This is a genomic window from uncultured Winogradskyella sp., from assembly GCF_963975125.1.
Taxonomy (GTDB): Bacteria; Bacteroidota; Bacteroidia; order Flavobacteriales; family Flavobacteriaceae; genus Winogradskyella.
Map to the genome: position 1 here is coordinate 1 of NZ_CAXBGB010000003.1, position 57,671 is coordinate 57,671.

A 57,671-nucleotide genomic window follows, 5' to 3' on the forward strand; every position below is an offset into this window, starting at 1 on the left:
ACCTGTTGGGAAACCTAAATCGAAGACCAAATCTAAAACAGAAACTATTATTGGAAGTTCTTGCCCTAAATGTAAAACGGGTAAACTTTTAAAAGGGAAGTCAGCCTTTGGTTGTAATATGTATGGTAAAAGCTGTGATTTTACTTTACCTTTTAGTTTTTGTGACAAAAAAATTTCTGAAAATCAATATGTGCGTTTATTGAGTAAAGGGTTAACCGTTAACTTAAAAGGTTTTAAAATTGAAGGCAAACCTGTTGAGGGTTTATTACGTTTTGATGCTAATTTCAAACTAAAGATTGAACCTAAACAAACAAAGGTTAAACCAGTTGTAGCTGGCGACACTTGTCCTAAATGTAAAACAGGAAAACTATTGAAAGGTAAGACTGCTTTTGGTTGCAGTAATTATAAAACGGGTTGTAATTATCGTGTTAATTTCTAAGTTTTATTGGCACATAAAAATCTTCTTCTGATTCTGGATCTGCATTTTTATATTTCTCACCCATTACTTGAAAGTGTGGTCTATTGTCAATTTCATAACCAGAAGTTGTTAACCATTCTGACATAATCCGCTGGTATAATCCAAAAGCATCTAGTCCTTTTTGAAGAAAAACAGCATATTTTCCTTCAGGAATTGTAAAAGCTTCCATAGTATCTGGAATGTCTTTAAAATCTATAACTTCAACACAAGCTATGATATTAAAAGGTTTATCATGTTTATTGAATTCACTATAAACTTGAATAGCTATAAACTCATCATTTATAACACTTTGAATATCTTTTCTATTTGGCATAAAGCTTTTCCATAAAGCAACAATATTTTCGTGTTCATTATGATGCATTGAGTTTTTCATGCCAATGACCTTTTTTGCTGATATATTTACAATTCTTGGATTCAATGTTAACGCTTATTTTTTTAAATTATCTAAAATGAAGACTTGCTTTTTAAATTATTTCCATTTTTAGCTAATGATATTTTAATCTAAAAAATGAAAAAAATCTGGATGAAATTCTTTTTTGCCTTTACTCATAAAATATAGCTATAAAAAAACCATCCTAAAATAAATTAAGATGGTCATATATGTTTAATGTACTTGTATTATACTTTTTTTACTCTTACAGCATTCATACCACGTTGTCCTTTTTCTAATTCAAAAGTAACCTTATCATTTTCAATAATCTCATCTATGATACCACTTACATGCGTAAAATGTTTTTCATTTGTATCAGTATCTATTATAAAACCGAATCCTTTAGAGCTGTCATAAAATGATACTTTACCATTTCTTATAGGATCGAATACTTCATCGCTATCCTCTTTTTTAGGAATACCAATTTCAATATTTTTCGCCTTAACTTTTATTTTCATTGAAGGATCTGGAGGTGTATCTGTTAGGTTTCCATTATGATCTACATAAGCCAAAGGAATACCACCTGAACCGTTTTCACCTCTTTCGAGTTTACGCGCTTCCATTTTCTTGCGCTTATCTTCTCGCTTTTTTAATCTCTTTTTTTCTTTTTCACTTTTACTAAAAGTCTGTTGTGATTTAGCCATTCGTTGTTTTAAATAATTAATATATGCCTGCTTATGAAAATATTGAAATAATATATTAATGCTAAAAACTAAACATTGAATAGTATTAAAACCTAGAAAAATAACTTAAGAATAGAGCTATTAGTGCGGTATATCTTCAATAAACTGTTTGCAAAGATACAATTTCTGATTTTATTTTATGCGTCCTGTCCAAGATATATTATTACCTATATTATCAGAAACTGTCAGAAATGCATTTCCATTAGGTTTAATATCAATAAAAACTTGATATGTATTTACACTAAATTCAATTGAAATTCGTTGATTATCATCATTAAATGACACCTTGTAATTTTCTAATTCACCTTCAATATCAAATGTTTTATTGGCATTACTTAAGGATACAACCTGTCCTGAAACTTTAGATTTATCAATACTAATTGTATTAGTATTACCATCTAACATTTCTCGTTGTTTGTTATTATATACAACTTCTCCTACGTATTTAAACGTCAGACTTTTTACCAATGCTTTTGAGTTATTATATGTCGCTTGGAACTTTTCTTTTTGAGACACCCTAGTTTGTGCACAAGTATATGTTGTTGCACTAATGCTAAGCAGGATCGTTAATAATAATAAATTTTTCATATTATTTTGGGTCTAATACATTTTTAATTCGTTCTATGCAGTCTCTATAATGATATTTGGTTTCTGTACTTAAGGCCATTTTAGATGCTACAATAAGTGTTCTTTTTAACTGGTTTAATTCTCCTCGTACTAATGCTCTAACATCTGATTGATTGACATTAAAATATTGTCTGCTTCGTTTAGGATCTAGATTTTCTGTCATTAAATATGTCATTCTATCCAAATAAGCACGCTGCAAGTTACGTCTAAAAACTGAAACATTTGAAGCTGTTTTGGTTTCTAACCAAATCCCTAAACGCACATCTCTTAGCATACCTAACGCTGAGTAATTACTTGCATCCATAGCTTTATGGTCAATAAGTCTGCCCAAACGTTCAAAATTCAATAAATTATTTAAATGACGGCTTTGCACACCTCTTATACGATCTGTATAACCTGCATAATTAATATTCTGAAGAGTAGATTTATCCATTAACCAAATTGGAGTCTCAAAGGCATTTTTATGTAACCATTGTATCGCTGATTTTTGATAGACTTTAGAAACCGGGTTATAAACATCACCTTCTTGAGACGGATTTTTAGTGTCTTCTACCACTCCACCAACATGTGTTACTACATGTCCGACATAACGACTCCAAACGCCAAGCATTTCACCATATAATTCTTCTAAGTCATCGTAATTATCTGTATGGTCGCTCGTCCATTTTGGTAAATTCTTCGCTACGATTTTTAAGTTTTTAAGCCCATAAGTACTAGCTAAAATGCTATTGTTTCCTATATCTTCAGTCTGTGCTGTAGGATCAAAACGACTACTTTGCTTTCCGAATTTATATTTAGGATTATCAGCTTTTGCCATAATCCAACTCTTTAAAACTTCCTTTTCTGCATCTGCAGATTGAGCTTCAGAAATATATCTGTAGCCATAGTTAATCGCATAATCGTCATAAGGACCTAACTGTCTTACAAAACGAATATTAGTACCACCAGGTTGCGCAATATAGTTATAACGTGCATAATCCATAATAGTAGCAGCAATTCCGTTCTTTTGGGTAAATGCACCATTTCTATAATTTTCTACATCGTAGGCATAACTAGCACTCATATTATGTGGTAAACCAAGTGTGTGGCCAACTTCGTGAGCAATAACCATTTTCATCATTTCACCAATCTCTTTATCTGGTGTGTTTAAAGTTCTGGCTGATGGATTTGCAGCTCCTGTTTCTAGCAAGTACCTGTTTCTATATGATCGTAAATGGTTATGATACCATATAATATCACTTTCAATAATTTCACCACTTCTAGGATCAGAAACGCTTGGCCCTGTTGCGTTTCGAGTTGTACTTGCGACATATCTTACTACAGAATAGCGTATGTCTTCTGGACTAAATTCTGGGTCTTCTTCCTTTGTTGGAGCATCTTTTGCTATAATTGCGTTTTTAAATCCTGCCACTTCAAAAGCCTTTTGCCATAGCTCTATCCCTTCTTTCATGTAAGATCTAAATTTTTCTGGTGTAGCAGGATCTAAATAATACACTATTGGTTTTACAGGCTCTACTAATTCTCCTCTTTTGTATGCTTCGATATCTTTTGGGATTAATTTCCAACGTCTTAAATAAGTTTTTCTATCTGCTTTTAATTCATTACTTCCATAATCGTATTTACTTAATGTAAACCAACCTATACGATCATCAAATAAACGTGGTTGCATTGGTACTTTTGGCAATAAAATCATGGATTGATTCATCTGCACACTTATAGTTTCGTCACCTGTATTTACTGGAGGTTCGGACGCGTTATAAGTAAAATCCTGAATCACTTCTATGTTCTCAGGAAAACTCTTCATTGTATTAATAAAGCTTCGCGATTTATCTAGGTTTCTTACTTTATACTGTTTTCTAAAAAACGAAGGTAAACCACTAATAGCTTTGACATCTGAAGCGTAAAAATTAGTCACATCAATAACTACAGAAGTTGAATCTTTTGAAAAAGCAGCAATATCAAATGCATATAATGTAGGTTCGTAATTATTAGCTCTTACCGAAACATTAATCGGTAAACTATCTGCAGCTATAGCACTTGAAGATTTTTCTTTTATTAAAATTTTATTCTTGAAGCGCTCCCAATTAATTAATCTTGTATTTGTCTTTGTACCTGCATTAACATAACCACCTCCTAAGTTAGATGGTAATTTAGCAAAGCGAGTAACTAATAGCATATCTGTATTTAAATAATCCATTGGGATTTCGAAATAATACGTCTCTCCTACTAAATGAACATCGAACAAACCTTCATCAGATTTAGCATCTTTAGTTATAACCTTATCATAATCTTTAATTTTCCCTAGCTTCTTTTTTGGAGTTAGTGGCTTTGCTAGTTCCTTTTTAGCCTCTTTTTTCTTCTTACGCCTAGATTGTGCATCTATTGGTGTAAAACTCGAAATAAAAAGAAAACAAATAAAAATTGAGATTAGATTTCGCATAATAAATAAAAATGATTGATTAATAATATTGCTAATTTTGTCTAAAGATAAATAATAGAATTATAGTTTTTAATAATTTCTTAAAAGCTGTTAAAAAGCCCTTTTATTATCTTATTCTAGAGTATTTTTGCATAAAATTTATATCATGCAAAAATTGTTGTCTATATTTAGAATTACAGCTTTATTAGAAGGTGTTTCTTATATACTATTATTATTTATCGCTACACCAATAAAGTATTTGTATGAAGATCCACAATACGTTAAAATACTTGGTATGCCGCATGGTATTTTATTTATGAGTTATGTCGTTTTGGCAATTTTAATTAGTTCGGATATGAAATGGACGACCAAAACTCTATGGATTGTATTAGTAGCATCTATAGTGCCTTTTGGCACCTTTTATATTGATAAAAAGTACTTAAAAAAATCACATATTTAGTATGAAACATTTCATATACGATTTACTTATTGAGAAAGGTTTATCTGAAACAAACGCAGCGTATCTTAATATGTTAGCTCTTTTACTTGCATTGCTTCTAATAGCATTTATAGTAGATTTTATTACTAAACGTTTACTTGAAAGGTTTTCGTCTGGAATTGCTAAACGCACAAAAACCAATTTTGATGATATTCTTATTAGTAATAAGCTTCCAAGAAATATTGCTCATATTATTCCACTAGTAATACTCATTGAGTTTGTACCTCAGGTATTTTTAGATTTTGAAAATGCAGAAAATATTATAGAAAAAACCTTAAAAGTAATTGCTATAATATTAACGCTTCGCATTATAAGAAGTCTTCTAAACTCGGTAAAAGATTATTTAAAAACTTTAACGAAATTTAAAGACAAACCTATAGATAGCTATATACAGGTCTTTATGATTTTTGTTTGGTTATTAGGTGTGTTTTCAATTTTTGCTATAGTTACCGGAATTTCTTTTGTAAAATTCGCAACTACTTTAGGTGCTGCATCTGCTGTAATTCTTCTCATTTTTAAAGATACCATTTTAGGTTTTGTAGCCAGTATTCAGGTATCCATCAACGATATGGTGCGTATTGGAGATTGGATAACTTTCGAGAATTATGGTGCAGATGGTGATGTAACTGAAATCAATTTAGCAACAGTAAAAGTTCAGAATTGGGATAAAACCATTACTACAATTCCAACTTACGCTTTAATTTCGGATTCATTTAAAAACTGGAGAGGTATGATGTCTTCTGGAGGTAGAAGAATTAAGCGATCCGTTATTGTGAAGACATCTACAATTAAATTCTTGACCGATACTGACATTAAACGTTTTAAGAACATTGAATTGGTTTCTAATTATTTAGAGAATAGTTCTAAAGAAATTGAAAAATATAATAACAACCATAATATTAATAAGTCTGTTTTAATCAATGGACGGAACTTGACCAATTTTGGTGTGTTTAGAAAATATCTTCAGACTTATATTGAAAATCATTCTGCAATTAATAAAGAAATGACCTTGATGGTTCGTCAATTAGAACCTACTCCACAAGGTATACCAATGGAAATATATGCGTTTAGTAGCGATCAACGTTGGCAGAATTACGAATATATTATGGGAGATATATTTGACCATATATTGGCGTCTGTAAAGTATTTTGATTTAGAAATTTATGAATTGACAGTAGCCAATAAAGATTAATCCTTTTTTAATCGGTCACTTACAAACTCTATCTCAGCTTTACCATGTGGCACTGGTTTGCCATCGTCACCTAAATTGACCATTATAATATTATCAACAGTAAGAATGGTTTCTCTGGTCATTTTATTTCTAGCTTCACATTTCAAGGAAATTGATGACTTACCAAATTTTGTCACCTCCATGCCTATCTCTACAATGTCTCCTTGCGTTGCTGATGCCATAAAGTTAATTTCGGAAATATACTTGGTAACTATTTTAGAATTCTCTAGCTGAATAATAGTATATAACGCTGCTTCTTCATCTATCCATGCCAGTAACTGACCACCAAATAGAGTACCATTAGGATTTAGATCTTCTGGCTTTACCCATTTGCGTGTATTAAATCTCATCTTAAAAGTAATTTGTAGTTAATAATAATTAAATAGATTCATTCTGTAATAATTTTTGATGTGATTTTTCATTTAGCATTTTTATCATTATTCTAAATTTATAGTTTAATTCACAACAGTATTATCCAAAGATAAAGTGTAACCCTTCGTTTTAAGGTTTAATTCTATTAGAATTTTTAATATTATAATTAGCATTGTTAATAACAGCGTTAACAACATATCTGAAGTCTAAATAAATGCAATGCGTTAATACTTAAATTTAATTCAGAATTAATTTTTAATCACTAAACCATGACACCAAGATCCGAAAACCTACTATCCATTAGACCCAAAATTGCATCAGCCAAAATTTATGATGCTATGCGTGCTGAGGAATTATTTCAGAATAAAACATTGCGACCTATAATTAAAATGCAGCACAATTTGTTTATTATGGTTTTTGGCAACTACATCGCCAAGCATAAAAATTTGTTCTACAACTTGCCTCTGCAAAAGCAGTTAGCATACATCGACAATGCAATTCTCAAGGATATAAAATTTAGAAACTCTGTAAAAGGAATGATTATAGGCCAGTTTACAATAGAGGAGTACGATCTTTATATTAAAAACTCATCTGCACTAAATAAGAGAATGATGAATATCGTAAAAGATCGACTCATTAATAGTGTTCAACTTTTTGTAAGACCAGAAATTTTAGAGGCCGTTTAAAGTAAAGATTCACCATTTAAATTTGTGGTAAGAACATCACTCATATAATCGAAATAAGGCCTAACTTTTTTAAATGCATCGTTTGCTACTTCTAAAAAATCTTCTGCAATTACCTCTTTATCTGTATATTTCTTAGTAAATATAAATTGTTTCTTACGGATTAAATCTATGGATAGATGTTCTTTATTGAAGCCTTTAGGTGCTGTTTTTAGTTCGTCACCAACAAAATCTCCCCAAATGGATTTAAACTCCGTATTGTTAAGAATAGCTCTCATCTCGCTATCATCCATTTCAAACTCTTTTCTAATCCTTAAAAGGTCTTCTTTATTTGGCTCCCAAAATCCCGTTGCTATAAAAGATTCGTTATTTGGTTGAATATGCAAATAATATCCACCTCTAAGCTCCGGCTTTCTTCTGGCAAAAGAACCACCAAAATGTATTTTGTAAGGCAGTTTATTTTTTGAAAAGCGAACATCTCTATAGATTCTGAATATTTTTATCTTTTCAATTTGGTCATGAGCATTCATTAATTCTCCTAAATGATTGTAAGAACTTTTTACCTTAGCTTCAATAGCCTTAAATTCTGACTTGTTTTCATTAAACCAATCTCTGTCATTGTTTTTTTCTAGTTTTTTGAAAAACGAAAGGGTTTCTTTTGGAATTGAATGACTCATAATAATATATAAATTTTCATAAAAATATGGAAAGCTAAATAATATGACTTCATGTTTAAGAAATAATTAATTTACAATAATTAAATGCACTAAATAATCAGACAACAATTATCTGATAGAAATCTCAACTTAGAATTGTTAAAAATAACTTGTGTGTTGTGAGAATTTTTACTATCATGCACAACTTTAAAAACAGATATTATATTTATGGGTAGACCAGCAACAAGACCAACAGCACTAAAGGACGGTTTCTATATTGAAATCAGAAATAAAGGCTCAAAATCAGGTGTAAAATTGTACAGTGGTACTAAGTTACAGATGCATCGTGCTATAAAAATGTACGAACGTTCTAAAGAAGTTATCATTTTAGGTGAATCTGTTAACGGAAAATTTGTTGATAAGGATCCTAAATTACACGTTGCAGAGTAACCCAAATTATATCTTTTTTCTTATCTAATTTCTTACAGAAATTAGTATTTCTTAAATTTTTTCATAAATTGTTGATGAAAAGCACATTTAGTTGTGCAATAAACTAACTAATTAAATCAACTTTATTATGACAATTTCTATGAACAAACCTCCTATTTGGTTCTGGATTGTAAGTGTACTTGCACTTATTTGGAATTTAATGGGTGTAAATCAGTATTTACAACAAGCATATAATACTGATAGCTTTAAAGCTATGTACACACCAGATCAACTAGATCAAGCAGCGCAGCAACCTGCGTGGTACGCAGCATCTTTTGCTATTGCTGTATTTTGCGGTGCCTTAGGCTGTATATTTTTATTGTTAAGAAAAAAATGGGCGAATATTATGTTTATATTATCTCTAATTGGTATTATTGGACAGATGGTTTACAACTTGGTTTTAAATGATTATATAAAAGATGCTGGTGCATTTGCTATAAGTATGCAAATAGTTATTCCTATTGTTGCCGTTTTATTAATTCTTTTATCTAAAAAAGCGATTGCTAAAACCTGGATTAGTTAAATAAATTAATCTGTCAATATTTAAAATGGGTATTAGTTTTTTAAACTAATACCCGTTTTTTTATTCAAAATTTACGGCATGTAATATTAATCCTGAAGCTGGAGCTATATAATCCATAACCTCAGTACTGTTTGTCATTAAAGTACTTTCTATGTACTTAAGAGAAACATCTCCTCTACCTAACTTAATTAAGGCACCAAACATTAATCGTATTTGATTGCGCATAAATCCCTTTCCAACCACTTTAAAAACATATGATTGTTCTGGAAAAAAATTAGCTGTGTAGATATCGTTATCTCTAATTTCTGAAGATTTAATAGCTCTATAATATTCTCCTTTATCAGTAGCACGATAACAATACGTTTTGAAATTATGTGAACCTTCAAAAAGTTTTGCCCCTTTTTTCATTAACTCTACATCAAGAGGTTCAAGAATCGTGGTAAGTATTGGTGCACAAAACGGATGATTTTTTTGTCCTTCTGAAAATACATAATGATACTCTTTTAACTTAGAGTCTTGTATAACATTAAAATTTTTATCTACCTCTTTAATAGACAATGCTCTAATGTCTTGGGGTAAATTTTGATTAAAAAGCTCTAGAAATGTATCAAAATTTGAAATAGGTTCATTGTAAATAAACAACTCTAAAGCCGCTTCGTTAGCAGAAACCATGGCATCTGTTCTACCTGCTCCTAATGTTTTAAATCTGATGTCTTTAAAAATAAATTTTAAGGTTCTATCTATCATTAAATGTACCGTCTTTACATCTGGCTGTTTTTGCCAACCATGAAAACGATAGCCCAAATATTGAATCTTTATGAGGTAATAAAAACGCTTATCGAACATAATCCTTTGTGTTTATTTTTTCATCACATTTTTCTAATATTTAAACTACATCTTTTAGTTTATAATTCTTTGTTTGTAACAACATTAAATAATGAAATAAAAGATAAGCACTTTCTTCTAAATATATTACACCTTTATTGTCTTTAGCATCAATAATAAATTTTATAGCATGTTGCCCTTATTGGGCTCACTTTAATGATTGTTAAAGTTTTTTTTAGATAAAATTCACACTTACGTGACAACTTTTTATAATAGTTTTCATAAATTATTATAAACAAAAACCCATCAGAAAATTTCAAACGGGTTTTTAAATATATCTTGAATTTATTCAATACATCTTCACCACTCTTTAACGCCTATATGATAATAATAATGTCATTGATTAAATGTCATTTGTGTTTCTTTAAAAAAAATTCCTAAAAATTAAATTCCAAATTAAGATTATGCGAAATCTAATTTCTAGGACTTATATTATTGATTCCCTAAAATAATTGGCATTCCACTATCACCAGAACCTATAACTATAATTTTACTATTAGATGATTCAGATAATTTCACAGTAGCTTCTATACCTTTATCTTGAAGAATTTTATCTGTTAATGATGCACTTAAAATTCTGTTAGATTCCGCTTTACCTTTTGCTTCAATAATTACTTTTTCAGCTTCTTTTGCTGCTGTAACTAATCTAAACTCATATTCTAAAGATTCTTGTTCTTGTTTTAATTTACGTTCTATGGCATCTTTAATTGTTGGAGGTAAAGTTACATCTCTTACTAACACCTCATTTAATTGAACATATTGTTTATCAAGTATTTTCTTGGTCTCTTCAAAAATTTCAATTTGAATGGCGTCACGTTTAGTTGAATACAAATCGTCTGGCGTATAACGTCCAATAACACTCCTTGCTGCACTACGAATTGCAGGTTGTATAACACGCTGCAAATAACCTTGTCCAATAGACTGGTGCAAATTACCTAATTCATTATAAACCGGTTCGTACCATGCCGAAGCATCAATTTGAATTTCTAATCCGTTTGAAGACAACACTTTCATTTTTTCAAAAAGCTCTTGTTGACGCACTTCGTAAACAAATACCTTGTTCCAAGGTGCAACAATATGAAATCCTTCACTCATTGGTGGCTCATCAATAACAACACCATCTCCAAAGGTTTTAAAAAGTACTCCAGCCTCACCAGAATCTATAGTAACAGCAGATTTTGCTGTTAATATCACTAATATTATAATTCCTATTAAAATAGGTAATCCAATCTTTGGTAATTTTTCCATAATTTTATTTATTAAATTAATCCGTTATACTTTCTAATAAACCACTCAACAAAAAGACTCAATGTTATTAAGCCAAGTAGATATTTCCAGTCTATCAAAGGTACAATATTTTTAGTGCTTTTTTGGATTGTTGCATACCTATTATCTGTAAGCAAACTCTCAACTAATTTGCTCAATTCTGAACTAAAATAAGCTTTTCCTTTACTATTGCTAGCCAGTAATTTTAACTTATCAATATCTGCATTTAAAAACTGTTGCTCTACGTTATACTCTAAGACTTGAAAATTGCCTGAAGCAGATACGGCTTCAGAATTATGCCTTATTGTAAAATTATAAAGGCCAGCATCTATACCACTTAAATTTACTGTATAATAACCACTATTTAGCAAAAGAGGAACTTCTCTTTGGCTATTGTTATCCTTACTTTTTAATATAATACTTAAAGAAGCTGAATTATCAAACTCAAAACTCTTATTAAAATATTGTGCTGTAATAATAACATCATCATTTCCATTGTAGAATGATTTATAATCAATATTTATTCGATTTCGTTTTTTGTTAGAGCTAAGAAATTGAACTAACTTACTCATAAAGTTATCAAAATCTACAAAGCTCTCAGTGTCTAAATAACTCTGTGCTCTCCATCTCCAAACGCCTTCTCCACTTAGCAAAGCGTGCTTTGCATTATCAAATTCGAATGTTGAAAGCATAGGCTGATTCGTATTAATTCCATTCACAGTTTTGAATAGAATGATGTCACTTGGCACCAAAAACTCTATTCCACTAAACTCTGATTTTAAAGGTGGATAATTGTTGAAGTCTAAATTATCTATAATAAATGTATTATAATTTTTATTGAGAAAGGGTTGATAATTTTCTGTTTGATTTGTTATCGTTTGTTTAAAATATTCTTGAGAGTTATTTAGAAGATTCCAATTGGTTGATGTTCCTGTGATTATAAATGTATTTAGCTTTTGTCGTTTAACTTCTTCTAAAACTTTATTAAAGCCACTATTTGGCTGATACATTATAACTAATTGAAAATCATCAACTTTAAATATGTAGTCTTTTGGTTTTAATATTGAAACACTTCTTTGTTCATTGCTTTCAATAGATTTTTTAAGTGCACCCAAATCTGGATGCATACGCTCCGAAACCAAAGCAATATTTGTTTTCTGATCGATAACTTCTACTCCAAAATTCTTAGAATTATTCACTGTGTTCTTTTCATTAGCCAATGACACTAATTCTACACGATATGTTTTTACTCCAACACTATTGGCGTTTAATGTTGTAGAAACTATTTGAGATGTCTTAGAAGCACTAAACCTAATTGGCTTTCTATACACAACAGAGTTACCAGACCAAATCTTAAGTTGGGTTGTTATCGATGCTGTGCCACTATAGTTTGCAATAATCTCAACAGGAAACTTATTCTTTAGATATACATAACGATTAACGTTAAGCTGCTTTATACTTAAATCTGAATAGACGGTAGAATCACCAAGAATGATCGGATATATAGGCTGCTTTATACCTTTTGCTGTATAGCTGTAATCTGAACCATAAGTCTGATTACCATCACTAATAACTACGATTGGTGCTGTTTGATTGGCATAAACTTCTCCAAACTGTTTAAATGCTAATGATAGATTAGATTGACGTTCATTAAAATTTAAGCTATCTAATTTATTTACGGATTTACCGAAGCTATACGTTTGAACATTAAAACGTTCATTTAACTCTGAACTGGCTTTTATATCATTAATGATTTGATTCGCAAATGAATCTTGTTTTAAGTATGAAATTGATTCAGAATTATCAACAGCAATTACTAAAGTTGGCTTTTCATCAAAATAAGTTGAAGTTTGGAATTTTGGATTAATGAGTAGCAATAATATACCAAAGACTGAAATTGCTCTAAATGTTGTTAATGCATATTTTAGATGAGACTTTAATTTCGATTTATATAAATACTGAAACAGCGCTAATAAAAGCGCTGCAATTCCAGCAATAATGATATATATAATCGTTTCTGTTTGCATTAAAATATTAAGTTAACATTCCGCCATCAACATTAAGCGTCTGCCCTGTAACATAAGCACTTAAATCACTTGCTAAGAATACACAAACGTTAGCTATATCCTCAGGAGAACCACCTCGTTTTAACGGAATAGCGTTTCTCCAGCCTTTTACAGTTTCTTCATCTAGTTTTGCGGTCATTTCGGTTTCTATAAAACCTGGTGCAATTACATTACTTCTAATATTACGAGATCCTAGTTCTAATGCTACAGATTTAGAGAAACCTATGATACCTGCTTTAGAAGCTGCGTAATTTGTTTGTCCTGCATTACCTTTTACACCAACTATAGAGCTCATATTAATTATAGAGCCTTTACGTTGCTTTAACATGGTGCGTTGTACAGCTTTAGTCATATTAAATACTGACTTTAGGTTTACTTCAATTACCTTATCAAAGTCCGCTTCAGCCATTCGCATTAAAAGATTATCTTTTGTAATACCAGCATTATTTACTAAAATATCAATAGCTCCAAATTCAGCTAAAACATCTTCTGCTAACTTCTGAGATTCATCAAAATTAGCTGCGTTACTTTGGTAACCTCTTGCTTTTACGCCTAATGCATTTAATTCTATTTCTAATACGTTTGCAGCCTCTACAGATGAGCTGTATGTAAATGCGACATTTGCTCCATGTTGAGCAAATACTTCAGCAATACCTTTACCAATACCACGACTAGCGCCTGTAATAATAGCTGTTTTTCCTTCTAATAATTTCATAATATATCAACGGTTAGTTAGTATAGTTGTTATAATCAAATATAATAATTACAAATTGCAAGAAATAAAAAAACCTCACAAGATTTTGTAAGGTTTTTAACAGTTTTATTCGAGATTCTGAAACTAATTCAGGATGACAATTTATAGAAACCTTGATGTTAAAAATATCAAGGGGAAAATTTAAAATTAGCCTAAGACTTCAGCTACTTTCTTTCCGATTTCAGCAGGAGATTCCACAACGTGAATTCCACATGCTCTCATAATTTTCTTTTTTGCTTGTGCGGTATCATCACTACCTCCTACAATAGCACCTGCATGTCCCATTGTACGACCAGCAGGAGCAGTTTCACCAGCAATAAAACCTACGACTGGTTTCTTACTTCCACTTTCCTTATACCATTGTGCAGCATCAGCTTCTAATTGTCCACCAATTTCACCAATCATTACGACTGCTTCAGTTTCTGGATCGTTAATTAATAACTCTACAGCTTCTTTAGTTGTAGTACCAATAATAGGATCACCACCAATACCAATAGCTGTAGTGATTCCTAATCCTTGTTTTACCACTTGGTCAGCAGCTTCGTAAGTCAAAGTACCAGATTTAGAAACGATACCAACTTTTCCTTTTTTGAAAACAAAACCTGGCATAATACCAACTTTAGCTTCACCTGGAGTAATTACACCTGGACAGTTAGGGCCAATTAAACGACAATCTCTATTTTTTATATAAGCAGCAGCTTTAATCATATCTGCAACAGGAATACCTTCAGTAATTGTAATAATCACTTTAATACCTGCGTCAGCAGCTTCCATAATTGCATCCGCAGCAAAAGCTGGTGGCACAAAAATAATAGTTGTATCAGCACCTGCTTTTTCTACAGCTTCTGAAACTGTATTAAAAACTGGTCTGTCTAAATGAGTTTGACCTCCTTTCCCTGGTGTAACACCACCAACGACATTAGTACCATACTCAATCATTTGTTCTGCATGGAATGTACCTTCACTACCAGTAAAACCTTGTACAATGATGTTAGAATCCTTATTAACTAAAACGCTCATTTGATATTGTTGTTTTTAAGTTTTATAATTTTCGTTGTGCAAAAATAAGAGTTTTAACACGTATAATCGTGCTCTTTTTATATTTTTCTTTCGGTATAAGAATCCATGCTTTTTGTATCACTTTCGTCAGCCTATTGATTGATTTCGAAACCTCTATAAAGTTTTTCTTCTTTTACGAGAAATGAGCTAATACTATTTCTTAATCTGGTTTTCAATAGTATTTCTATATAATGTATATCTTGTAATAACAGATACATCAGCTTCAATCATATGTGTGAACTCAAAACTAAGACCATGATACAATTTTCTTGTGCCATCAAAGAAATCTACAATATCATTAAACTTTAAGAGCATAAATCTGTGACTACTACTCTAGTGCAATTCACAATCTTTATGAAAAAACTTAGGAACTACGTTTGGGTCGTTTGCTAAATCTGAATCATTGAAAGTTTTTACTACTTCTTTTGCTAACATTATAGATTCTTTAGTTTCTGAAGTATTTCGGGAATCTTTTTGATATAAGCCATTTCTTTAAATTGTTCTCTGGCTTCTTGTGCAGGTGAACCAAAATAAGTTTTACCTTCATCAGTCGTATGACCTAATCCAGATTGCGCATAAAGTACTGTTCCTTTAGAAATTGTGATTCCACTTTTAACACCAACTTGTCCCCAAATAGTCACATTATCTTCTACCACAACACAACCAGCGATTCCGGTCTGAGATGCGATTAAACACTTCTTCCCTATTAAAGTATCGTGCCCTATTTGTATTTGATTATCTAATTTTGTCCCTTCGCCAATTGTTGTATTACCTGTAACACCTCTATCTATAGTGCAAAGTGCACCGATATCAACGTTATCTTCAATTATAACACAACCACCAGATTTTAACTGATCGTAGCCTTCTGGTCTATTTTTATAATAAAATGCGCTTGCTCCCAATACTGTTCCTGCGTGAATAGTTACGTTATCTCCAATAATAGCATCATCATAAATACTTACATTAGAGTGAATTACGCAATTATTTCCTATCGAAACATTATTACCAATAAAACAATTAGGTTGAATTACTGTACCTTCTCCAATAATTGCATCTGACGCAATTGAAGAATCTGAAGCTCTAAACGGTTTAAAATGCTGTGTGAGTTTATTGAAATCTCTAAAGGGATCATCTGAAATTAAGAGTGCTTTTCCTTCAGGGCATTCTACATTTTTATTGATTAGCACAATTGTTGCTGCAGATTCTAGAGCTTTGTCATAATATTTTGGATGATCCACAAAAACAATGTCACCAGGTTCAACGACATGAATTTCATTCATGCCAAAAATTTCAAAATCTTCTGAACCAACAAAATTACAACCTATGAGATTTGCGATTTGTTTCAGTGAATATGAATGAGGAAACTTCAAATTTCTATATTTTAATGATGAGATTCTTGCTTACACAGGAATGAAAATTATTCCTTAATACGTTCTTTATAAGTTCCTTTTTCGGTTTCGACTTTAATTTTATCACCTTCATTTATAAATAAAGGTACGTTTACTTCTGCTCCAGATTCGACCGTTGCAGGTTTGGTAGCATTAGTTGCTGTATTTCCTTTAATTCCTGGCTCTGTAGAAGTAACTTCTAAAATAACAGATGCTGGCAAATCAACTGAAAGTGGCATATCATCTTCAGTATTAATTAGAATAGTTACCACCTGACCTTCTTTCATTAGACCAGGATTATCTAGAGCCGCTTCTAACAATCGTATTTGAGTGTAATCTTCATTATTCATAAAATGATAAAATTCTCCATCATTATATAAATACTGAAACTTATGGGTTTCTACTCGTACATCTTCAATTTTATGACCTGCAGAAAATGTATTATCTAAGACTTTACCAGTGGTAACACTTTTCATTTTAGTTCTCACAAAAGCTGGCCCTTTACCTGGTTTTACATGAAGAAATTCAATAATTTTATATATATCATTATTATACTTAATACATAATCCGTTTCTAATATCTGAAGTACTTGCCATAATATTGCCCTCGAAAGTGGGTGCCTTTTAATAGTTAATATTTAATTTGATTTAAAGTAGCCTTTCATTATTCCTCGATGCGAATTCTTAATAAATTGTAGAATTTCATCACGTTCTGGAGTGGCTTCCATTTCTGCTTCAATTAAATCCGCAGCTTGAGTATTATTATAATTCTTTTGATATAAGATTCTGTAAATGTTCTGAATCTCTCTAATTTTTTCTGGGTTATAACCTCTTCGTCTTAATCCAACGGAATTTATTCCAACGTAAGACAATGGTTCTCTACCAGCTTTAACAAATGGAGGCACATCTTTACGAACTAAAGATCCGCCAGTTACAAAAGCATGATTTCCTACTGAAACAAATTGATGAACGGCTGTCATACCTGCCAAAACAACATAGTCTCCAACGGTAATGTGTCCTGCTAAGGTGCTATTGTTAGAAAAAATACAATTGTTTCCCACAATACAGTCATGTGCAATATGGCAATAAGCCATTATTAAACAATTATCACCAATTACGGTTTTCATCCTATCTGCTGTACCTCTGTTAATCGTTACACATTCTCTTATGGTTACATTATTACCAATCTCTACAGTTGTGTCTTCATCATCATACTTTAAATCTTGTGGAACTGCTGATATTACTGCTCCTGGAAAAATACTACAATTCTTTCCAATACGAGCACCTTCCATAATTGTAACATTACTTCCAATCCATGTCCCTTCTCCAATTTTTACATTATTATGAATGGTTGTAAAAGGTTCTATAACGACATTCTTTGCAATTTTTGCTCCTGGATGTACGTAAGCTAAAGGTTGGTTCATTTTTTTAAATTTTATTTTTATAAAGCGGTAAAAATGTGTTCGCTATTTACCTAAAACTTCTTTTTTAAATTTGAAGTCTGCTCGGTTCATAATTTATTTAATTTTTGAAATTTGAGCCATTAGCTCCGCTTCTGCGCATAATTTACCATTGGTATATGCATAGCCTTGCATATGGCAAATACCACGCCTAATTGGTGTAATTAATGAACATTTAAAAATTAAGGTGTCGCCAGGCACTACTTTTTGTTTAAATTTTACATTATCCATTTTCATGAAAAATGTTAAATAATTTTCTGGATCTGGTACTGTGCTTAGCACTAAAATACCACCCGTTTGCGCCATTGCTTCTATTATTAAAACACCAGGCATTACAGGAGTTCCAGGAAAATGTCCTTTGAAGAACTCTTCATTCATTGTGACATTTTTCATTCCAATAACATGATTTGCAGTCAGCTCGTAAACTTTGTCTAATAATAAGAATGGTTGTCTATGAGGCAACATATCCATAATTTGATTGACATCCATTAAAGGGGCTGAATTCAAATCGATTTGCGGAACATTATTTCTTCTTTCGTTCTTTATAAGCTTAGACATTTTCTTTGCAAACTGTGTATTTACAAAATGCCCTGGTTTATTAGCTATAACTTTCCCTCTAATTCGAGTGCCTATCAATGCTAAATCACCAACAACATCTAAGAGTTTGTGTCTTGCTGCTTCATTAGGGTAATGTAATGTTAGGTTGTCTAAAATACCATTTGGCTTTATAGCAATTTTATCTTTATTAAAAGCTATTTTAAGTTTTTCCATTGTTTCAGGAGATAACTCTTTATCTACATAGACAATAGCATTATTTAAGTCACCACCTTTTATTAATCCATTCTCTAGAAGCATTTCAATTTCGTGCAAAAAACTAAAGGTTCTGGCATCTGCTATATTGGTTTTAAAATCTTTAACCGAATTCATCGTAGCATTTTGAGTTCCTAAAACTTTTGTGCCAAAATCTACCATGGTAGTTACTTGATAGGAGTTTGAAGGCATTAAAATTATCTCACTTCCTGTTTCTTCATCAGAATAGGAAACAACTTCAGTGACCTGATATTCTTCTCTAAACTCATCTTGTTCTACAACACCAGCTTCTTCTAACGCTTCTACAAAGAACTTTGATGAGCCATCCATAATCGGTGGCTCAGACGCATTTAATTCTATAATAGCATTATCGATATCTAAACCTACTAAAGCTGCTAAAACATGTTCGCAAGTTTGAATTGTTACTCCATTTCTCTCGAGACAAGTGCCACGTTGTGTATTTGTTACATAGTTAGCATCAGCTTCAATTTTTGGGCTTCCTTCCAAATCTATACGTTGAAATACAAATCCAGTATTTTCTGTTCCTGGTTTAAACACCAGTTTAACATTGTCGCCTGTATGAAGTCCAACGCCTTTTAGCGTAACTTCCTTTTCAATGGTTTTTTGTTTCGTTTCCGTTTTAATTATTGCCATCTACTTTTTTTTCTAATTCATTTATATTTTTAACAATCTTAGGTAAGTTTTTAAAATAAACATAAGACTTGTTATAATCACCATACGTAATAGCTGGAGAGCCTTGTAAGATTTCATCATCTTTAACATTTCTACCAATACCAGATTGCGCTTGTATTCTAACATTATTTCCAATAACTAAATGACCAGCAATGCCAACTTGTCCGCCAATTAAGCATCCTTCACCTATTTTAGTAGAACCAGCTACACCTGTTTGTGCTGCAATTACAGTGTTTTTTCCAATTTCTACATTATGTGCAATTTGTATTTGGTTATCTAACTTAACACCATACCCAATAATCGTAGAACCCATAGTAGCCCTATCTATAGTTGTACCAGCACCAATATCTACATAGTCTTCTATAATTACGTTTCCTATCTGAGGGATTTTAGAATACTTTCCATTTTTACTCGGAGCAAATCCAAAACCATCTGCTCCGATTATTGCACCAGAGTTTATAACACAGTTATTACCAATAATACAATCTGCATAGATTTTTCCTCCTGAGAAAATCACAGTATTATCACCTAGTTTCACATTATCACCAATATAAGCGTTAGGGAAAATCTTTACATTTTTACCAATCACTACATTTTCTCCTATGTAAGCGAATGCACCAATATAAATATCGTCTGGACTATTAGTTGTTTCTGAAATATAACTAGGTTGTTCAATGCCAGATTTATTTAATTTAATCTGATTGTAATATTCTAACAACTTTGAAAACCCTTCATAGGCATCTTCAACTTTAATAAGTGTTGTTACAATTGGGTTCTCTGGCTCAAAATCTGAATTTACAATAGTTACAGATGCCTCAGTTGTATATATATAAGGTGTATATTTTGGATTGGATAAAAAAGTTAAGGATCCTTGTGTTCCTTCTTCGATTTTAGACAATTTATAAACTTCAATATTTGAGTCGCCAACTACAATGCCTTCTAAAATACCTGCGATTTGTTCTGCTGTGAATTTCATGTGTTTATATCAATTGTTTTTCAACGGCCACATGGAACATTACTAATAATGATTCCCTTAAAATTTTAAGTTTTGGATATGAATGTTTCAATTAATTGATTTTAAAGTGTCAGTTACTTTCCGCAAAAATAGAAAAAATGTATCACATTTTGTTTTTAGGATAGCACATATAATATTTTGTTACTGGTTTACTCAGTGCTTTTAAGTTTAATTGATCCGAAGCTTTTACGATATCCTTTATTTTTCCTGACTTTAAAAGAATGTTAATATGCTGATTTTTATTCTGGTAAGCTAAATTTGTTATCTCGCCTTTAAACACAAAATAATCTGCTTCAGTTTTAGAAATGGCGTATTTGTCCATCAATAGGTTTGAATGCGCAATTAACTCTGATGTCTTAATAGGTTTATTTTTCAACTTTATTTTTAATAAATCTCTATTAATAATCATTTCACAGAGATTACTCAGCACAAAATCTTCGTGATATTGCCAGTCTTTCATTGCGGCTACGATATCATAATCATCGAGTTTAGCAAAAATTTCTAGGGTTTTGGTATTAAAGCTATCTGCGTTTATTTCAGAATTAAGAAAATAAAACAAAGACTTGCTGCAATTTAGTTCTATTTTTTGTTGCACCAATTCTTTTGCTCGTTTTAAAATTCGCATTAATAATTGCTCTGCAACAACACCTGTTTTATGTAAATATACTTGCCAATACATAAAACTACGAGCTACTAAAAATTTTTCTACACTATAAATACCTTTTTCTTCAACAACTAATCGGTCGTTAACAACATTGAGCATGGTAATTAAACGTTCACTATTAATATTACCTTCTGCAACTCCTGTATAGAAACTATCGCGCTTTAAATAATCAGCTCTATCCATATCTAGTTGGCTAGATATTAACTGACACATAAATTTACGAGGATATTCTCCTCTAAATATAGAAATGGCTAACGTTAAATTTCCGTTAAACTCTGTATTGAGTTCTTGCATAAAACGAAGCGAAATTTCTTCGTGAGAAATGTTATTTACTATACTGTGTTCCATGGCGTGCGAGAATGGACCATGGCCAATATCGTGTAATAAAATAGCGATTAGTAATCCGTTTTCTTCATCTTCAGAAATTTCAACTCCCTTAAAACGAAGTACATTGATCGCTTTTTGCATTAGATGCATACTACCTAAGGCATGATGAAAACGGGTGTGATGTGCACCAGGATACACTAAATAGGATAATCCCATTTGACTTACACGACGTAGTCTTTGAAAATATTTATGTTGTATAAGATCGAAAACTAAAGAATTAGGAATAGTAATAAATCCGTAAATTGGATCGTTAAATATTTTAAGCTTATTATTAGTAGGCAAAATGTAAAATTTCAAATTAGAAAACAAATATACCATAACATGATAAATATTCTCTGGGTTGACGATGAAATCGATTTATTAAAGCCACATATTCTCTTTTTAGAAAAAAGACAATATGTTGTTACAACATGCCAAAGTGGTACTGAAGCCTTAGAGATTATTAACGATACTAATTTTGATATTGTTTTTTTAGATGAGAATATGCCAGGACTAACTGGTCTCGAAACTTTAAACGAAATTAAAGAACGACGTGCCAACCTGCCTGTGGTAATGATTACCAAAAGTGAAGAGGAATATATTATGGAAGAAGCTATAGGTAACAAAATTGCTGATTATTTAATTAAACCCGTAAATCCGAATCAGATTTTATTGAGTTTAAAAAAGAATTTGGATCACTCCCGATTGGTATCTGAAAAGACAACTTCTAATTACCAACAGGAATTTAGAAAGATTGCTATGGATTTAACTATGGTGAACTCTTATGAAGAATGGGTAAATTTATATCATAAATTAGTGTATTGGGAATTGCAACTCGAAGGCATTGAAGATGTTGGGATGACAGATATTTTAGAATCTCAAAAATCTGAAGCCAATATGCAGTTTGGTAAGTTCATAGAAAAAAACTACCAAGATTGGTTTCTACCTAATACTAATGCACCAATAATGTCTCACACGCTTTTTAAAGATAAAATTGTGCCCGAACTTAGTGATAAGCAACCAACATTATTAATAGTTATAGATAATTTAAGATACGATCAGTGGAAAGTTTTTGAACCAATCGTAAATAATTATTATAAAAAAGCTTCTGAATTATCTTTTTATAGCATCTTACCTACTGCTACACAATACGCACGAAATGCTATATTTTCTGGGTTAATGCCAGCAGATATGGAAAAGTTATTTCCTCAGTATTGGAAAAATGATACAGATGATGGTGGTAAAAACATGCATGAGGGAGATTTTTTAAGAGAACAATTAAAACGCTTGGGACTAGGTCATCTTAAGCACGCGTACCATAAAATCACAAATTTAAGAGCTGGTAAAAAATTGGTTGAAAATTTTAGGTCTTTAAAGGATAACGATTTAAATGTTGTAGTCTATAATTTTGTGGATATGCTCTCCCACTCTAAAACCGAAATGGAAGTTGTAAAAGAATTAGCATCAAACGATAAAGCGTATCGCTCACTTACTGTGAGTTGGTTTAAGAATTCCCCGTTATTAGAAATGATACAACTGTCTCAGCAGTTAGGTTTCAAATTAATTTTAACAACAGATCATGGTACTATAAATGTAAAAGCACCCTCTAAAGTTATTGGCGATAGAGACACAAGTCTTAATCTGCGCTATAAAACAGGACGAAGCTTAACCTATAAAGATAAAGATGTGCTTGCTATTAAAGACCCAAAAACTGTTCATTTACCAGCACTTACAATGAGTAGCTCATTTATATTTGCAAAAGGCGATTTGTTTTTAGCGTATCCAAATAACTTTAATCATTACGTAAATTATTACAGAAACACATATCAGCATGGTGGAGTGTCTTTGGAGGAAATGATTATTCCTTTTGTGGTTTTAGATCCTAAGTAGCAGATTTAATTTTTTTTTTTTGGCATAAATACACTAATGTTTTCTTTAGGCAGTACTACACAAAACATAATTGGTAAATTTATGGCAATTAAAATTCTTAACTACAGCATTTTAAGAATCTAAATCTTAATACAAATCTCTTTAAAATGCAAAAATATCCGATGAAATACACTTTTTTCTAGGATTTGCAAATATTTATTACTACTATTGTATTCCAATTTACAATTTAATAGTATTGAAAAGCATTGAGTTTACATACCATTTAAATAACATTGATGCCATTGCAACAGATGTTTTAGAGCATTTAGATTCTAAAATCCTTTTGTTTAACGGATCTATGGGAGCAGGTAAAACCACATTTATTAATGCGCTTTTAAAAGCCATGCATAGTAAAGATGTTGCTACGAGCCCAACATTTTCTATTGTAAACGAATATGCAATACCAGATGATATCATTTATCATTTTGACTTCTATAGGATAGAATCTATAGAAGAAGCTTATAATTTTGGTATAGAAGATTATTTTAATAGTAATAATTGGTTATTTATAGAGTGGCCAGAGCGTATAGAAGAATTATTGCCAAAAGATGCTCAAAACATTACTATAACTAATCTAAGCGACAATAAAAGATCCCTCAAATTAACCATAGAAACAGAAAATTTAACCAAAAACAGTGCTATGACAGAACCGAAATTTTAAACAAAATTTCACTTACATTCTTATAAAAATAGTGTGCTAGTTACGGAAAAACCGTAATTGAAACCTCAAAATTTCTTGGATTTTAACACTAATTGATTTTTACAGACGCTTTATGCGCTATACATTTGTAGTAATTAATTAATTAAATCCCTTAAATTATGAAATCAAAAAAATTAATTCTAGCAATTGCTATTTTCGGAGGAATGTTATTTACTGTACAAGCAACTAACATTATTGACTTAAATGGACAAACTACATCACAAGTTGACAAAAGGCTTATCAAAATCCCTGGACAAGGGAAATAGTAACAAGTCTCTAATTTTAGGGAGTCTAATTGCTACATTTTTAGCATTTTCACCCTTTTTATTTACAATTTATGAAAGTGTTCCAAGTGTTAAAACTTGGAGCACTTCTTGGTTCACTTATGATAGTACTTACTATGAGAATGTTCAAGTGTTCGCTTGGACAATAACTACAAAATTAATTCCACTTATTTTTATTACGTTATGGTTTTTAACCAACCGACACTGGTGGTACCATGCCTTATTAGTCCCTATGGCGATGTATATTTATCAATTGATTATTATTATTAATGATGATAATGTATTTGCAGATACCGATGAGCAAAAATTATATCTTGTTCCAGTGATGGCTATTGTTATTCCTTCCATTTATCTAATTAGAGCCAAAATGTTTAATAAATTAAATGATGCAGATAAAACTCTTGAGGAACTCGAAGAAGAGTTTATGATTAAGCCAAGTACATTTTGGGGCAAGATTAAACAGTATTTTTAGGTTAAAATTTATAACTCCTCAATTTAAACATTAAAATTCTAGGTAAAATGGGTTCTCAGTAGTTACACTGATCTTGTAGAATTACAGTTTTTATCAAAATCAATCGAATTGCGTATTAAACATTAAAATGCACAACTGGTTTAAGAATCGAAATTTTATTCGTAATTTGAGTTGTATTAATTCTAGTAAATATTTATAGCATTTCGTTATATTGCAGTTACTATAAAATTAACTGACTAGATGAGTAAACCGTTATCACCCTTTACCAAAGCCCAATTATTACCACAAGAAGAAACTCTAGAGATTTTTAAACAAAAAGGAGAACTTTTTATAGGTATTCCTAAAGAAACACACTTTCAAGAAAAACGCGTCTGTTTAACACCAGATGCTGTATCTGCATTAACTGCCAATGGTCATCGTGTATTACTTGAGTCTGGTGCAGGTGAAGGATCTAATTTTATAGATAAAGATTATAGTGAAGCAGGTGCAGAAGTCACTAAAGACACAGCTAAAGTGTACTCTTGCCCAATGATTCTTAAAGTAGAACCACCATCTTTAGATGAGATAAAACTTATTAATCCGCAAACTATTTTAATTTCTGCGTTGCAAATTAAAACACAAAGCAAAACATATTTTGAAGCTTTAGCAAAAAAACGTATTACAGCCCTAGCATTTGAATATATTAAAGACGAAGATGGTGCTTATCCAGCGGTTCGCTCTTTAAGTGAGATTGCAGGTACAGCTTCTATTCTAATTGCCTCTGAGTTACTCTCTAATGTAAATGGAGGTAACGGATTAATGATGGGTAATATTAATGGTGTACCACCAACCGAAGTTATTATTTTAGGAGCTGGTACAGTTGGCGAATTTGCTGCAAGATCTGCAATTGGTTTAGGCGCTAATGTAAAAGTATTTGATAGCTCAATTACTAAATTGCGCTGTCTTCAAAACAACTTGGGTAGAACCATCTACACATCTACTATGCAACCAAAAAACCTTTTAAAGGCACTAAAACGATGCGATGTTGCAATTGGTGCAGTAAGAGGTAGTAATAGATCGCCAATTGTAGTTACAGAAAGTATGGTAGATCATATGAAAAGCGGTTCGGTAATAATTGATGTAAGCATTGATATGGGAGGTTGCTTTGAAACTAGCGAAGTCACCACACACGATCATCCGACTTTTGATTATAATGGAGTAATTCATTATTGTGTACCTAATATACCTGCTCGTTATTCGAGAACTGCCTCAGTATCTATTAGTAATATCTTTACTCCATACCTCTTAGAAATTGGCGAATATGGTGGTATAGAAAATGCGCTTCGATTTGATAGAGGGTTAAAAAATGGGTTATATTTTTACCACGGTATATTAACTAACAAATCTGTTGCAGAATGGTTTGGCTTAGACTACAATGATGCCAACTTATTAATTTTTTAAAGCACCAAAACTTAAGCTATTAATAGTATATTTGCCTTTTGTTTAACTTATAACAGATACCTACTTTGGTAGGAAATACTATGAAATTTGTACATCGTTTAGGCTATTATCTTGGAGGTTTTACCATTGGTCTTGTTATTCTTATGTTTTTTTTAAATGGTAAAGATGCATCTTGCGATTATGGGCCAAGTGCAAGAACAGTAAAAAACATAAGTTACAAGCCTTTATCCTATTCTGAAAAGGCTTCAACTTTTATTAGTAATTATCAATTAGATACTCTAACGATTACTAATTTAATAAAATATGGCAGTGTAGATTTTTCTAAGAGTGATACTGAATTAGACTCTTGTAAAGTGTATCATTTAGATAATAGCTACAAAGAACGTGATATGGAGCTTACCATAAAAAATTGTGATTCACTTGCGACACTCCTCGATATTAATTATACAGATATCTAATTTATTGAAATTGTTACGTTTAAAATTTAGACATTTCAATCTAAATTTTCATCTTTGAAGTAATATCTAAAATAGTAAATACAAAAATATGAAAGTATTAGTAACTGGAGCTGCAGGTTTTATTGGATTCTATGTGTCTAAAATACTTTTGGCTAAAGGTCATCAAGTTATAGGTCTAGACAATATAAACGATTATTACGATGTTAACTTAAAGTTTTCAAGACTAAAAGAACTTGGAGTTAACAAAAATGAAGCTGAAGTATTTAATACAATCTGTAACAGTAAAGATAAAGTTTTTTCGTTTGTAAGAATGAATCTCGAAAATAGAGAAGAACTTCCAAAATTATTCAAAAAAGAAAAATTTGACATTGTATGTAACCTTGCTGCACAGGCAGGTGTAAGATATAGTATAGAGAATCCTGAGACTTATGTAGATTCTAATTTGGTAGGCTTTCTTAACATACTAGAATGCTGCAGACACAACGATATAAAACATCTCGTTTATGCAAGTAGCTCTAGTGTTTACGGTCTTAACAAAAAAATACCGTTCTCTACAGACGATAATGTAGATTACCCAATCAGTCTTTATGCAGCTACAAAGAAAAGCAATGAATTAATGGCACATACCTATAGTCATTTATTTAAAATACCAACTACAGGGTTAAGATTTTTTACCGTTTATGGTCCATGGGGACGACCAGATATGGCAATGTTCTTATTTACAGATGCTATTGTAAACGACAGACCTATAAAGGTTTTTAACCATGGAAACATGGAACGCGATTTTACTTATATAGATGATATTGTAGAAGGGGTTGTTAGAATTATTGAAAAATCACCACAAAGTAGAATAAATACTAATAACTATTATAAAGTCTATAATATAGGTAATAATAACTCTGTTAAATTATTAGATTTTATAAAAGAGATTGAGTTCAATCTAGATAAAGTTGCTACTAAAAATATGTTGCCAATGCAACCAGGTGATGTAGAACGTACATGGGCTGATGTAGATCAGTTGATAAAGGATTATGACTATAGTCCAAACACATCCATTAAAGTTGGTGTGAAATCTTTTATAGATTGGTTTAAAGGGTATTACAATTAATACTAAAGTATTTTAACGATGGTTTATGTTTCTTTTTCTATAGGTATGAAGTTTATCGTAAAAACATGTCGTTAGTATAAAAATTTAGAAGAATTAGATTATTTCGTGCAAATTTGTTGTCATTTAAAACAAGAAACCCAAATCAAATAAACTTAAAACTATGAACATAACAAAGGTTTGTTGCATTGGTGCAGGATACGTTGGTGGACCAACTATGGCAGTAATTGCAAAAAAGAATCCAAACATAAAAGTCACTATCGTAGATATTAACGCGGAACGTATTGCAGCTTGGAATGATGAAGATGTGTCTAATTTACCAATATACGAACCTGGATTAGCAGAAATTGTTGAAGAAACTCGAGGAAAAAATCTATTTTTTTCGACTGAGATTGACAAAGCGATTGATGAATCTGAAATGATTTTTATTTCAGTAAACACACCTACCAAAACCTATGGTAAAGGTAAAGGCATGGCTGCAGATTTAAAATATGTAGAGCTATGTGCTAGAAATATTGCTGAAGTTGCTACAACAGATAAGATTGTTGTAGAAAAATCTACTTTACCTGTAAGAACTGCTCAAGCCATAAAAAGTATTCTTCACAATACAGGAAGTGATGTTAAATTTGAAATCTTATCTAACCCAGAATTTTTAGCAGAAGGAACTGCAATCCAGGATTTATTAAATCCAGATCGTGTTTTAATTGGTGGCGAATCTGAAAAGGCTATAGATAGCTTAGCTAATATTTACGGAAGTTGGGTTTCTAATGATAGAATATTAAGAACTAATGTTTGGTCTTCTGAGCTATCAAAACTTACAGCTAATGCTTTTTTAGCACAAAGAATTTCTTCTATAAATGCGATTTCAGAGTTATGTGAGCATACAGAGGCCAATGTAAATGAAGTTGCAAAAGCAATTGGTATGGATTCTAGAATTGGCTCTAAGTTTTTAAATGCATCTATTGGTTTTGGTGGTTCATGTTTTCAAAAAGATATATTGAACTTAGTGTATATCGCTCGAAGCTACAATTTAAATGCTGTAGCAGATTATTGGGAACAAGTTATCATTTTAAATGATCATCAAAAAAGACGTTTTTCTGACAATCTAATTAGTACTTTATATAATACTGTTTCTGGCAAGAAAATAGCAATGCTTGGATGGGCTTTTAAAAAGGACACAAATGATACTAGAGAATCTGCCGCTATTTATGTTGCAGACCACTTGTTGAGTGAACGTGCTAACATTGCTGTTTATGACCCTAAAGTGTCTAGTAAAAAAGTACAAGCAGACTTAAATTACTTAGAAACACGTTCTACAGAAGAAAATAGTGAACTTGTAAAATCTCACGATAATGCATACGAAACTATAAAAGATGCGCATGCCATTGCTATTATGACAGAATGGGATGAATTTAAAGCTTACGATTGGCAGAAAATATATGACAATATGAAAAAACCTGCATTCATTTTTGATGGTAGAAATATTCTTGATAAAGATGAAATGACAAAAATTGGTTTTGAATACTCCTCTATAGGAAAATAAAATTTACATTCTTAAATTTAGTTGAGTCTATAAATATAAAAGGCACTACAGTTTAAAACAGTAGTGCCTTTATTTTATTTCTATAATTATAAAAACTTAATTCACGATTAACTTCTTAGATATCTCTCTACTTATATCCACTAGCTTTATATAATACATACCTGTTTGTAGAGCGCTCACATCAATTTGTGTAATTGATGAGTTACTTAGGTCTTCATTAGAAATCCTAGCACTATGTATCAATTTTCCAGTGATATCGTATAAATAAACATTGGTTAAACTATTTGATCCCGAAAGTTTTACATTTACAATATCTGAAGCTGGATTTGGGAATACATCAAAGGCAAAATCTTGTGGTTCTCCAATTGGTACTTCTGGTTGTTCTTCTTCACAATCCGCATCTACTTCTACTATTACAGAATCTTCATCAAAGTCTAGGGCATTAAATACAGTAACTGAATATTCAGTTGTTACTGTTGGTGATACCTGTATGGTTTGGGTAGTTTCACCTGTACTCCATTCATAGTCATCACCACCAGAGGCTGTTAACGTTGCTACTTCTTCTAAGCATATTAAAACATCTTCACCTGCATCTGCAATAACTTCTGGTATAACGTTTATAATAATCTGCTTTTCATCATAGCAATCACCTATATAACCTCTAACCTCATAGGTCGTAGTTACCGACGGACTAACAGCAATATTAGGTTGTGTTGCTCCATTGTTCCATTCATATGTATTAGCACCAGAAGCTGATAACGTAACAAAATCTCCATCCATAATATCTATATTATCACCGTTTACAATGACTACATTAGGATTGGGATCTACATATACTGTAACGTCATCTGTATCTTCTTGTGTTCCTTGGGTCACAGTAACTGTATAAGTTGAAGTTGAAAAAGGACTAACTGTTATACTTTGAGATGTTTCTCCAGTATTCCATAAATAACTATCACCTAAATTGGCTGTTAAAACAACTTCGTAGGAGTAATTTTCACAAACACGTTCGTCTGCACCAGCAGAAGCCTCAAAAAGCTCTTCAACAATTACTGTAACCTGAGCCTGAGCTGAACAGGTATTTGTTGTACCTGTACCTATAACAGTATAAGTTGTAGTTTGAGTTGGGCTTACAAAAATAGTACTAGATGTTTCACCAGTATTCCAAAGGTAGGTTTCAGCGCCGCTTACAATTAAGTTTGTACTTTCCCCTTCAATAATTACAATATCATCACTAACCAAAATATCTGGTGCTTCATTTACAAAAACTGTTACATTATCTGTACTCGAGCAATTATTAGAAATAACATCTACGCTATAAATAGTTTCAACACTAGGGTTTACTAATATTGAAGCTGTTGTTTCACCTGTGCTCCATAGGTACTCTGCTCCACCAGAAGCTGTCAATGCAATTGTTTCACCATCGCAAATCGTTTGATCTTCACCTGCATCTGCTGTTGGAATTTCGTTAACATTAACAGTAACATCATCTACATCCTCTTCTCCCTGATCATTAGAAACCGTTACTATATATGTTGTTGTTTGTGTTGGTATAACATTTATGGAAGCTGTTGTTTCACCTGTGCTCCATAAAAAATTTGTACCACCAGTAGCAGTTAGCGTAGTAGTCTCCCCTACGCATATAGATTGATCGATACCAGCATTTGCTACTAGTGAGGTATCGAATAAAAAAGTTAATGAGAAGCTATCTATCGCAACAACATTTCCTCCTGCATCATTCTCACTGTAATACGTCACTGTAAAATTATAGGTACCTTCTTCAACAATATAAGATTCGAAATTTAAGCCTACATGACCGTTAGGAAGACCTGCATATATAGCTCCGCTTTCTACCCAAGTACCAGCAGATGGACCTGTCCAATCTACTTTTACACTTTCTACATTAGGATTATTATCTCCACCTTGTGGGATACTCCTAAAGTTAATTTCATTCCCTTCAGTCTCTAAATTAATATCTGCATCTCCTACGATATTTTGAATCAAAATATCTGTGGCAGCATTGTAAAGTTGATAAGTTCCAAAAAAGGTATCAATTACAGTTACACTTGAGCTAGCACTTAAACCTGCATTATTTGAAGTATATGTAACATCTGCTTGACCTTCACTAATAGCAGTGACAAACCCATTTTCATCTACAGTCGCAATTGAATTATTACTGCTTGTCCAAGTTCCTAATGCATCAGTTGTATTAGTAGGAACTAATGTTGCAACAAGTTCTGTATTCTCACCAACTTCTAAAGTAACATCTGTTGGATTTACAGAAACTGAATCTAAAGGAATAACAATATTAGTTACTGTAATTACAGATGTATCACTAAAACCTCCGCTATTAGATGTAAATGTAATTATTACATTACCTCCTGAAACTGAAGTTACTAAACCATTAGAAGCTACAGTCGCAATACTAGGATCGCTAGAGGTCCAAATACCACTCTGATTTGATGTATTAATAGGTGTAAACGTTGTTGATAAGGTTATAGTATCTGGTACATTTAACGTCGCTGTACTTGGTGTTACCACAACACTCTCAGCTGGTGTATCTGGAATTTGGCCATTAGCCGTTTGATTTAAAAACTCTTCTAAATCTGTATAACCATCACCATCAGTATCTACAACTCCATCACTATCTAAATTTCCATACTCTAAAATCTCCCAAAAATCTGGCATTCCGTCATTATCTGAATCTGTATATGCTGTACCATCATTTATTATAGGAAAAACATTAGTTACTTTGTTTTCTGTACTGTCACCAGTATCAACATCATTAACAGCTCTAGCGTCTTCTGCATCTCTAGTGGGTAAAGATGCACCTACGTGAGTTCTTAGATTTGCCCAAATATCAGTTGCATCCCATAAGGCTACATTATCTGTTATTATTGGTGTGCTATTTATAGTGTAGCTTCTTAAATTTTCGGGTATCAAGGTATTTCGATTAGCTTGGCCTCCTCCATTTTGTCCAATTTGCCATTCATCATAAGTATCATTTGGTCTATATGGAGTTATGTTATCTTGTACATATATCTCCATGCCATTACCTACAGTAGCTGCCCTTAACCATCTTCTACTACTAATAGGATAATTTTCAATAGTTGGTGACGGACTACCATTTTCAAAAGCATGATTTTTTATTACATTTACATAATAAATTCCAGCATCTACACTCGGGTCATTGTTACTATATGATGGTCCATTTGTATAATCATAATGAAAGTTATTTACATGTTCGTAATAACAGTCCCAAGTAGGAGCTTCATTTACAGGTGTTGATACAGACGGATTTCTTGTTGCTGTACTTAACCAAGCATTTCTAAACCAACTAATATTGGTAGGGCCTCTTGATACTAAAAATGTTTTATTACTACCACCGTAAGAATTGGTGAATATGCAATATTGGATAGAAATGTTAGATAATTCAACTTGTGGAGGTCTACCTGGTTGACCATCATAATTGGCTATATCCAAATTACCATCAGATGACCAAGCAAAGGAACAATGGTCAAACATTAAGTTATTACCGCTATTTACCCAAACATTATCCGAATTATTGCCACTCGAATACGAAGTAGAACGTCTAAACCTGATATATCTAATAATAACTTCGTCTGCATCTATTTCTAAAGCTGGTCTATCTATTCCTTCTCTAGTTATCATAATACCATCACCGGGAGCTGTTTGTCCTGCTATTGTAATATTAGGGTTAGATATTTTAATTGTTGGTCCAGTAAGGTTTATTCTACCACCGACTTTAAATATTACAACTCTAGCACCACTAGCTTCACACGCTTCTCTAAAACTGCCAGGTCCGCTATCGTTAAGATTTGTAACTTCGTATATAGCGCCTCCTCTTCCTCCTACAGTATATTTTCCATAGCCTTCTGCACCTGGAAAAGCGGGAATCTGAGCATTTGAATTTATAGTTGAAAAAAGGGTAAATAATAGGACTATACTAAAAGTAATATTAGTTAATTTTTTTGGGGTTTTCATAAAGTAATTGTTCTTTATAATTATAGGTTTGATAACAATTTTAAAAATAAATTTCAACAAACAAGGTTAAATACTTAATTATTCGATATAATGTAATATTTTGTACGTATTAGATTACGATTAAATCTATAATCGACAAAACATGCTATATGTACGTTGAAATACATGATATGGATGTCCTAAAATGACATTTAACATAGAAAAGTGTTTTCTTACAATAAATCAGAATAAATTAATAAAAATGTTTGATTAGAATGGTACAGATAATATTAATGATTCTAAAATTTTGGAAGAAACGCACATTATATACTGAGAATCTCTTTTAAACGGTTTTTAAAAGAAAGATATTGATTTTAAAAGAAAATTGCTTTTTTTTACATAAAACTAACCAAATGTGTGGTATATACTTAACTAATATTCCTTTTGAAGAAAAGGTTATAAAAGAGAAACTAGATTCAATTTCATTTAGAGGGCCTGATTTTATGGGTATAGATAAAATTAAAAACCTCACCTTTGGACATCTGCGCTTGTCAATTTTAGATTTAGATTCACGATCTAATCAACCGATGATACATGAAAATCTAACTATTGTCTTTAATGGTGAGATATATAACTATAAGGCTATTAAAAAAGAGCTTTTAGAATTAGATTATAATTTTAAGACTGAAAGCGATACCGAAGTACTTCTAATCGGTTATAAACATTGGGGAACAGCTATTTTAGACAAAATTAATGGCATGTTTGCTTTTAGCATATACGATGCCACAACAAATAAGTTGTTTTCTGCAAGAGATAGATTGGGAGTAAAGCCGCTTTATTATTATTGGAATAATAAAGATTTAGAAATTTGCAGTCAAATAAGACCACTACTAAAGGATAAGAAGATAAACAAAGAGGCTATCTCAATTTTTTTAGACTGTATGTTTATTCCTAGTCCATATACAATAGCAGAAGATATACATAAGCTTCCTCCAGGAAACTACATGGAGTTAGATTTTAATACCAATGAATTAATTGTTAAAGATTATTGGAATTTAAAAGATGTAAAAGTCAAAGACATATCTTATGAAGAAGCAAAAAAAGAATTGCATGATTTATTAATTGATGCCGTTGAAATAAGATTACAATCTGATGTACCAATAGGATCCTTTTTATCTGGTGGAATAGACTCTGCATTGGTTTCGAGTATTGCAGCAAAAGTCTCACCTACTCAAATCAACACTTTTTCTATTGGGTTTGACGACCCAAAGTACGATGAAAGCAAAATAGCAGAACAATATGCAGAAATTATCGATTCTAAGCATATTACTACAATATGTAGTCCTGAAGATATCTTAAAATTAATTCCAACACTTACAAAAGTATATGATGAACCATTTGCAGACAGCTCTGCCCTACCTTCATTATTGCTAAATAAAATAACTAAACAATACGTTACAGTTGCACTTTCTGGTGATGGAGGTGACGAAAGTTTTATTGGCTATCCCTATTTTGATTCTCTAGAAAAAAATAAGAGGATTATTGATATACCCTATCCTATTAGAAAATTTCTATCTCGTCCCTCACTTTTAAAATTATTTAGATTAAATTCCCATCGCGTGAGAAATGCTTTAACTACTGAAACCAGAAATGACTTTATTGAGAATATTTTTTCTAGAAAAGGATTACTTCTTAAAAAGAAAAATCAGAATTGGATGAAGCACTATCAAGGTTACAAAAAATGGTCTGATATTTTTCTTCAAAAAGCTGCTGATCTAAATATTAAACTATGGTTAGAGAATGATAGTAATGTAAAAGTTGATAGAGCTAGTATGGCTTATTCTGTTGAAGTAAGAAGCCCTTTTTTAGATTATAGAGTTATAGAATATGCAAGGACTCTACCTATGCATTTTAGATTTGAAAAAGGCAGACAGAAAAAAATATTAAGAGATATTTTAAAGGAATATATCCCTGAAGAAGTATTTAACCAACCCAAAAGAGGATTCGCTGTACCTATAGGAAATTGGATGCGAAATGAGCTGAAAGAAGAATTTATGACAGCGCTTAATGACGAGTTTTTAAACAAAGTTCCTAATTTAAACGTAGAAAAATTTAAAAAGATGTTAGAAGAACACATGAGTGGCAAAAAAAAACACACGCCAAATATCTGGAAGCTTTTTGTTTTGAGTAAATGGTATGAAGAATTTGAATTTAATTAGAATTAAAAAAAACTTTAGTCCTGTTGTAATGTAAAATTGACATCGAAATTTATATTTTTATTAGAGTTATATTTAATATACTCAATAAACTCTGTGAGATTTGGATTCACTATGGTAACGTCTCCCGTAACATTTTTAATGCCATTAAGTGTTCCTAAACTAGATCCTCTCACGGTAAAAAAAGATGATGTAGAGTTATACTTTACATACATATTTTCAAAAGAAAACCCACCAACAGGTCCAGATGACTTGAAATAATCTGGAACTTCAAAATAAATGGCACTTAAATCATCCCTTTGCTTGCCAATATTTATAGCAGTAAGGTTTTTAAATGATGTATGATACCCTTTACTTGGTTTTCTGGTGTATAATAATCTCCAATTACTTCCATCAATAACAATGTCCTTAAATGTTACGTTTCCTTTTACTGGGAACTCTGGATGAGAAGAAATAATAATCTCTGCTGCCGGATAACGATTAGATTCATCATGATTCATACTTAAGTAACAATCTTTAAAATTTATACTTACAGGTTCAGACTTATCAGTTAAGTTGTCTAAGCCCAAAACAATCCCTGAGTGATTGTTATTTGTAAAAGAGCAATGTTCAAAATTTACGTTTATTATTACATCTGTTTCTCCGTCTGGTTCTATATCTAAACCTGCTTCTGGCAAAGTGCCTTTTGTTTTTGTAAAAACAGAATTTTTCACCCAGACGTTTTTGGCGCTTATAATGCTTATGCCTTGCCTTTTATTATTTGTAGAGATAATACTGTCAATAATTATATTTTCAGAATAACGTATATCTTTATAACCATCAATATAAATACCATCACCACCAGAACTAGAGATTGTTAGATTCTCTACTAAGACATCACTACAACCCATTAGACTTAGTCCCATTCTCCACTCACCATCTATATATTCTTCTTTATTCATTAATAGCAAAGCACCATTTCCATAAATTTTTATGTTCTTGCAACCAATAAATTTTAATAAAGCATCACTTGTATTTAAAAACGCACCAGGCTTAGCTTGTAGAACCACATCTCTTTCAAAAATAATAGTCTTATTTTCTAAGTTTCTAAACTTTAATGGAGACACAAACCAGTTACTATTCTGCTTGTCAATTACAATCGTGTCATTATTCTTTATAGCTTCGTAGAGTGCTTTTTTATTGTCATTAGTATTAAACCCAAAAGTAGATGCAGTAACGCTCTGAGCGTGAAAAACTAGAGGTGATAAAAAAATAATAACTAATAGTATTCGTTTTGCCATAAAAACGTACAAATCAAGACCTAAAAAATATTTCATTGAGCGCAAAATATCTACTTTTAATCGCATTTATTGATTTTAGACAGTAAAATACTGTTTTTAATCAAAAAAAGTAGTAGATGTATGTTGGTTTTTTTCATATTTGCCATTAGCCAAATTTACTGTAATAATCGAAATTTATGTTCTATGAAGTAATTCGAATAATCTAATTCTTAGTTGATTAAACGTTGTTTTTAATTGTAACTAAGATTTATTTTATTTAAATGTGTTTTCAATATTTGTGATTTTTGATAAACTTTGAATTTATATATGCTGTTGGTAAAATAATTCTCAATAAAACCAATAATTCCCATACACTATTTCAGGAACTAAAATAATCGGTATTGCCTGTAAATATGCAGCCATATATTGATATTATTTTTAATATCTCTTAGTGAGCTGTTTATATTATTAACAATAAAAAGGACTAGATTTATTACTTATTAAGTAAAATCTATATTCTTGCAAATAGAATGCTATTTTTATAGCGAAACAATTATAAATGTCTAGAGTAAAAAAATCATTAAAAAACGCGAAGGTTGGTGTCTTCTTTTTCATTGCCTCTGTTTTCGTTCAGTTTTTCTCTAGAAAACTTTTCTTAGACAATCTAGGCCCTGAATTTATTGGCTTAGAAACCACATTACGAAGTGTTTTAGGTTTTTTAAATTTAGCTGAACTTGGTATTGGAACCGCCATTGGGTTCACATTATACAAACCAATTTTTGATAAAAACCACAAAGAAATAAATAAAATAATTGCACTTCTTGGAGTGTTATATAAAAGGATAGGTATTGCTATTATTGGTGTTGCCATCATCGTATCACTCTTCTTTCCAATGATGTTTGAAACTACTTCTTTTTCTTTATTATTAGTTTATTTTGTTTTTTACACACTTCTATCTTCAACTTTACTCAGTTATTTTGCCAACTATCATCAAAGTTTATTTGGTGCTGATCAAAAGGGCTATATTATTCAAGGGTATTTCCAAACCTTAAATATTATCAGAGTCATACTACAGGCAATAGTAGCAGTGTATTTTAAAGATTTTTACTTATATATCATATTAGAGCTAGTATTTAGTATTATCTACAGTATTGTAGTTCGTAAAAAAATAAAACAAGAATATCCTTGGTTAATTATTAACTCAATTCAAAAGGCCGAAATAATTAAGGAATATCCAGATATCATTAAAAAGATAAAGCAAGTCTTTGTGCATAAAATGGGGTCTTTTGTTAAGAATGGTACAGATAACATACTTGTAGCTGCATTAGTAAGTCTAGAAAGTGTTGCTTTCTTTGGTAATTACCAGCTCATATTCACTAAATTAGGTGGTTTAGTAAAAATGGCTTTTGCAGGTACAGGATCTGCTGTAGGCAATTTAATCGCCGAAGATGATGAAAAAAACACCACCAAAGTCTTTTGGGAGTTAATGGCTGTTCAGTTTTTTATTGCAGGCTTTTTTAGCTTAATCATGTATTTTACTATGGAACCTTTGATAGCTATATGGTTAGATGAGAAGTATATCTTAGCGAAAACGACGTTGTTATTATTGGTTGCAAACTTCTTTATCTTCCAGATTAGCTCAACCGTAGAACGATTTAAGAATGCATATGGACTTTATCAAGATACATGGGCAGCAGCAACAGAAGCCTTAATAAATCTTACGATATCTTACATTTTTGGAAGTATTTGGGGAATTGATGGCATTATACTTGGTACACTTGTTAGTCTTATTCTTATGGTTGTTATTTGGAAACCTTACTTTCTTTATAAACATGGATTTAAAAAAAGTGTTTGGCTGTATTGGCGAGGTATGTTACCAGAATTCATTGTATTTATTGTAGCTGCCGTATTGGTTAATTTTTTAGCTAGTTATATCGCTTATAATAGGGAATCATCTAACTTCATAAACTTTATTATATATGCCTTACAAATTACGGTCATTGTAACTGCTATTTATGGCACTTTATTATTTGTATTTATTAAAGGATTTAGAGTTTTTGCTTTTAGAATAAAAGACTTGATATTAAAAAAACTGATTAAATAAAGTGGAACATAAAAAAAAGAAAATAGGATTTGTAATTGGTAAACTCTCTTCAGGTGGTGCAGAACGTGTTATATCCACGCTAAGTAATGAACTTGTTGAAAGATTTGATATCACCATCATTACATTTACTAAGTCCACGCCTTTTTATGCTTTAGATGAAAGAATAAAAGTGGTTTCTTGCCAAGATGAAGTGCAGCAACCAAGTTCTATGTTTGATTCCCTTAAGCTGAACTATATTTTGGTGAAGAGAATTTCTAAAATAGCTATAAAAGAGCAAGTAGATATACTCATCGGCTTTATAACATCAGCAAACATTCTCACTACAATTGCAGCAAAGTTAAATCGCATCCCTTGTATAATAAGTGAGCGAAATAATCCATTAGTTGAAGAGGTTCCAAAGTTATGGGTAATACTTCGAAGATTTGTTTATCCATTAGCCAATAGTTTAGTATTACAAACTAAAGGCATAAAAAAAATTTATGAGAAAAAAATAAGACCTTACAAAATTACTATATTGCCAAATCCGATTTCATCAGAATTGTCTAAACAAAGGACTAACACTATAAAACATGAAAAAATTATTTTAACAGTTGGGAGACTAGATAAAAACAAATGTCATGACGAATTAATAACAGCTTTTTATGCTATTAATCCAAAAGAATGGAAGGTAAAAATTATTGGAGAAGGTGCTAAAAAACAAGAACTAAATGAGCTTATAGAAAGCTACAATCTATCGGAAAAAGTTAAAATTATATCAAAAGTTAAAGACATACATAAGTTTTACAATGAAGCCTCAATTTTTGTATTCACCTCTAAAACTGAAGGGTTTCCTAATGCGCTTTTAGAAGCTATGCATTATGGCTTGCCATCTATTTCTACAGATTGTAATTTTGGGCCATCAGATTTGATAAATGATGGAATTAATGGTTATTTAGTGCCTGTAAATGACCAAGCAGAATTAACAAATAAATTATCAGGTTTAATAAATGATGAAAAATTGCAAAATCAATTTTCCAAAAAAGCTAAAGAAACAACAGAAAATTATGTAAGCGAAAAAGTGATAGCCAAATGGGTATCATTAATAAACAGTCATATTAAGTAATTAATAAACAAAGAGATTAACTGTATATATCTCAACATAAGAATGAAAATAATAAAGTACATATGTTTAGCGCTGATTTTATTCAATCTGCCCTCATTTGGTCTCATGGCCTTTGGTGGTGGTATAGGTACAGCTCTTAGTTATGGTACTATCTTCATGTTGTTTATTTATTACGCTTTAGAAAAAAAAACAACACCAAATTGGTGGATGATTATCATTGCTACATTATATTTCCTCATTTCTAGCCTACAATTCTATCGTCCTGCTACTATTTTCATAGTAGAAGTTATAAAGTACTTTATTTTTATAATTGGTGGTTATGAATTGACAAAACGCGTTAACAATACAGAATTATATGTTTTTCTTTTAATAGGAGCATTAAGCATAGGTGTCGAAGCTTTATATTTTACTAGTGATTTTGGTCGATATTCTGGATTTTATTTAAATGCAAATGTAGCTGGATTTATATCTATATATGGTTACTCTATAACTTACGGAATAAAAAATAAGACTTTAAAATTAATTGGGCAATTTGTATTTACATTGATGGGATTACTTACATTCTCTAGAACATTTATAGTAATTTGGTTACTATTAAATATTATTTCCTTGAAAATCAGTATAAAAAATATAAAAATTTTTGGTATTGGGTTTTTAATATTTGCAACATTGTTATTCATTGACCAAGTTGTTGGTCTTAATAACCCTCGTTTTGAACAATTAAAGAACATTGTAAATAATGAGAATGTTTCTAGCCAAGAGATAAGTGAGGATTCTAGAACAGAAACTTGGGCATTATTTTACGATCAAATTTTTGAGTCCCCATTAATAGGAAGCGGTTATGGTACATTTTCAGGAAAGACTCGGGTTATGGGTGTTCACAATACATATTTAATGATTATAGGCGAAGCAGGTATATTACCATTTCTTTTATTTTTAATTTATATAGGCTATCTCTTCTTTAAAAGTTTCATCTTTTTTAAAAAAGCACCATATCTTATTATGCAAACCATTTCTTTAGCAATATTTTTACTGGCAAATCATAACTTTTTCACCTTTTTCTATATGACATTTGCAGCAATGTGGATTCAATATCAAATTCATAAATTGAGTATAGAAGAGGTTGAATACGACAAATATTTAGAAGCATGATAAGTTCTAAAGAAGATTATATCAGATACGTTAATCAAGACAAAAAAGCACTTGGTATAAAATCTAAAAGCTTAGAAGGGAAAATAGTGCGTTATTTCTCTCCTAACCCAATTTGGACGTTCCAAAAAAGAATGCGCAAGCTAGAGTTTTACAATAATTGTAAAAATAAAGGCATTAATAAACTCTATATATTTTACTTAAAGTATAGATTCAAAAAGACATCTATTAAACTTGGTTTTTCAATTCCTATAAATGTTTTTGGACCAGGTTTATCTATTATACATTATGGAACTATCGTTATTAATAGTCGTACCAAAGTTGGCAGCAATTGTAGAATGCATGCTTGTGTAAATATTGGTGCATCTGGTGGTGAAAAGGAAGCTCCACAAATTGGAGATAACGTTTATATAGCACCAGGAGCTAAGATTTATGGAAACATTAAAATTGGAAACAATATAGCTATTGGTGCCAATGCTGTTGTAAATAAATCTTTTGAACAAGATAATATCGTTTTAGCTGGTATCCCTGCCAAACAAATTGGAGAGGTTGATATCAAAAAAATAATTAAGCACATTTAAATCATCATAACAAATAATAGAATAAAAATGAGTACTGATTTAAGAAAACATGGTTTAAGGAAAAAATTATCTAATATCTATAGGAAGTCAGATATTGGATATAATATCGTAAGACCATTCTATAAGCTCTACGAATTCGTCCTAAATATGATTCCAGATAAGGTTATTATAAAAAATAGCTTTAAAAAGCATATGGGTTATGAACTAGATTTAGATGATCCTCAAACTTTAAATGAAAAAATAAATTGGTTAAAACTTAATCATAGAGAGGATATACATACAACAATTGCAGATAAATTCAAGGTAAGAGCCTACATAAAGGAAAAGATTGGTGAGGAATATTTAATCCCATTGCTATATGAAACTAAAAACTCTAATGATATTAGACCAGAAAATTTACCAGACGTTGATCATATTATAAAATGTAATCATGATAGTTCTGGTGGTGTAATAATAACAGATAAATCTGCAATAGATTGGAAAAGTACTAGAACACGATTTAAAAGGCTTTTAAAAGAAAACCATTATTTCAGTACAAGAGAATGGCAATACAAAAATATTGAACCTAGAATTGTGGTTGAAAAGCTAATAACCAATGAAGATGGTAGTATACCAGATGATTATAAGATTCATTGTTTTAATGGTAAAGTCGTCTTTTTTGGAGTTGATTTAGATAGACATGAAGAGACAAGAGCAAGAAATTTATACGATACCAACTGGAGTTTATTGCCATGTAATTGGGGAAGACCAAACGGAAGAGATATACCAAGGCCTTCTAATTTAGAAGAAATGATAGTGCTTGCAGAAAAGTTAGCAAAGGATTTTATATACCTAAGAGTAGATTTTTATGCTGTAAGTGGTAAAACCTATTTTGGAGAATTAACATTGCACCAATCATCTGGGTTTAGAAAATTTTGGCAGCATGAATGTGATCAAAAATTTGGTGAACAATTAAATATAAAAAACAACTAATACTAAAGTAGTAATGACTAAAAAAATAAAAATCTTTTTTGTTGTACCTACACTTTTTGCTGGTGGAGCAGAGAGAGTTATATCTTTCGTGTCTCAAAATTTAGACAAAGAAAAATTTGATTCTACTCTAATTGTAATTGGCTTAGAAAAGGAAAGTAAATTCCCAGTTTCTGGCATACCTGTTATTTATTTAAATAAAACACGTGTACTAAGAGGTATATTCTCCGTTGCTAAATTAATTAAAAGAGAAAAGCCTCAGGTAGCAGTGAGCACAATATCGCATTTAAATTCTTTAATGGGATTAATTTCTATTCTATTTAAAAACACCGTTTTTATAGGAAGACATGCCTGTATACTTAATGCTCCTAATGAGAATAAAAAATTGGTTAAAAAGAAAAAACCACCAATTATGTCTATTTTTAATTATTTCCTTTATGGCTTAAAAAAATTAGACTATATGATTTGTCAATCAGCAGATATGAAACAGAGTATTATGGACGTCTATGATATGAATGACAAAAAAATTAGAATTATAAACAATCCTGTTACTCAAACAGATATTATTAAAACAAACGATTCACATAATGAAATCAAAAAATTTATAACTATTGGTAGACTAAGTAAAACAAAAGGGCATCTTAGAATACTTGATATACTTGGCAAGCTTTCGTTTCCATTTCAATATACCATTGTAGGAGAGGGTGTCTATTATGATCTTATTTTAAAAAAGATAAAAGAATTAGGTCTAGAGGACAACATAACTTTTGTAAAATATACTGATAATGTCTCTAAATATTTAGTTGAGCATGATATGTTTTTGCAGGGCTCTTATTCTGAAGGATTCCCTAATGCGTTATTAGAAAGTTGTGCTGTAGGTACACCAGTAATTGCATTTAATTCTCCAGGAGGTACTAAAGAGATTGTTGAAGACGAAGTTAATGGTTTTTTAGTTGAAGATGAAGATGAATTTCTAAAAAGACTAAATGACAAAAGGAACTGGAATCCAGAAGTAATTAGAGAATCCGTGTATAAAAAGTTCAATAAAAATATAATTCTAAATGATTATGAACAACTATTTTTCGAAGCTTTAGAATTAAGTAATTAATACTACTAACAAAAAAAACAATAACATGAGAGCACTAATCAAAAATACAATTAAAAAAGGTAGAACGATTGCCTATCACATAGAGCATAATAATGATGCTAAAAGGATTCTCAAAGTTGTTGAGGCAAAAAAAGGAGCATTTAACCCTAAAGATAAAAAGTTGTGTATTGAATATGCAAAAGACGTGTTTGGTAATAAAAAATATGCACCTTGGTTATTTGTCTATTCTGCTTTCGCAAAAGAATTTAAAGAAGGTTGGATTCCAAACAATTATTATGGAGAGCATGTTATCCCAAATATCAATGGAGAATATGGTGATATAGGTGATAAAAATGCAGCAATAAGCAAATTAGTAAATGTCTCTAATTCTTTAGATATTGCCTATTATGTTAACCGTCTATTTTTAAGTGCAAATTACGAGGTTCTTAATGAAGAGAAATTAAAAAAATTACTTTTCAGTCAAAATGAAAAGGTTGTTTATAAGATTGAAAACTCTCAACAAGGAAAAGGAATATACTTCTTTGATGAAAAAACTTTCAATATAGATGCTATAAAAAAATTAGGGAATGGTGTTTTTCAAGATTACATAGAGCAGCATCCATTTTTCTCTGAATTTACAACATCATCTGTTGCAACAATTCGTATTACATCTGTTTGTGATGATAATGGTGAAATTCATCCAAAAGTGGGCTATTTTAGATTTGGACGTGATAACGATACACATGTGATATCAAGCTCTGCAATGAAAATACCAATAGATATTAAAACTGGCAAACTATTCGAAGACGCCTACTATCCGAATTGGGAATCAACTAAACAGCTTCCTGATAAGGATATTTCTTTTGCAGGTAAAGAGTTGCCTTTATTCAATGAATGTTTAAGTGAAATTAAAAAAATGCATAGTTGTATTCCGTTCATAAGATGCGTAGGGTGGGATGTAATTATTGATAAGAACAACAATGTGAGATTAATAGAATTGAACGGAGGACATAGCGGAATCAAATTTAGTGAAGCAGTTCAAGGACCTAACTTCAAAGGATTAAATTGGGGAAATTTACATAAAAAATAACGCTTAAAATTTTATTATTTCTAACCTAGACCAATTAATATGAGAGCAGCAATAAACACAGTTAAAAATGTTATTGAAAAAGGCAAATGGTACGTCTATCATGCAGAACATAAAAAAAAGGCAGGCAAATATCTTCAATCTATTGAGGCCATAAAAGGAAAACTTGATCCTAAAAATGTAAAATTATGCAAGGAATATGCTAGAGATATTTTTGGTAATGAAAGATATGCTCCATGGTTAATTGTTTACTGTACCTATGCTCAGGAATTTAAAGAAGGTTGGATCCCAGATAATTATTACGGAGAGGTTGTTGTACCAAATTTTAATGGATTATATGGCGATATATGTAACAGAACTGTAGTAATAAGCAATCTATTACAAGAAACTGATTCTTTAGATATTTGTTATTATGCTAATCTTCTATTTTTGAGTCCAAATTATGAGATACTAAATGAAGAAAAAATCAAAAAATTTCTTTTTGCTAAAAATGAAAAAGTGGTTTTTAAGGTAGAGAATTCTCGTCAAGGAAAAGGCATCTATATCTTTGATGAAAAATCTTTCGATATTGATGTTATAAGAAATCTAGGGAATGGAGTTTTTCAAAGTTTTATTGAGCAGCATCCTTTCTTCTCAGAATTTAACAACTCATCCGTGGCAACAATTCGTATTACATCCATTTGTGATGATAATGGTAATATTGATGTGAATTCTGGTTTTTTTAAATTTGGACGTAAAGGTGAAACTCATGTTCAGTCTGCCTCTGCTATTTATATACATATAGATGTTAAAACTGGTAAACTAGGTGAAGATGCCTATTTTCCAAATTGGGAAACAATGAAACATCTTCCAGACAATGACATTCCGTTTGCAGGGAGAGTATTGCCCTCATTTGATGCCTGTGTCGCTGAAGTTAAGAGAATGCATAGTCGCATACCATTCATAAGGTGTGTAGGTTGGGATTTAATAGTAGATAAGGATAATAAAGTGAAGTTAATAGAGTTGAATGGAGGCCATAACGGTATTGTGTTTAACGAAGTCTTTCAAGGTCCATGTTTTAAAGGATTAGGTTGGGAAGGCATAAAAAAGTAACACATCCTTAAAGCGGTGAAAAAAACAAACAATGTCTCCAAAAACCAAACAAAATATAAGCATACTTAGTATAACACTTGGAAGTGGTGGTGCAGAAAAGGTGATTAGTCTTCTTTTAAAAGAATTAAAAAACGACTATAATGTAACACTTGTCCTTTTCTATAATACCATTCATTTTCCTGTGCCTGAAGAAATTACTATTAAAGTACTTTCGGAAAATGAACCTGATCGACCATTTTACTTAAAAATGATAGATTCGTTAAGATTTATCACAAAGTATTATCGTTTTGTAAAAACTGAAGATATTGCTATTTCAGTTTCATTTCTGGCCTTTCCAAACCTTATAAATGGAATTATTTCTATGTTTAATAAAAGTGTAAAAACTATTATTAGCGAGAGAGGATTTCCTTCAGATAATGTAACCAGCAAGCTCTCTTTATACATATCTAAACTGTTTTATCCAATTTTTTATAACCGCTGTGATAAGTTATTTTCAAATTCTGTACACATCAATAGAGATTTAAAGGATAATTTTGGAGTAAAAATTCCGATGGAAGTGATTTACAATCCGATTGTAATACCAGAAAAAACTATAGTTGCAAAAGACTTAAATGTTAACACAACTTCATTAAAAATTATTACGGCTGGTACTTTAAACAAAAGAAAGAATCAAATAATGGTGATACGTGCGATTAAAGCATCTGCATTAGACTATAATTTTAGTATTCTTGGAGGTGGTGATTTGCAAGATTATTTACAAAATGAAATCAGTGCTTCTCAACTCAATGACAGTGTTTTTCTAAAGGGGAAAGTGAAAAACGTGAATGATTATTTGCTAGATAGTCATTGCTTTGTATTATCATCATTTACAGAAGGGTTTCCGAATGCTTTGATAGAAGCTATGGCTATTGGGTTGCCATGTATTTCTACAAATTGTTTATCTGGTCCTTTAGAACTACTCAATGAAAATAAAGAAGTAGATATTAAGGTTGGCGAGTTTTTTATTGGTAAATACGGTTTACTAGTTAATAATGATGACCACATCGCGTTAAGACATGCTCTCGATTACTTTCATAAAAACCCTCAAGAAAGAGAAAAATATAGCATGCTAAGTTTAGAGAGAGCAAAAGAATACCAATTAGATAGTATTTATGCAAAGTTCAATCAGTTTATACAGAAATAATAAGAATAGAAGACATGTGTGGAATTAACGGCATTATCGCCAAAACCAACCGAAATAAAAATGAGATAAGTTCTATTCTTAATACTATGAATGATCTAATTATTCACAGAGGCCCAGATGAAGATGGTTTGTTTTCAGAAGAAAATGCCGCCTTTTCTATTGGTATGGGAATGAGAAGATTATCTATTATTGATTTATCTTCTGGTAAGCAACCCATTTTTTCGGATGATAAACAGATAGTTATTGTCTTTAACGGTGAAATCTATAATTATAAAATCCTAAAAGCTAAATTAGAAGCAGAAGGTGTTACATTCAATACATCGAGTGATACTGAAGTTATTCTAAAAGCATATGAAAAATATGGTGTAGAATCGTTTAAATGGTTAGATGGTATGTACGGCTTTAGTATCTATGATAAAAACATAAACAAATTGTTTATTGCGCGAGATTTCTTTGGTGAAAAACCATTGTATTACACACATACAGACAAGGAATTTATTTGGGCTTCAGAATTAAAATCGATTATTAATACGATCAATTTTACTCCTAACATTTCAAAAAAAGGATTGAATTTATATTTTAGATTAACCTACATTCCTGCTCCACATACAATTTATGAAAACATATTTAAGCTAGAAGCCAATCATTACATAGAATATGATTTAGCATCGCAAAACACAACTATAAATAAAATAAATGCTGAACCAAAACCAAAGACAATTGATATTTCTTTTGAAGATGCAAAAACGAAAACAAAAGATCTAGTTTATAAAAGTGTAGATAGCAGATCTATTGCAGATGTTGGTTTAGGAACGTTTTTGTCTGGTGGTGTAGATTCATCAATTATTTCACTTTGTTTATCTCAAACAACAGATAAAAAGATTGACACCTTCTCTATTGGGTTTAAAAAAGCATCCTATGATGAAACTGATAAATCTAGAGTTGTTGCAAATATGGTAAATAGTAATCATCATGAGTTTATAATTGATGAAGACGATTTAAAAAACAACATTCACGAGATATTAGTCAATTTTGATGAACCATTTTCAGACACAGCTGCTCTACCTACTCACCTATTGTCCGAAAAGACTAGAGAGCACGTTACGGTAGCATTGACTGGTGATGGTGGTGACGAAGTATTTGGAGGCTACAACAAATACTACATTGGCAAAATGAATAAAAAGTACACTAGCATAGTACCAAAAGGTTTGCACAAGACAATTGCTGGTTTAAGTAACAAATACCTCATTAATAAAGATGATACACGAGGTAAAAAATTTCAGATTAACAAACTTTTAAATTCTATTAATTATAAGGGTGACTTTTATTGGGATATTATTTCTTTAGCAAACACAAGCAATCAAATATCTGAGATTATATCTCCAGATTATTATGAAGAAAATCTATTTCAAGAGTATAAAGATGTTTTGGGTAAGCAAAAAATGGAAAGCCTTACCGATTTTAGACATGTAGATAAAGTGCTAAGTTTAGAGGGTGGTATGCTGGCTAAAGTAGATAGAACTAGCATGATGGCGTCTTTAGAATGTAGAGCTCCATTCTTAAACAAAGATTTATGGGAGTTCACAAATACCTTACCAGAAAACTATTTAATGAAAGGTTGGAACAAAAAACACATCTTAAAAGAAGCCTTTAGAGATCAGTTTCCTGAGGAGTTTTTAGAAAAAAGCAAAAGCGGATTTGGTTCTCCAACAGGTGACTGGTTAAGACAAAGTTTACGAAAAGAAATAGAAAGTTATATAGAACCAGGGATGCTTAAATCTCAAGGAATATTCAATATAGATTTCATTACTCAGCTTGTAAAAGACCATTTAGATAGTAAAAAAGACAGCACATTTAGGGTTTGGTCTTACTATTGTTTCCAGAAATGGTATAAATTTAATTATTTAAAGCAAAGCTAGAACATGATAGATAAAAAGAGAATTTTAATTATAGCCTCGCATCATGTCTCATTAATAAGATTTAGAGGAGATTTTATTAAGAGTTTAATAGATAATGGCTTTGATGTATTTACGGCTGCACCAGAATACTCAGAAACATATCATCAGAAAATTATTGATTTAGGCGCAACACCAATTGCTTTTAACTTGCAGAGAACAGGCCTAAACCCAATGAAAGATTTTAAATCAATCCAAGTGTTAAAATCTATAATGAAAGACAATAAGATCGATTTAGTGTTTCCTTATACAGTTAAACCAGTAATCTATGGTTCTATAGCGGCTAATATGTCTAAAACACCAGTTATATCCTTAATTACTGGGTTAGGTTATACCTTTACAGGTTTAACTGCAAAAGCAAGATTATTACAACGATTTAACGAAATCTTGTATAAGTTATCTATTCGAAAAAACAAGGTTATTGTATTTCAAAATAAAGATGATTACCAATTGCTTTTAGATAGAAAAGTGATTTCTAAAAAGCAAAGAGTCGAATTTGTTAGTGGCTCTGGTGTTAATTTAAATGAATTTAAATTCATTGAAAAAAATGCATCTGATAAAGTTAGTTTTCTTCTTGTCGCGAGGTTGATTAAAGAAAAAGGTATTGCGTTATATATGGATGCTGCAAAAATTTTAAAAAAGAAATACCCAAATTCAGAATTTCACATAATAGGTGCTGCTGAGACTTCACCTTCTGCTATTAGCGAAGATGAATTAAATGATTTACATGCTAAAGGAATTATTACATTTCATGGAAAACAAAGAAATATAGATGAGCACTTAAATATGAGAGATATTTTTGTACTACCTAGTTATTATAGAGAAGGTTTACCTAGAACAACTTTAGAAGCTTGTGCTTGTGGAAATCCGATTATTACAACAGATTCTGTAGGCTGCAGAGAATCTGTAATAGAAGGCATCAATGGCTTTTTAATAGAGCCTCAAAACCTTGATGCTCTGGTTAAGCCTATGGAATATTTTATCACTAACCCTAATAAAATTAAGGAAATGGGTATTAATAGTAGAAAATATGCAGAAGAACGATTTGATGTTGATATTATAAATAAGGATCTGTTGGGTATAATTAATAATGTTTTGAATTAATTTAGCTATAATAATAATAATAAGTGATTTATAATAAAAACTTATAATTTCATACTATGAAACTATATCCAACCTTAGTAAAACGTGTATTCGATTTTTTAGCTGCTTTAGTCGGCTTAATAATCGTTTCACCATTATTATTAGTGCTAATTCTTGTGCTTACTATATCTAATAATGGAAAGCCTTTTTTCTATCAAAAAAGAACCGGTAAAAATGGTAATATCTTCACCATTATTAAGTTAAAAACTATGAACGACAAAACTGATAATGTAGGTGACCTTTTACCTGCATTAGAACGCGTTACTAAAACTGGAGATTTTTGCAGAAAATACTCATTAGACGAAATACCTCAATTATTAAACATTTTAAAAGGCGACATGAGTCTGGTTGGTCCTCGCCCACTTTTACCAAAATATTTGCAACATTATAATGAAATGCAAAATAGAAGGCATGAGGTTTTACCAGGAATAACAGGTTGGGCTCAAGTTAATGGTAGAAATACAATCAGCTGGGAACAAAAATTTGAATATGATGTTTATTATGTTGAAAATCAATCTTTTTTGTTAGATTTAAAAATTATTTTTAAAACCATAGATAAGGTTATTAACAGAAAAGATATCAATAACTCTGACACTATGGATATGCCAGCATTTACTGGCACTAAAGACTAAAGTACCGTTTGTTTATTACAAGTTAAATTGGCTATTAATGATTACAGAAATTACTAGTAAAAAAGAATGGAATGACGTGTTAGCTAAGGTTGGTAACTATGATTTTTACCATACTTATAACTATCATTTAATTTCTATAGCAAAAGATGAAGAATCTATTCTTTTAGTATATAAAGATGATACTAACATAATTGCAATACCACTAGTTTTAAGACCAATAAAAAACACCAACTATTACGATTTTACTTCTGTTTATGGTTATTCTGGTCCTTTAACAAATATTACAAATTTAGATTATAATTTTGCTAAATTTAGGGATAACCTAAATGCTTATTTTCAAGAAAAAGGTATTATTTCAGTGTTTAGTAGATTACATCCTTATATAGAACAAGATGCCATTTTAAAAGAGTTAGGTAGTATTATTTATCTTGGAAAAGTAGTAAATATAGATGTAAGTTTATCCGTTGAAGAATCGCGACGAGCTTACGGAAAATCTAATAGGAATCAAATTAATAAATTGAGACGTCAATGCTCTGTGCATAAAGCTGAAACAAAAGAAGACATTCTAGAGTTTGTTGATATCTATCACGAAAACATGCGTCGCTTAGATGCAGAAGATTACTATTTCTTTGACAAAGACTATTTCTTAAATTTCATGAAAATTGACGATTTTAAGACTAATATTTTATTAGTTAAAGACGATGAAACAGATAAATTTATTGCTGGTTCTATGTTTGTTAAAACAAATAATATCGTTCAGTTTCATTTATCTGGTACACGCACAGATTATCTTAGAATGAAACCTTCAAAATTGTTTTTAGATGAAATGCGTCTCAAAGCTACTGAAGAAGGATTCACTTTTTTTAACCTAGGTGGTGGCTTGGGTGGCAATGAAGATTCTTTGTTTCAATTTAAGGCTTCTTTTTCCAAAGAATTTAAAAAATTTAAAATTTGGAAATATATTGTAAATGAAAAGATTTACAATGAGCTTTCAACTAATGCAACAGATTCAGAATTCTTTCCTAAGTATAGAGCAGGACAGCATTAAGATTATCTAGTGATTTTCAACTCTTTATAAGACAAAATAAAATGATTTGGCATATTAGCTTTGCTATAATGTTGGTGTGCATTACCATGAATATTTAACCCATTATCAATTAACCCAATGGTTTCCCATCCCAGAGAATTTGGTGTAACAAAGTCTTTTATAAGATTGTCTGCTATGTAATAATATTCTGAACCAGCTAGTGAAGTTTCAATTGTTTTATAATTTGCCTCGTTAGGTTTTTCTGTGCCTAAAGCTTCAGAAATCACAACTTTATCAAATAAATTTTCAATACCTAGTGCCTTCAATTTGGCCGATTGTGTTTTCACTCTTCCATCGGTAATTATTCCAAGCTTTCCTTTATTAGATTTAATAGAATTTATAACTTCTAATACACCATCAAATAAATAAATATCCGGAATATGATTGCGATACATTTCTATAAGAACCTTAAGGTCTATATTATATTTTTTAACTAAAAATTTAAAAACGTTACCTTCAGATCTGTATATCGAAAGCATAACACTATAAAGTGGTTTCCAGTTTTTAGTCTCTAAATGTTTTGAAATATGACGATAAGCAGACTTTAAAAAATCTATTTCGTTGTAGAGCGTATCGTCTAAATCAAAAACTACTACAGAATGTGCGTTAATCTTTATATCCATGGACTAAAACTTCATCATCGTATCTTATCATTAATAAATCACTTTCCCAAACATCAAATTTATCTTCAATCGATCTATCTAACAAATGCTCTTCTATTATCCATTTAGGGAAATTAGCATTGGCCAAATACGATAAAGGAAAACCACCACCAAATCTAGGGTTTATCTCTATTCCTATAATTTTAGTATCATCATCTTTGTGCATAAAAAACTGAATTGTAAGGCAGCCAATAGCACCTTCAATATGCTTTAAATATTTTTTTATGAGATTAACTAAAGTATTTTGTTTGGTAACTGCTTTATAAACTTCCCCATCCCTCACCTCTAGTCTCTTGCGTGGCACTGCACACTTTAATTTATTTGCCTTTGAGTAGTATAAATCACATGTGTATTCGTCAAATTCATTTTGATCTATATACTCTAAAAACATAAGTTTATCATTATTTAAATGATATTCTGTTATATCTTCTGGGTTTCTAATAATGTGAGTATCCACACTTCTACTTCCATCGATGGGTTTAATAAAAAGTGGTAATTTGTAATTATTTTTTGAGTATTCCTTAGCTATTGTAATTCCTTTAGATTCAAAAAATTTATGTGTTTCTGTTTTATCTCTACACTTTTCAATAAAACTAATAGAAGATATTAAAATCCCAATACCATTCTCTTTAAAACGAGATTTACAATTTGCTAATTGAAATAACTCAGTATCAATGGTAGGTATAATTAATGATATACTATTTTCTTTACATATATTAATTAATGAATCCATATATAAAGACTCATCTAATCTTGGTACTTCAAAATAATCATCTGCTACTAGACAACCAGCAGAAAGTAAAGGATCAGAATCCGAGGCATAAACTTTAGCTTGAGGATATATTTTCTTAAGCTCTTTTTTAAAAGCTCTCACAAGAGATACTCTCCTACCTGCAGAGGTTATTAATATGTTCATTATTCGCTAAGGGCTAAAATCTAAATCAAAACAAAGAATTCAATAAATATAATACCGTTAAGTACAAGTTAGGAATTGAACCTATGTACGGTAAATTTATTAGTTTAAGGATACTGTTAGATATAGTAAACCATTTACAAATAACTAGTTTTTAAAGTTAGAAAGCAAATTATTACTAATAAGCCTTTATCTGTAATAACTCATAGCTTAATACCAAGTACTGATTATAAAGTCTCAATAATTAATTATAACGCAATGATTTTGTTTTATTTTTATATCCTGTATCCTTATATATATATTAGTTTCTATAAAACCAACGCATACTCTATCAAGACTTTAGGCAACAACGTAAATATATGCTTTTTATCGTCTTTATATGGGCGCTTTCATTTTATTGACGCATATTTAACCGATTTTAATTGTGTCCCATAGCCCTCTAAGACATGAAATTGATATAGTAATATATTAATATAGTATTACTAAACAATTTTTGCCTATGAAACCTAAAATTTGGTTATCGTCACCACACATGAGTGGTGCAGAACAAACATACATTAAAGAAGCTTTCGATTCTAATTGGGTTGCTCCATTAGGACCTAATGTTAATGGCTTTGAAGATGATATACAATCTTATCTTAATGAAGACAGACATGTTGCTGTTTTAGCATCTGGCACATCTGCTTTGCATTTAAGTCTTATAATTCTTGGGGTTAATAATGGTGATGAAGTTATCTGCCAGAGTAAAACGTTTTCTGCATCAGCAAATCCTATCGCTTACCTAGGTGCTACTCCTGTTTTTGTTGATAGCGAAACAGATACATGGAATATGTGCCCTGTACAACTAGAAATTGCCATAAAAGATAGAATTTCTAAAGGAAAAAAACCTAAAGCAATTATTCCGGTGCACTTATACGGAATGCCTTACAAAGTTGAAGAAATCCATGAAATATCGAAAAAATATAATATCCCTGTTGTTGAAGACAGTGCAGAATCATTAGGAAGTTATTATAAAGGTAAGAATTGCGGAACTTTTGGTGACCTATCAATTCTATCGTTTAATGGCAATAAAATAATAACAACTTCTGGTGGTGGTGCTATAATAACTAGAACTTTAGAACAAAAAGAAAAAGCTGTATTCTTAGCAACACAAGCCCGAGATAATGCACCTCATTATTTACACTCCCATATAGGTTATAATTACAGAATGTCTAATATTATTGCTGGTATTGGTCGTGGGCAAATGACCATTTTAGATAGTCATGTTGCAAAACGTCGTTCTAATTATGAGTTTTATAACAATGCTTTTAAACATATAGATAAGATTAAATTTTTAACAGAACCAGAAGGTTATTTTTCTAATCGTTGGTTATCCTGTATACTTTTAGATTCAGAATCAACTAGAGAAGGTCTAAGATTAGCTTTAGAAAAGGAGAATATTGAATCTAGACCTTTATGGAAACCAATGCATCAACAGCCAATTTTTAAAGATGCACCGAGTTACTTAAATGGTGTTTCTGAAAACTTATTTAAAAAAGGTTTATGTTTACCTAGTGGATCTAATTTATCTGATATAGAATTAGATAGAGTAGTTTCTACTATAAATACGTATTTTGCATCATGCTAGTAAAATTTCTACATAAAATATCTCAGAAATACGCCTCAAAATGGTTGGTGTTACTCTTTGATATATCTATAATAGTAGCCACATTTTTCTTATCATACTTAATAAGGTACAATTTCAAAATAGATTTTGATTTTTCTGTTATATTAAGACAAGTTCCTTATGTAATATTAGCAGCTGCTATAAGTTTAATTGCAGTTGGATCGTACAAAGGTGTAGTAAGGTTTACAGGGTTTAAAGATATTGTTAATATTGTTATCGGAGCAAATATTTTAGCTACCATGCTCATTAGCTTTACTTTTATAAGCAGAAGGGTTATAAATGAAGATACGATATTTAATATATCTGGTTCTATTATTTATATTCATTTATTATTAAATATCTTATTCCTAATTGGAGCAAAACTATTTATTAAGTCTATTTATAACTATATAACACAAGACTTTAATAACATATCTAATGTTTTAATTTTTGGTGCTGGTAATTCAGGAATGCTTGCTTATGACGCTATAGAGAATGATACCAAGAATGGTTTTGAAGTTGTGGGTTTTATTGATGATGATGAACGAAAAATTGGAAAAAAAATAAACCTGCTTAAAGTTTATAATATTAGCTCTATTGATGAAAGCTTTATAAAGAAGAACAATATTGAAGATGTTATAATTTCAATTCAAAACATAGACCCTTCAAGATTATTACAAATTACAGGTAATCTTTTTTCGCTAGGTTTAAAAGTTAAGATTGTTCCTCCTGTTCAGAATTGGATAGATGGAGACCTAAGTGTTGGTCAAATAAAAGAAGTAAAAATTGAAGATTTATTAGGTAGAGACCCAATAAATATTAAAAACCCAGATTTAGAAGATCAATACGATAATAATGTAATATTAATTACTGGTGCAGCTGGCTCTATCGGAAGTGAAATCTGTAGAAAAATTAGTTTATATAAATATAAAAAACTAATCTTAATTGATAATGCAGAGTCTGCTTTATATGATATTCAGCAAGAATTTAGACAACTAGGATTAGAAAACGTCGATGCTATTGTTGCAGATGTTCGTAATAGAGCAAGAATTGAGCAAATATTTAATCAGTATAAGCCTAAAATTGTTTTTCATGCAGCGGCATACAAGCATGTACCTCTAATGGAAAACAACCCATTTGAAGCTGTTAGCGTAAATGTGGGTGGCACTAAAAATGTTGCTGATATTGCTGTTAAACATAGTGTAGATAAGTTTGTGTTAATATCTACAGATAAAGCAGTAAACCCAACCAATGTTATGGGTGCTACTAAGCGAATTGCTGAACTTTATGTAACTTGTCTTAAAGGTAAGGGTCATACAAAATTCATTACCACAAGATTCGGAAATGTTTTAGGATCTAATGGATCTGTAATCCCATTGTTTAAAAAACAAATTGATAAAGGTGGCCCATTAACGGTTACGCACAAAGAGATTACACGTTATTTTATGACTATACCAGAGGCATGCCAACTCGTTATAGAAGCAGCCGCTATGGGTAATGGTGGAGAAATATTTGTGTTTGATATGGGAGAACCTATTAAGATTTATAACCTTGCCACTAATATGATTATTCTATCTGGTCTAAGATATCCCGAAGATATAGATATTAAGATTACTGGTCTTAGACCTGGTGAAAAAATATATGAGGAGCTATTAGCAGATGGTGAAAACACCAAGAAAACATATCACGAAAAAATAATGATTGCCAAATCGAGACATATTGATATCGTTTATATAGAAAAACAAATTAATAAGTTAAATGGCATAAATTCGTTAACACAACCATTAGAAATCGTATCTTCTTTAAAATCATTAATACCAGAATATATCTCAAATAATTCAACTTATGAAGTATTAGATACAAAAAAATAATCCAGATTTATTAACTAAACCTATAAAAAATATAAAAATGAAAACTCGTATTCTTTTAATCTTAATATTAGCTGTTGTTATGACTACATCATGTGCATCTGGTAAAGATATTGTGTATTTTCAAGACGAACCTCTAGAAGACGGTCTTTTGATGTCTGAGCCAAAACAACTCTTATACAAGCCAGACGATATTTTAACTATACATGTATCTGCATTAGACCCAGATACTGTTAAGCCATTTAATCTGCCTTTAATTTCAAATAATACTAGTAACATAACAAGTGCACAAAGCAGCTCCCAAGTTCAAACTTATTTGATAGATTATAATGGTAACATAGAGTTTCCTGTTTTAGGGAAAATAAAAGTAGCAGGTTTAACTCGTACAGAACTTACATCTTTACTTGTAGATCGTATTGGTTCAATGGCAAAGGATCCGATTGTTAACATACGTCTGGCTAACTTCACAATAACAATTATTGGAGAAGTTTCTAATCCAGGTACATT

Annotated in this window: 51 protein-coding genes and 1 pseudogene (1 of these 52 running past the window's edge); 30 read left to right on the forward strand and 22 right to left on the reverse strand. The window is 31.0% G+C overall.

The window, feature by feature from the left end; genetic code table 11:
* Window positions 1-439, forward strand: a pseudogene (locus AAC053_RS00805) (DNA topoisomerase III); the annotation flags it as partial.
* On the opposite strand, the gene AAC053_RS00810 reads toward AAC053_RS00805, so the two are convergent.
* The 4 genes from AAC053_RS00810 to AAC053_RS00825 form a co-directional block, all read right to left on the reverse strand.
* Entirely contained in the window at window positions 429-896 is a 468-nt protein-coding gene (locus tag AAC053_RS00810; RefSeq protein WP_339751614.1) for a GyrI-like domain-containing protein, read from the reverse strand. The pseudogene AAC053_RS00805 and the gene AAC053_RS00810 sit on opposite strands and share 11 nt — an antisense overlap.
* 200 nt (window positions 897-1,096) lie before the next feature.
* Entirely contained in the window at window positions 1,097-1,552 is a 456-nt protein-coding gene (locus AAC053_RS00815) for a cold shock domain-containing protein (RefSeq protein WP_339751616.1), read from the reverse strand.
* A 171-nt stretch (window positions 1,553-1,723) separates the two neighbouring features.
* On the reverse strand, window positions 1,724-2,179 hold the full coding sequence (locus tag AAC053_RS00820) for a DUF4251 domain-containing protein (RefSeq protein WP_339751618.1): 456 nt from the start codon (window positions 2,177-2,179) through the stop codon (window positions 1,724-1,726).
* Between the two features lies 1 nt (window position 2,180).
* Complete coding sequence (locus tag AAC053_RS00825) at window positions 2,181-4,658, reverse strand: zinc-dependent metalloprotease (RefSeq protein WP_339751621.1); 2,478 nt, start codon at window positions 4,656-4,658, stop codon at window positions 2,181-2,183.
* Window positions 4,659-4,803: 145 nt separating this feature from the next.
* Here AAC053_RS00825 and AAC053_RS00830 point away from each other — a divergent pair, with 145 nt between their 5' ends.
* Together AAC053_RS00830 and AAC053_RS00835 are read left to right on the forward strand one after the other, a co-directional pair.
* Window positions 4,804-5,097, forward strand: a complete 294-nt coding sequence (locus AAC053_RS00830) for a DUF3817 domain-containing protein (RefSeq protein ID WP_339751624.1) — start codon at window positions 4,804-4,806, stop codon at window positions 5,095-5,097.
* 1 nt (window position 5,098) lies between these two features.
* Window positions 5,099-6,328, forward strand: coding sequence for a mechanosensitive ion channel domain-containing protein (locus tag AAC053_RS00835; RefSeq protein ID WP_339751626.1), 1,230 nt, complete (start codon window positions 5,099-5,101; stop codon window positions 6,326-6,328).
* On the opposite strand, the gene AAC053_RS00840 is transcribed toward AAC053_RS00835, so the two are convergent.
* A complete protein-coding gene (locus AAC053_RS00840; protein ID WP_339751628.1) occupies window positions 6,325-6,717 on the reverse strand; it encodes a hotdog domain-containing protein in 393 nt (130 codons plus the stop codon). The genes AAC053_RS00835 and AAC053_RS00840 overlap by 4 nt on opposite strands.
* Window positions 6,718-7,008: 291 nt before the next feature.
* On the opposite strand from AAC053_RS00840, the gene AAC053_RS00845 reads away from it, so the two are divergent.
* Window positions 7,009-7,425 (forward strand): glyoxalase, encoded by a 417-nt coding sequence (locus AAC053_RS00845; protein WP_339751630.1) that lies wholly within the window; start codon window positions 7,009-7,011, stop codon window positions 7,423-7,425.
* Here the strand turns inward: AAC053_RS00845 and AAC053_RS00850 are convergent.
* Entirely contained in the window at window positions 7,422-8,099 is a 678-nt protein-coding gene (locus AAC053_RS00850) for a DUF2461 domain-containing protein (protein WP_339751632.1), read from the reverse strand. The genes AAC053_RS00845 and AAC053_RS00850 overlap by 4 nt on opposite strands.
* Window positions 8,100-8,306: 207 nt before the next feature.
* Here AAC053_RS00850 and AAC053_RS00855 point away from each other — a divergent pair, with 207 nt between their 5' ends.
* Together AAC053_RS00855 and AAC053_RS00860 are read left to right on the forward strand one after the other, a co-directional pair.
* Entirely contained in the window at window positions 8,307-8,528 is a 222-nt protein-coding gene (locus AAC053_RS00855; RefSeq protein ID WP_092467680.1) for a hypothetical protein, read from the forward strand.
* 127 nt (window positions 8,529-8,655) lie between these two features.
* Window positions 8,656-9,090: a DUF4293 family protein gene (locus AAC053_RS00860; RefSeq protein ID WP_339751638.1), complete on the forward strand. Its 435-nt coding sequence runs from the start codon at window positions 8,656-8,658 to the stop codon at window positions 9,088-9,090.
* Between the two features lie 60 nt (window positions 9,091-9,150).
* Here the strand turns inward: AAC053_RS00860 and truA are convergent, their stop codons facing one another.
* From truA to AAC053_RS00920, 12 genes are all read right to left on the reverse strand, one after another.
* Entirely contained in the window at window positions 9,151-9,936 is a 786-nt protein-coding gene (gene truA, locus AAC053_RS00865) for a tRNA pseudouridine(38-40) synthase TruA (RefSeq protein ID WP_339751639.1), read from the reverse strand.
* A 471-nt stretch (window positions 9,937-10,407) separates the two neighbouring features.
* Complete coding sequence (locus AAC053_RS00870; protein WP_339751640.1) at window positions 10,408-11,223, reverse strand: prohibitin family protein; 816 nt, start codon at window positions 11,221-11,223, stop codon at window positions 10,408-10,410.
* An 11-nt stretch (window positions 11,224-11,234) separates the two neighbouring features.
* Window positions 11,235-13,268, reverse strand: a complete 2,034-nt coding sequence (locus AAC053_RS00875; protein WP_339751643.1) for a VWA domain-containing protein — start codon at window positions 13,266-13,268, stop codon at window positions 11,235-11,237.
* 7 nt (window positions 13,269-13,275) lie between these two features.
* Window positions 13,276-14,022, reverse strand: coding sequence for a 3-oxoacyl-[acyl-carrier-protein] reductase (fabG, locus tag AAC053_RS00880; RefSeq protein WP_339751645.1), 747 nt, complete (start codon window positions 14,020-14,022; stop codon window positions 13,276-13,278).
* 186 nt (window positions 14,023-14,208) lie between these two features.
* Complete coding sequence (gene sucD / locus AAC053_RS00885; RefSeq protein WP_339751647.1) at window positions 14,209-15,081, reverse strand: succinate--CoA ligase subunit alpha; 873 nt, start codon at window positions 15,079-15,081, stop codon at window positions 14,209-14,211.
* A gap of 192 nt (window positions 15,082-15,273) precedes the next feature.
* Entirely contained in the window at window positions 15,274-15,435 is a 162-nt protein-coding gene (locus AAC053_RS00890; protein ID WP_339751649.1) for a hypothetical protein, read from the reverse strand.
* Window positions 15,436-15,554: 119 nt separating this feature from the next.
* The gene (locus AAC053_RS00895) at window positions 15,555-16,490 is read right to left on the reverse strand and encodes a UDP-3-O-(3-hydroxymyristoyl)glucosamine N-acyltransferase (RefSeq protein ID WP_339751651.1); all 936 of its coding nucleotides are present in this window, start codon (window positions 16,488-16,490) and stop codon (window positions 15,555-15,557) included.
* A 47-nt stretch (window positions 16,491-16,537) separates the two neighbouring features.
* Complete coding sequence (gene efp / locus AAC053_RS00900) at window positions 16,538-17,104, reverse strand: elongation factor P (protein ID WP_339751654.1); 567 nt, start codon at window positions 17,102-17,104, stop codon at window positions 16,538-16,540.
* Window positions 17,105-17,145: 41 nt separating this feature from the next.
* Window positions 17,146-17,931: an acyl-ACP--UDP-N-acetylglucosamine O-acyltransferase gene (lpxA, locus tag AAC053_RS00905; RefSeq protein WP_339751656.1), complete on the reverse strand. Its 786-nt coding sequence runs from the start codon at window positions 17,929-17,931 to the stop codon at window positions 17,146-17,148.
* 93 nt (window positions 17,932-18,024) lie between these two features.
* The gene (locus AAC053_RS00910) at window positions 18,025-19,431 is read right to left on the reverse strand and encodes a bifunctional UDP-3-O-[3-hydroxymyristoyl] N-acetylglucosamine deacetylase/3-hydroxyacyl-ACP dehydratase (RefSeq protein WP_339751658.1); all 1,407 of its coding nucleotides are present in this window, start codon (window positions 19,429-19,431) and stop codon (window positions 18,025-18,027) included.
* Window positions 19,418-20,446, reverse strand: coding sequence for a UDP-3-O-(3-hydroxymyristoyl)glucosamine N-acyltransferase (lpxD, locus tag AAC053_RS00915; RefSeq protein ID WP_339751661.1), 1,029 nt, complete (start codon window positions 20,444-20,446; stop codon window positions 19,418-19,420). The genes AAC053_RS00910 and lpxD overlap by 14 nt, the downstream gene beginning before the upstream one ends.
* A gap of 142 nt (window positions 20,447-20,588) precedes the next feature.
* Window positions 20,589-21,818, reverse strand: a complete 1,230-nt coding sequence (locus tag AAC053_RS00920) for an HD domain-containing protein (RefSeq protein ID WP_339751663.1) — start codon at window positions 21,816-21,818, stop codon at window positions 20,589-20,591.
* Between the two features lie 39 nt (window positions 21,819-21,857).
* Here AAC053_RS00920 and AAC053_RS00925 point away from each other — a divergent pair, with 39 nt between their 5' ends.
* From AAC053_RS00925 to AAC053_RS00955, 7 genes are all read left to right on the forward strand, one after another.
* On the forward strand, window positions 21,858-23,405 hold the full coding sequence (locus AAC053_RS00925; protein ID WP_339751665.1) for a bifunctional response regulator/alkaline phosphatase family protein: 1,548 nt from the start codon (window positions 21,858-21,860) through the stop codon (window positions 23,403-23,405).
* A 235-nt stretch (window positions 23,406-23,640) separates the two neighbouring features.
* Window positions 23,641-24,105 carry a tRNA (adenosine(37)-N6)-threonylcarbamoyltransferase complex ATPase subunit type 1 TsaE gene (gene tsaE, locus AAC053_RS00930; RefSeq protein ID WP_339751667.1) on the forward strand — a complete coding sequence of 155 codons (465 nt, stop codon included), beginning with the start codon at window positions 23,641-23,643 and terminating at the stop codon, window positions 24,103-24,105.
* A 243-nt stretch (window positions 24,106-24,348) separates the two neighbouring features.
* Window positions 24,349-24,900, forward strand: a complete 552-nt coding sequence (locus tag AAC053_RS00935) for a hypothetical protein (RefSeq protein ID WP_339751669.1) — start codon at window positions 24,349-24,351, stop codon at window positions 24,898-24,900.
* A gap of 240 nt (window positions 24,901-25,140) precedes the next feature.
* Window positions 25,141-26,340 (forward strand): alanine dehydrogenase, encoded by a 1,200-nt coding sequence (locus AAC053_RS00940; protein WP_339751671.1) that lies wholly within the window; start codon window positions 25,141-25,143, stop codon window positions 26,338-26,340.
* 80 nt (window positions 26,341-26,420) lie between these two features.
* Window positions 26,421-26,798: a hypothetical protein gene (locus tag AAC053_RS00945; protein ID WP_339751673.1), complete on the forward strand. Its 378-nt coding sequence runs from the start codon at window positions 26,421-26,423 to the stop codon at window positions 26,796-26,798.
* An 88-nt stretch (window positions 26,799-26,886) separates the two neighbouring features.
* Window positions 26,887-27,906 carry an NAD-dependent epimerase gene (locus tag AAC053_RS00950; RefSeq protein WP_339751676.1) on the forward strand — a complete coding sequence of 340 codons (1,020 nt, stop codon included), beginning with the start codon at window positions 26,887-26,889 and terminating at the stop codon, window positions 27,904-27,906.
* Window positions 27,907-28,066: 160 nt separating this feature from the next.
* On the forward strand, window positions 28,067-29,446 hold the full coding sequence (locus tag AAC053_RS00955) for a nucleotide sugar dehydrogenase (protein WP_339751678.1): 1,380 nt from the start codon (window positions 28,067-28,069) through the stop codon (window positions 29,444-29,446).
* A gap of 96 nt (window positions 29,447-29,542) precedes the next feature.
* Here the strand turns inward: AAC053_RS00955 and AAC053_RS00960 are convergent, their stop codons facing one another.
* On the reverse strand, window positions 29,543-33,451 hold the full coding sequence (locus AAC053_RS00960; protein WP_339751680.1) for an Ig-like domain-containing protein: 3,909 nt from the start codon (window positions 33,449-33,451) through the stop codon (window positions 29,543-29,545).
* Window positions 33,452-33,843: 392 nt separating this feature from the next.
* Between AAC053_RS00960 and asnB (AAC053_RS00965) the strand changes: the two genes are divergently transcribed.
* Window positions 33,844-35,649 (forward strand): asparagine synthase (glutamine-hydrolyzing), encoded by a 1,806-nt coding sequence (asnB, locus tag AAC053_RS00965; RefSeq protein WP_339751682.1) that lies wholly within the window; start codon window positions 33,844-33,846, stop codon window positions 35,647-35,649.
* A gap of 14 nt (window positions 35,650-35,663) precedes the next feature.
* Here the strand turns inward: asnB (AAC053_RS00965) and AAC053_RS00970 are convergent, their stop codons facing one another.
* A complete protein-coding gene (locus AAC053_RS00970) occupies window positions 35,664-36,992 on the reverse strand; it encodes a right-handed parallel beta-helix repeat-containing protein (RefSeq protein ID WP_339751685.1) in 1,329 nt (442 codons plus the stop codon).
* 472 nt (window positions 36,993-37,464) lie between these two features.
* On the opposite strand from AAC053_RS00970, the gene AAC053_RS00975 reads away from it, so the two are divergent.
* From AAC053_RS00975 to AAC053_RS01035, 13 genes are read left to right on the forward strand one after another with little or no spacing between them, the layout of a single operon-like run.
* Window positions 37,465-39,009, forward strand: a complete 1,545-nt coding sequence (locus tag AAC053_RS00975) for a hypothetical protein (protein WP_339751686.1) — start codon at window positions 37,465-37,467, stop codon at window positions 39,007-39,009.
* Window position 39,010: 1 nt separating this feature from the next.
* Window positions 39,011-40,111, forward strand: coding sequence for a glycosyltransferase family 4 protein (locus tag AAC053_RS00980; protein WP_339751687.1), 1,101 nt, complete (start codon window positions 39,011-39,013; stop codon window positions 40,109-40,111).
* 42 nt (window positions 40,112-40,153) lie between these two features.
* On the forward strand, window positions 40,154-41,263 hold the full coding sequence (locus AAC053_RS00985) for an O-antigen ligase family protein (protein WP_339751689.1): 1,110 nt from the start codon (window positions 40,154-40,156) through the stop codon (window positions 41,261-41,263).
* Window positions 41,260-41,841 (forward strand): serine acetyltransferase, encoded by a 582-nt coding sequence (locus AAC053_RS00990; RefSeq protein ID WP_339751690.1) that lies wholly within the window; start codon window positions 41,260-41,262, stop codon window positions 41,839-41,841. Before AAC053_RS00985 ends, AAC053_RS00990 begins: the two co-directional genes overlap by 4 nt.
* A gap of 27 nt (window positions 41,842-41,868) precedes the next feature.
* A complete protein-coding gene (locus AAC053_RS00995; RefSeq protein ID WP_339751692.1) occupies window positions 41,869-42,813 on the forward strand; it encodes an ATP-grasp fold amidoligase family protein in 945 nt (314 codons plus the stop codon).
* 13 nt (window positions 42,814-42,826) lie between these two features.
* Window positions 42,827-43,918 carry a glycosyltransferase gene (locus AAC053_RS01000; protein ID WP_339751694.1) on the forward strand — a complete coding sequence of 364 codons (1,092 nt, stop codon included), beginning with the start codon at window positions 42,827-42,829 and terminating at the stop codon, window positions 43,916-43,918.
* A gap of 25 nt (window positions 43,919-43,943) precedes the next feature.
* On the forward strand, window positions 43,944-44,987 hold the full coding sequence (locus tag AAC053_RS01005; RefSeq protein ID WP_339751696.1) for a sugar-transfer associated ATP-grasp domain-containing protein: 1,044 nt from the start codon (window positions 43,944-43,946) through the stop codon (window positions 44,985-44,987).
* Window positions 44,988-45,026: 39 nt separating this feature from the next.
* Complete coding sequence (locus AAC053_RS01010; RefSeq protein ID WP_339751698.1) at window positions 45,027-46,076, forward strand: sugar-transfer associated ATP-grasp domain-containing protein; 1,050 nt, start codon at window positions 45,027-45,029, stop codon at window positions 46,074-46,076.
* 31 nt (window positions 46,077-46,107) lie between these two features.
* Entirely contained in the window at window positions 46,108-47,259 is a 1,152-nt protein-coding gene (locus AAC053_RS01015) for a glycosyltransferase (RefSeq protein WP_339751700.1), read from the forward strand.
* A 14-nt stretch (window positions 47,260-47,273) separates the two neighbouring features.
* Entirely contained in the window at window positions 47,274-49,178 is a 1,905-nt protein-coding gene (gene asnB, locus AAC053_RS01020; protein ID WP_339751702.1) for an asparagine synthase (glutamine-hydrolyzing), read from the forward strand.
* A 3-nt stretch (window positions 49,179-49,181) separates the two neighbouring features.
* A complete protein-coding gene (locus AAC053_RS01025; RefSeq protein ID WP_339751703.1) occupies window positions 49,182-50,318 on the forward strand; it encodes a glycosyltransferase family 4 protein in 1,137 nt (378 codons plus the stop codon).
* A gap of 56 nt (window positions 50,319-50,374) precedes the next feature.
* The gene (locus AAC053_RS01030; RefSeq protein WP_339751705.1) at window positions 50,375-50,989 is read left to right on the forward strand and encodes a sugar transferase; all 615 of its coding nucleotides are present in this window, start codon (window positions 50,375-50,377) and stop codon (window positions 50,987-50,989) included.
* Between the two features lie 37 nt (window positions 50,990-51,026).
* Window positions 51,027-52,037, forward strand: a complete 1,011-nt coding sequence (locus AAC053_RS01035; protein WP_339751707.1) for a peptidoglycan bridge formation glycyltransferase FemA/FemB family protein — start codon at window positions 51,027-51,029, stop codon at window positions 52,035-52,037.
* A 2-nt stretch (window positions 52,038-52,039) separates the two neighbouring features.
* Here AAC053_RS01035 and AAC053_RS01040 read toward each other — a convergent pair whose 3' ends face one another.
* Together AAC053_RS01040 and AAC053_RS01045 are read right to left on the reverse strand one after the other, a co-directional pair.
* Window positions 52,040-52,699 carry an HAD family hydrolase gene (locus AAC053_RS01040; RefSeq protein WP_339751709.1) on the reverse strand — a complete coding sequence of 220 codons (660 nt, stop codon included), beginning with the start codon at window positions 52,697-52,699 and terminating at the stop codon, window positions 52,040-52,042.
* Window positions 52,683-53,654: an ATP-grasp domain-containing protein gene (locus AAC053_RS01045; protein ID WP_339751711.1), complete on the reverse strand. Its 972-nt coding sequence runs from the start codon at window positions 53,652-53,654 to the stop codon at window positions 52,683-52,685. Before AAC053_RS01045 ends, AAC053_RS01040 begins: the two co-directional genes overlap by 17 nt.
* Window positions 53,655-54,150: 496 nt before the next feature.
* Here AAC053_RS01045 and AAC053_RS01050 point away from each other — a divergent pair, with 496 nt between their 5' ends.
* The 3 genes in view from AAC053_RS01050 to AAC053_RS01060 are tightly spaced (at most 37 nt apart) and all read left to right on the forward strand, a layout consistent with a single transcriptional unit that may run on beyond the window.
* Window positions 54,151-55,278 (forward strand): aminotransferase class I/II-fold pyridoxal phosphate-dependent enzyme, encoded by a 1,128-nt coding sequence (locus AAC053_RS01050; protein WP_339751713.1) that lies wholly within the window; start codon window positions 54,151-54,153, stop codon window positions 55,276-55,278.
* Window positions 55,272-57,167, forward strand: coding sequence for a nucleoside-diphosphate sugar epimerase/dehydratase (locus AAC053_RS01055; RefSeq protein WP_339751714.1), 1,896 nt, complete (start codon window positions 55,272-55,274; stop codon window positions 57,165-57,167). The genes AAC053_RS01050 and AAC053_RS01055 overlap by 7 nt, the downstream gene beginning before the upstream one ends.
* A gap of 37 nt (window positions 57,168-57,204) precedes the next feature.
* On the forward strand, window positions 57,205-57,671 hold the 5' portion of the coding sequence (locus AAC053_RS01060) for a polysaccharide biosynthesis/export family protein (RefSeq protein ID WP_339751716.1). 310 nt of this gene lie beyond the right edge of the window; the window shows 467 of its 777 coding nt (coding positions 1-467); the start codon lies at window positions 57,205-57,207; the stop codon falls past the right edge of the window.

What these genes read in the sequence shown, in the direction of transcription:
- AAC053_RS00815 (WP_339751616.1), bottom strand. Translation starts at nt 1,552, where the DNA reads ATGGCTAAATCACAACAGACTTTTAGTAAAAGTGAAAAAGAAAAAAAG.
- AAC053_RS00820 (WP_339751618.1), bottom strand. Translation starts at nt 2,179, where the DNA reads ATGAAAAATTTATTATTATTAACGATCCTGCTTAGCATTAGTGCAACA.
- AAC053_RS00825 (WP_339751621.1), bottom strand. Translation starts at nt 4,658, where the DNA reads ATGCGAAATCTAATCTCAATTTTTATTTGTTTTCTTTTTATTTCGAGT.
- AAC053_RS00830 (WP_339751624.1), top strand. Translation starts at nt 4,804, where the DNA reads ATGCAAAAATTGTTGTCTATATTTAGAATTACAGCTTTATTAGAAGGT.
- AAC053_RS00835 (WP_339751626.1), top strand. Translation starts at nt 5,099, where the DNA reads ATGAAACATTTCATATACGATTTACTTATTGAGAAAGGTTTATCTGAA.
- AAC053_RS00840 (WP_339751628.1), bottom strand. Translation starts at nt 6,717, where the DNA reads ATGAGATTTAATACACGCAAATGGGTAAAGCCAGAAGATCTAAATCCT.
- AAC053_RS00845 (WP_339751630.1), top strand. Translation starts at nt 7,009, where the DNA reads ATGACACCAAGATCCGAAAACCTACTATCCATTAGACCCAAAATTGCA.
- AAC053_RS00850 (WP_339751632.1), bottom strand. Translation starts at nt 8,099, where the DNA reads ATGAGTCATTCAATTCCAAAAGAAACCCTTTCGTTTTTCAAAAAACTA.
- AAC053_RS00855 (WP_092467680.1), top strand. Translation starts at nt 8,307, where the DNA reads ATGGGTAGACCAGCAACAAGACCAACAGCACTAAAGGACGGTTTCTAT.
- AAC053_RS00860 (WP_339751638.1), top strand. Translation starts at nt 8,656, where the DNA reads ATGACAATTTCTATGAACAAACCTCCTATTTGGTTCTGGATTGTAAGT.
- truA (WP_339751639.1), bottom strand. Translation starts at nt 9,936, where the DNA reads ATGTTCGATAAGCGTTTTTATTACCTCATAAAGATTCAATATTTGGGC.
- AAC053_RS00870 (WP_339751640.1), bottom strand. Translation starts at nt 11,223, where the DNA reads ATGGAAAAATTACCAAAGATTGGATTACCTATTTTAATAGGAATTATA.
- AAC053_RS00875 (WP_339751643.1), bottom strand. Translation starts at nt 13,268, where the DNA reads ATGCAAACAGAAACGATTATATATATCATTATTGCTGGAATTGCAGCG.
- fabG (WP_339751645.1), bottom strand. Translation starts at nt 14,022, where the DNA reads ATGAAATTATTAGAAGGAAAAACAGCTATTATTACAGGCGCTAGTCGT.
- sucD (WP_339751647.1), bottom strand. Translation starts at nt 15,081, where the DNA reads ATGAGCGTTTTAGTTAATAAGGATTCTAACATCATTGTACAAGGTTTT.
- AAC053_RS00890 (WP_339751649.1), bottom strand. Translation starts at nt 15,435, where the DNA reads ATGCTCTTAAAGTTTAATGATATTGTAGATTTCTTTGATGGCACAAGA.
- efp (WP_339751654.1), bottom strand. Translation starts at nt 17,104, where the DNA reads ATGGCAAGTACTTCAGATATTAGAAACGGATTATGTATTAAGTATAAT.
- lpxA (WP_339751656.1), bottom strand. Translation starts at nt 17,931, where the DNA reads ATGAACCAACCTTTAGCTTACGTACATCCAGGAGCAAAAATTGCAAAG.
- AAC053_RS00910 (WP_339751658.1), bottom strand. Translation starts at nt 19,431, where the DNA reads ATGGCAATAATTAAAACGGAAACGAAACAAAAAACCATTGAAAAGGAA.
- lpxD (WP_339751661.1), bottom strand. Translation starts at nt 20,446, where the DNA reads ATGAAATTCACAGCAGAACAAATCGCAGGTATTTTAGAAGGCATTGTA.
- AAC053_RS00925 (WP_339751665.1), top strand. Translation starts at nt 21,858, where the DNA reads ATGATAAATATTCTCTGGGTTGACGATGAAATCGATTTATTAAAGCCA.
- AAC053_RS00935 (WP_339751669.1), top strand. Translation starts at nt 24,349, where the DNA reads ATGGACAAACTACATCACAAGTTGACAAAAGGCTTATCAAAATCCCTG.
- AAC053_RS00940 (WP_339751671.1), top strand. Translation starts at nt 25,141, where the DNA reads ATGAGTAAACCGTTATCACCCTTTACCAAAGCCCAATTATTACCACAA.
- AAC053_RS00945 (WP_339751673.1), top strand. Translation starts at nt 26,421, where the DNA reads ATGAAATTTGTACATCGTTTAGGCTATTATCTTGGAGGTTTTACCATT.
- AAC053_RS00950 (WP_339751676.1), top strand. Translation starts at nt 26,887, where the DNA reads ATGAAAGTATTAGTAACTGGAGCTGCAGGTTTTATTGGATTCTATGTG.
- AAC053_RS00955 (WP_339751678.1), top strand. Translation starts at nt 28,067, where the DNA reads ATGAACATAACAAAGGTTTGTTGCATTGGTGCAGGATACGTTGGTGGA.
- AAC053_RS00960 (WP_339751680.1), bottom strand. Translation starts at nt 33,451, where the DNA reads ATGAAAACCCCAAAAAAATTAACTAATATTACTTTTAGTATAGTCCTA.
- asnB (WP_339751682.1), top strand. Translation starts at nt 33,844, where the DNA reads ATGTGTGGTATATACTTAACTAATATTCCTTTTGAAGAAAAGGTTATA.
- AAC053_RS00970 (WP_339751685.1), bottom strand. Translation starts at nt 36,992, where the DNA reads ATGCGATTAAAAGTAGATATTTTGCGCTCAATGAAATATTTTTTAGGT.
- AAC053_RS00975 (WP_339751686.1), top strand. Translation starts at nt 37,465, where the DNA reads ATGTCTAGAGTAAAAAAATCATTAAAAAACGCGAAGGTTGGTGTCTTC.
- AAC053_RS00985 (WP_339751689.1), top strand. Translation starts at nt 40,154, where the DNA reads ATGAAAATAATAAAGTACATATGTTTAGCGCTGATTTTATTCAATCTG.
- AAC053_RS00990 (WP_339751690.1), top strand. Translation starts at nt 41,260, where the DNA reads ATGATAAGTTCTAAAGAAGATTATATCAGATACGTTAATCAAGACAAA.
- AAC053_RS00995 (WP_339751692.1), top strand. Translation starts at nt 41,869, where the DNA reads ATGAGTACTGATTTAAGAAAACATGGTTTAAGGAAAAAATTATCTAAT.
- AAC053_RS01000 (WP_339751694.1), top strand. Translation starts at nt 42,827, where the DNA reads ATGACTAAAAAAATAAAAATCTTTTTTGTTGTACCTACACTTTTTGCT.
- AAC053_RS01005 (WP_339751696.1), top strand. Translation starts at nt 43,944, where the DNA reads ATGAGAGCACTAATCAAAAATACAATTAAAAAAGGTAGAACGATTGCC.
- AAC053_RS01010 (WP_339751698.1), top strand. Translation starts at nt 45,027, where the DNA reads ATGAGAGCAGCAATAAACACAGTTAAAAATGTTATTGAAAAAGGCAAA.
- AAC053_RS01015 (WP_339751700.1), top strand. Translation starts at nt 46,108, where the DNA reads ATGTCTCCAAAAACCAAACAAAATATAAGCATACTTAGTATAACACTT.
- asnB (WP_339751702.1), top strand. Translation starts at nt 47,274, where the DNA reads ATGTGTGGAATTAACGGCATTATCGCCAAAACCAACCGAAATAAAAAT.
- AAC053_RS01025 (WP_339751703.1), top strand. Translation starts at nt 49,182, where the DNA reads ATGATAGATAAAAAGAGAATTTTAATTATAGCCTCGCATCATGTCTCA.
- AAC053_RS01030 (WP_339751705.1), top strand. Translation starts at nt 50,375, where the DNA reads ATGAAACTATATCCAACCTTAGTAAAACGTGTATTCGATTTTTTAGCT.
- AAC053_RS01035 (WP_339751707.1), top strand. Translation starts at nt 51,027, where the DNA reads ATGATTACAGAAATTACTAGTAAAAAAGAATGGAATGACGTGTTAGCT.
- AAC053_RS01040 (WP_339751709.1), bottom strand. Translation starts at nt 52,699, where the DNA reads ATGGATATAAAGATTAACGCACATTCTGTAGTAGTTTTTGATTTAGAC.
- AAC053_RS01045 (WP_339751711.1), bottom strand. Translation starts at nt 53,654, where the DNA reads ATGAACATATTAATAACCTCTGCAGGTAGGAGAGTATCTCTTGTGAGA.
- AAC053_RS01050 (WP_339751713.1), top strand. Translation starts at nt 54,151, where the DNA reads ATGAAACCTAAAATTTGGTTATCGTCACCACACATGAGTGGTGCAGAA.
- AAC053_RS01055 (WP_339751714.1), top strand. Translation starts at nt 55,272, where the DNA reads ATGCTAGTAAAATTTCTACATAAAATATCTCAGAAATACGCCTCAAAA.